Origin of the sequence: Anaerostipes sp. (assembly GCF_018381315.1) — a bacterium.
Taxonomy (GTDB): Bacteria; Bacillota; Clostridia; order Lachnospirales; family Lachnospiraceae; genus Anaerostipes.
In genome coordinates this window covers 1-56,901 of sequence record NZ_JAGZSD010000020.1, presented here as the reverse complement: position 1 = coordinate 56,901, position 56,901 = coordinate 1, and the positions used below count along the sequence as shown (strand labels likewise).

59 protein-coding genes are annotated in these 56,901 nt (G+C 42.5%); 47 read left to right on the top strand and 12 right to left on the bottom strand.

The window, feature by feature from the left end; genetic code table 11:
• Positions 1-511 precede the first annotated feature (511 nt).
• Positions 512-1,315, bottom strand: coding sequence for a Cof-type HAD-IIB family hydrolase (locus KH180_RS13720; RefSeq protein WP_290761265.1), 804 nt, complete (start codon positions 1,313-1,315; stop codon positions 512-514).
• 128 nt (positions 1,316-1,443) lie between these two features.
• On the opposite strand from KH180_RS13720, the gene KH180_RS13715 reads away from it, so the two are divergent.
• The 12 genes from KH180_RS13715 to thiI all read left to right on the top strand — a co-directional run bounded on the left by KH180_RS13715 (position 1,444) and on the right by thiI (position 15,028).
• The gene (locus KH180_RS13715) at positions 1,444-2,313 is read left to right on the top strand and encodes an AraC family transcriptional regulator (protein ID WP_290761263.1); all 870 of its coding nucleotides are present in this window, start codon (positions 1,444-1,446) and stop codon (positions 2,311-2,313) included.
• A 354-nt stretch (positions 2,314-2,667) separates the two neighbouring features.
• Complete coding sequence (locus KH180_RS13710; RefSeq protein ID WP_290761261.1) at positions 2,668-3,402, top strand: MurR/RpiR family transcriptional regulator; 735 nt, start codon at positions 2,668-2,670, stop codon at positions 3,400-3,402.
• A 160-nt stretch (positions 3,403-3,562) separates the two neighbouring features.
• Entirely contained in the window at positions 3,563-5,002 is a 1,440-nt protein-coding gene (locus KH180_RS13705; protein ID WP_290761259.1) for a glycoside hydrolase family 1 protein, read from the top strand.
• On the top strand, positions 4,992-6,812 hold the full coding sequence (locus tag KH180_RS13700) for a beta-glucoside-specific PTS transporter subunit IIABC (RefSeq protein ID WP_290761257.1): 1,821 nt from the start codon (positions 4,992-4,994) through the stop codon (positions 6,810-6,812). Before KH180_RS13705 ends, KH180_RS13700 begins: the two co-directional genes overlap by 11 nt.
• Before the next feature lie 14 nt (positions 6,813-6,826).
• The gene (locus KH180_RS13695) at positions 6,827-7,792 is read left to right on the top strand and encodes a phosphotriesterase family protein (protein WP_290761255.1); all 966 of its coding nucleotides are present in this window, start codon (positions 6,827-6,829) and stop codon (positions 7,790-7,792) included.
• 11 nt (positions 7,793-7,803) lie between these two features.
• Entirely contained in the window at positions 7,804-8,412 is a 609-nt protein-coding gene (locus tag KH180_RS13690) for a nitroreductase family protein (RefSeq protein WP_290761253.1), read from the top strand.
• A gap of 256 nt (positions 8,413-8,668) precedes the next feature.
• Entirely contained in the window at positions 8,669-10,258 is a 1,590-nt protein-coding gene (locus KH180_RS13685) for a potassium/proton antiporter (RefSeq protein WP_290761251.1), read from the top strand.
• Between the two features lie 10 nt (positions 10,259-10,268).
• Positions 10,269-10,919: an HAD family hydrolase gene (locus KH180_RS13680; protein WP_290761249.1), complete on the top strand. Its 651-nt coding sequence runs from the start codon at positions 10,269-10,271 to the stop codon at positions 10,917-10,919.
• Positions 10,920-10,989: 70 nt separating this feature from the next.
• Positions 10,990-11,955, top strand: coding sequence for a 50S ribosomal protein L11 methyltransferase (prmA, locus tag KH180_RS13675; protein ID WP_290761247.1), 966 nt, complete (start codon positions 10,990-10,992; stop codon positions 11,953-11,955).
• Positions 11,955-12,692, top strand: a complete 738-nt coding sequence (locus KH180_RS13670; RefSeq protein WP_290761245.1) for a 16S rRNA (uracil(1498)-N(3))-methyltransferase — start codon at positions 11,955-11,957, stop codon at positions 12,690-12,692. Before prmA ends, KH180_RS13670 begins: the two co-directional genes overlap by 1 nt.
• A 1-nt stretch (position 12,693) precedes the next feature.
• A complete protein-coding gene (locus tag KH180_RS13665) occupies positions 12,694-13,836 on the top strand; it encodes a cysteine desulfurase family protein (RefSeq protein WP_290761243.1) in 1,143 nt (380 codons plus the stop codon).
• Positions 13,837-13,849: 13 nt separating this feature from the next.
• Positions 13,850-15,028: a tRNA uracil 4-sulfurtransferase ThiI gene (thiI, locus tag KH180_RS13660; RefSeq protein WP_290761241.1), complete on the top strand. Its 1,179-nt coding sequence runs from the start codon at positions 13,850-13,852 to the stop codon at positions 15,026-15,028.
• Positions 15,029-15,035: 7 nt separating this feature from the next.
• On the opposite strand, the gene KH180_RS13655 is transcribed toward thiI, so the two are convergent.
• A complete protein-coding gene (locus tag KH180_RS13655; protein ID WP_290761239.1) occupies positions 15,036-15,278 on the bottom strand; it encodes a hypothetical protein in 243 nt (80 codons plus the stop codon).
• A gap of 77 nt (positions 15,279-15,355) precedes the next feature.
• Here KH180_RS13655 and mtaB point away from each other — a divergent pair, with 77 nt between their 5' ends.
• The 9 genes from mtaB (at position 15,356) to KH180_RS13610 (ending at position 22,437) form a co-directional block, all read left to right on the top strand.
• A complete protein-coding gene (gene mtaB, locus KH180_RS13650) occupies positions 15,356-16,675 on the top strand; it encodes a tRNA (N(6)-L-threonylcarbamoyladenosine(37)-C(2))-methylthiotransferase MtaB (protein ID WP_290761237.1) in 1,320 nt (439 codons plus the stop codon).
• Positions 16,676-16,743: 68 nt separating this feature from the next.
• Positions 16,744-16,998 carry an IreB family regulatory phosphoprotein gene (locus KH180_RS13645; RefSeq protein WP_290761235.1) on the top strand — a complete coding sequence of 85 codons (255 nt, stop codon included), beginning with the start codon at positions 16,744-16,746 and terminating at the stop codon, positions 16,996-16,998.
• Between the two features lie 5 nt (positions 16,999-17,003).
• Positions 17,004-17,420 carry a Holliday junction resolvase RuvX gene (gene ruvX, locus KH180_RS13640; RefSeq protein WP_290761233.1) on the top strand — a complete coding sequence of 139 codons (417 nt, stop codon included), beginning with the start codon at positions 17,004-17,006 and terminating at the stop codon, positions 17,418-17,420.
• 16 nt (positions 17,421-17,436) lie between these two features.
• Positions 17,437-17,703 (top strand): DUF1292 domain-containing protein, encoded by a 267-nt coding sequence (locus KH180_RS13635; protein WP_290761231.1) that lies wholly within the window; start codon positions 17,437-17,439, stop codon positions 17,701-17,703.
• Between the two features lie 26 nt (positions 17,704-17,729).
• Positions 17,730-18,179, top strand: coding sequence for a Fur family transcriptional regulator (locus tag KH180_RS13630; protein WP_290761229.1), 450 nt, complete (start codon positions 17,730-17,732; stop codon positions 18,177-18,179).
• Between the two features lie 19 nt (positions 18,180-18,198).
• Positions 18,199-20,145, top strand: coding sequence for an RNase J family beta-CASP ribonuclease (locus KH180_RS13625; protein WP_330624568.1), 1,947 nt, complete (start codon positions 18,199-18,201; stop codon positions 20,143-20,145).
• 21 nt (positions 20,146-20,166) lie between these two features.
• Positions 20,167-20,565 carry a hypothetical protein gene (locus tag KH180_RS13620; RefSeq protein ID WP_290761228.1) on the top strand — a complete coding sequence of 133 codons (399 nt, stop codon included), beginning with the start codon at positions 20,167-20,169 and terminating at the stop codon, positions 20,563-20,565.
• On the top strand, positions 20,562-21,209 hold the full coding sequence (locus KH180_RS13615) for an O-methyltransferase (protein WP_290761226.1): 648 nt from the start codon (positions 20,562-20,564) through the stop codon (positions 21,207-21,209). Before KH180_RS13620 ends, KH180_RS13615 begins: the two co-directional genes overlap by 4 nt.
• Position 21,210: 1 nt before the next feature.
• Entirely contained in the window at positions 21,211-22,437 is a 1,227-nt protein-coding gene (locus KH180_RS13610; protein WP_290761224.1) for a peptidase U32 family protein, read from the top strand.
• Positions 22,438-22,493: 56 nt separating this feature from the next.
• Here the strand turns inward: KH180_RS13610 and KH180_RS13605 are convergent, their stop codons facing one another.
• Positions 22,494-23,282 carry a PhzF family phenazine biosynthesis protein gene (locus KH180_RS13605; RefSeq protein WP_290761222.1) on the bottom strand — a complete coding sequence of 263 codons (789 nt, stop codon included), beginning with the start codon at positions 23,280-23,282 and terminating at the stop codon, positions 22,494-22,496.
• 104 nt (positions 23,283-23,386) lie between these two features.
• Between KH180_RS13605 and KH180_RS13600 the strand changes: the two genes are divergently transcribed.
• The gene (locus tag KH180_RS13600) at positions 23,387-24,256 is read left to right on the top strand and encodes a LysR family transcriptional regulator (RefSeq protein ID WP_290761221.1); all 870 of its coding nucleotides are present in this window, start codon (positions 23,387-23,389) and stop codon (positions 24,254-24,256) included.
• Positions 24,257-24,350: 94 nt separating this feature from the next.
• Here KH180_RS13600 and KH180_RS13595 read toward each other — a convergent pair whose 3' ends face one another.
• Together KH180_RS13595 and KH180_RS13590 are read right to left on the bottom strand one after the other, a co-directional pair.
• Entirely contained in the window at positions 24,351-25,931 is a 1,581-nt protein-coding gene (locus KH180_RS13595) for an ABC1 kinase family protein (RefSeq protein WP_290761219.1), read from the bottom strand.
• The gene (locus KH180_RS13590) at positions 25,921-26,256 is read right to left on the bottom strand and encodes a hypothetical protein (RefSeq protein WP_290761217.1); all 336 of its coding nucleotides are present in this window, start codon (positions 26,254-26,256) and stop codon (positions 25,921-25,923) included. The genes KH180_RS13595 and KH180_RS13590 overlap by 11 nt, the downstream gene beginning before the upstream one ends.
• Before the next feature lie 288 nt (positions 26,257-26,544).
• Here KH180_RS13590 and KH180_RS13585 point away from each other — a divergent pair, with 288 nt between their 5' ends.
• The 7 genes from KH180_RS13585 to KH180_RS13555 all read left to right on the top strand — a co-directional run bounded on the left by KH180_RS13585 (position 26,545) and on the right by KH180_RS13555 (position 32,304).
• Entirely contained in the window at positions 26,545-27,132 is a 588-nt protein-coding gene (locus tag KH180_RS13585; protein ID WP_290761215.1) for a TetR/AcrR family transcriptional regulator, read from the top strand.
• 1 nt (position 27,133) lies between these two features.
• Complete coding sequence (locus tag KH180_RS13580; protein WP_290761213.1) at positions 27,134-27,898, top strand: nucleoside phosphorylase; 765 nt, start codon at positions 27,134-27,136, stop codon at positions 27,896-27,898.
• Positions 27,899-27,961: 63 nt separating this feature from the next.
• Positions 27,962-28,570, top strand: coding sequence for an NUDIX hydrolase (locus KH180_RS13575; protein WP_290761211.1), 609 nt, complete (start codon positions 27,962-27,964; stop codon positions 28,568-28,570).
• Positions 28,571-28,651: 81 nt separating this feature from the next.
• Entirely contained in the window at positions 28,652-29,311 is a 660-nt protein-coding gene (locus KH180_RS13570) for a response regulator transcription factor (protein ID WP_290761209.1), read from the top strand.
• Complete coding sequence (locus tag KH180_RS13565; RefSeq protein WP_290761207.1) at positions 29,308-30,726, top strand: sensor histidine kinase; 1,419 nt, start codon at positions 29,308-29,310, stop codon at positions 30,724-30,726. The genes KH180_RS13570 and KH180_RS13565 overlap by 4 nt, the downstream gene beginning before the upstream one ends.
• On the top strand, positions 30,716-31,459 hold the full coding sequence (locus tag KH180_RS13560) for a hypothetical protein (RefSeq protein ID WP_290761205.1): 744 nt from the start codon (positions 30,716-30,718) through the stop codon (positions 31,457-31,459). The genes KH180_RS13565 and KH180_RS13560 overlap by 11 nt, the downstream gene beginning before the upstream one ends.
• Before the next feature lie 95 nt (positions 31,460-31,554).
• Complete coding sequence (locus KH180_RS13555; RefSeq protein ID WP_290761203.1) at positions 31,555-32,304, top strand: M15 family metallopeptidase; 750 nt, start codon at positions 31,555-31,557, stop codon at positions 32,302-32,304.
• A gap of 44 nt (positions 32,305-32,348) precedes the next feature.
• Here the strand turns inward: KH180_RS13555 and KH180_RS13550 are convergent, their stop codons facing one another.
• Both KH180_RS13550 and KH180_RS13545 read right to left on the bottom strand, forming a co-directional pair.
• The gene (locus tag KH180_RS13550) at positions 32,349-33,299 is read right to left on the bottom strand and encodes a hypothetical protein (protein WP_290761201.1); all 951 of its coding nucleotides are present in this window, start codon (positions 33,297-33,299) and stop codon (positions 32,349-32,351) included.
• 19 nt (positions 33,300-33,318) lie between these two features.
• The gene (locus tag KH180_RS13545; protein ID WP_290761199.1) at positions 33,319-34,278 is read right to left on the bottom strand and encodes an MORN protein; all 960 of its coding nucleotides are present in this window, start codon (positions 34,276-34,278) and stop codon (positions 33,319-33,321) included.
• 163 nt (positions 34,279-34,441) lie between these two features.
• Between KH180_RS13545 and sigK the strand changes: the two genes are divergently transcribed.
• The gene (sigK, locus tag KH180_RS13540) at positions 34,442-35,065 is read left to right on the top strand and encodes an RNA polymerase sporulation sigma factor SigK (RefSeq protein WP_290761197.1); all 624 of its coding nucleotides are present in this window, start codon (positions 34,442-34,444) and stop codon (positions 35,063-35,065) included.
• 102 nt (positions 35,066-35,167) lie between these two features.
• On the opposite strand, the gene KH180_RS13535 is transcribed toward sigK, so the two are convergent.
• A complete protein-coding gene (locus tag KH180_RS13535; RefSeq protein ID WP_290761195.1) occupies positions 35,168-35,638 on the bottom strand; it encodes a hypothetical protein in 471 nt (156 codons plus the stop codon).
• Positions 35,639-35,721: 83 nt separating this feature from the next.
• On the opposite strand from KH180_RS13535, the gene gloA2 reads away from it, so the two are divergent.
• Positions 35,722-36,102 carry an SMU1112c/YaeR family gloxylase I-like metalloprotein gene (gene gloA2 / locus KH180_RS13530; RefSeq protein ID WP_290761193.1) on the top strand — a complete coding sequence of 127 codons (381 nt, stop codon included), beginning with the start codon at positions 35,722-35,724 and terminating at the stop codon, positions 36,100-36,102.
• A gap of 95 nt (positions 36,103-36,197) precedes the next feature.
• Here gloA2 and KH180_RS13525 read toward each other — a convergent pair whose 3' ends face one another.
• Together KH180_RS13525 and KH180_RS13520 are read right to left on the bottom strand one after the other, a co-directional pair.
• Entirely contained in the window at positions 36,198-38,195 is a 1,998-nt protein-coding gene (locus KH180_RS13525; RefSeq protein WP_290761192.1) for an oxidoreductase, read from the bottom strand.
• Between the two features lie 128 nt (positions 38,196-38,323).
• Positions 38,324-39,214 (bottom strand): LysR family transcriptional regulator, encoded by an 891-nt coding sequence (locus KH180_RS13520; protein WP_290761191.1) that lies wholly within the window; start codon positions 39,212-39,214, stop codon positions 38,324-38,326.
• Between the two features lie 216 nt (positions 39,215-39,430).
• On the opposite strand from KH180_RS13520, the gene KH180_RS13515 reads away from it, so the two are divergent.
• The 6 genes from KH180_RS13515 to KH180_RS13490 all read left to right on the top strand — a co-directional run bounded on the left by KH180_RS13515 (position 39,431) and on the right by KH180_RS13490 (position 45,456).
• The gene (locus KH180_RS13515; protein WP_290761189.1) at positions 39,431-40,306 is read left to right on the top strand and encodes a shikimate dehydrogenase; all 876 of its coding nucleotides are present in this window, start codon (positions 39,431-39,433) and stop codon (positions 40,304-40,306) included.
• Between the two features lie 32 nt (positions 40,307-40,338).
• On the top strand, positions 40,339-41,520 hold the full coding sequence (locus tag KH180_RS13510) for an MFS transporter (protein WP_290761187.1): 1,182 nt from the start codon (positions 40,339-40,341) through the stop codon (positions 41,518-41,520).
• 3 nt (positions 41,521-41,523) lie between these two features.
• On the top strand, positions 41,524-42,291 hold the full coding sequence (aroD, locus tag KH180_RS13505) for a type I 3-dehydroquinate dehydratase (RefSeq protein ID WP_290761185.1): 768 nt from the start codon (positions 41,524-41,526) through the stop codon (positions 42,289-42,291).
• Positions 42,292-42,657: 366 nt separating this feature from the next.
• Complete coding sequence (locus KH180_RS13500) at positions 42,658-43,143, top strand: TRAP transporter small permease (RefSeq protein WP_290761183.1); 486 nt, start codon at positions 42,658-42,660, stop codon at positions 43,141-43,143.
• 2 nt (positions 43,144-43,145) lie between these two features.
• Entirely contained in the window at positions 43,146-44,435 is a 1,290-nt protein-coding gene (locus tag KH180_RS13495) for a TRAP transporter large permease (protein ID WP_290761181.1), read from the top strand.
• Between the two features lie 13 nt (positions 44,436-44,448).
• Complete coding sequence (locus tag KH180_RS13490; RefSeq protein ID WP_290761180.1) at positions 44,449-45,456, top strand: TRAP transporter substrate-binding protein; 1,008 nt, start codon at positions 44,449-44,451, stop codon at positions 45,454-45,456.
• Between the two features lie 55 nt (positions 45,457-45,511).
• Here the strand turns inward: KH180_RS13490 and KH180_RS13485 are convergent, their stop codons facing one another.
• Positions 45,512-46,393, bottom strand: a complete 882-nt coding sequence (locus tag KH180_RS13485; RefSeq protein WP_290761179.1) for an AraC family transcriptional regulator — start codon at positions 46,391-46,393, stop codon at positions 45,512-45,514.
• A 201-nt stretch (positions 46,394-46,594) separates the two neighbouring features.
• Here KH180_RS13485 and KH180_RS13480 point away from each other — a divergent pair, with 201 nt between their 5' ends.
• From KH180_RS13480 to aroQ, 6 genes are all read left to right on the top strand, one after another.
• A complete protein-coding gene (locus KH180_RS13480) occupies positions 46,595-47,824 on the top strand; it encodes an MFS transporter (protein WP_290761177.1) in 1,230 nt (409 codons plus the stop codon).
• Positions 47,825-47,852: 28 nt separating this feature from the next.
• The gene (locus KH180_RS13475) at positions 47,853-49,436 is read left to right on the top strand and encodes an acyl CoA:acetate/3-ketoacid CoA transferase (protein ID WP_290761175.1); all 1,584 of its coding nucleotides are present in this window, start codon (positions 47,853-47,855) and stop codon (positions 49,434-49,436) included.
• Between the two features lie 19 nt (positions 49,437-49,455).
• Entirely contained in the window at positions 49,456-49,908 is a 453-nt protein-coding gene (locus KH180_RS13470) for a MaoC family dehydratase (protein WP_290761174.1), read from the top strand.
• An 86-nt stretch (positions 49,909-49,994) separates the two neighbouring features.
• The gene (locus KH180_RS13465) at positions 49,995-50,948 is read left to right on the top strand and encodes a ketopantoate reductase family protein (RefSeq protein ID WP_290761173.1); all 954 of its coding nucleotides are present in this window, start codon (positions 49,995-49,997) and stop codon (positions 50,946-50,948) included.
• A 9-nt stretch (positions 50,949-50,957) separates the two neighbouring features.
• Positions 50,958-51,335, top strand: coding sequence for a VOC family protein (locus KH180_RS13460; RefSeq protein WP_290761171.1), 378 nt, complete (start codon positions 50,958-50,960; stop codon positions 51,333-51,335).
• A gap of 15 nt (positions 51,336-51,350) precedes the next feature.
• Positions 51,351-51,800 (top strand): type II 3-dehydroquinate dehydratase, encoded by a 450-nt coding sequence (gene aroQ / locus KH180_RS13455; protein WP_290761169.1) that lies wholly within the window; start codon positions 51,351-51,353, stop codon positions 51,798-51,800.
• An 87-nt stretch (positions 51,801-51,887) separates the two neighbouring features.
• Here aroQ and KH180_RS13450 read toward each other — a convergent pair whose 3' ends face one another.
• Positions 51,888-52,469: a TetR/AcrR family transcriptional regulator gene (locus tag KH180_RS13450; protein WP_290761167.1), complete on the bottom strand. Its 582-nt coding sequence runs from the start codon at positions 52,467-52,469 to the stop codon at positions 51,888-51,890.
• A gap of 162 nt (positions 52,470-52,631) precedes the next feature.
• Between KH180_RS13450 and KH180_RS13445 the strand changes: the two genes are divergently transcribed.
• From KH180_RS13445 to KH180_RS13430, 4 genes are all read left to right on the top strand, one after another.
• Complete coding sequence (locus KH180_RS13445) at positions 52,632-53,543, top strand: ABC transporter ATP-binding protein (protein ID WP_290761166.1); 912 nt, start codon at positions 52,632-52,634, stop codon at positions 53,541-53,543.
• The gene (locus KH180_RS13440) at positions 53,543-54,445 is read left to right on the top strand and encodes an ABC transporter ATP-binding protein (RefSeq protein WP_290761165.1); all 903 of its coding nucleotides are present in this window, start codon (positions 53,543-53,545) and stop codon (positions 54,443-54,445) included. Before KH180_RS13445 ends, KH180_RS13440 begins: the two co-directional genes overlap by 1 nt.
• On the top strand, positions 54,446-55,639 hold the full coding sequence (locus tag KH180_RS13435; RefSeq protein WP_290761164.1) for an ABC transporter permease: 1,194 nt from the start codon (positions 54,446-54,448) through the stop codon (positions 55,637-55,639).
• Positions 55,640-55,760: 121 nt separating this feature from the next.
• Positions 55,761-56,765: an ABC transporter substrate-binding protein gene (locus tag KH180_RS13430; protein WP_290761163.1), complete on the top strand. Its 1,005-nt coding sequence runs from the start codon at positions 55,761-55,763 to the stop codon at positions 56,763-56,765.
• Positions 56,766-56,901 lie beyond the last annotated feature (136 nt).

The window sequence follows — 56,901 nt, the reverse complement described above, 5'->3', positions numbered from 1 at the left end:
GGCAGAGGACTGCTGCGCCGGCTGAGTAGATTTAGCTGGGCGGCAGTCTTATTTTATTTCATGGGAAAGTGCGTCCCATGAAATAAAAAATAGTATATAGGATGCTGAATAAGACGATCCTCTTGTAACAAAACCGAACATATTATATCATTGAAGGATAATATAATTACTTTCTGGATTAAGAAAACAGAAGAACAAGCAACTATACTAGAAAAGGCATGGTGATGACATGAATCAGAGTGTAAAATTTAAAAGAATAAATCTTATATCAAATATCATTTGCTGTCTATTGTTATCAGCAGCTGTCGCCTTATATATTTATCATATTTACTATGGAGGCAGGATTTTTTGGCTTCCAGGGCTTATCTTTTTAGCATCAGCTGCTTTTAACTGGCGACGCACTAATCAATGGTTACAAAAAGAGTACAAAAGTAAATATGAAAAGAATATAAAATAATATGCTTTCTCATCTGGTTATGTGGCCTTGAGAGTAAACAAGATATTATTATTTTTATAATAGATGTTCCAGGCTATGTGCAATTCCATCTTCGTTATTCGTCAGAGTAATCTCATCAGCTGTTTCTTTCAGCGCATCACAGGCATTTCCCATGGCAACACCATAACCAGCAAATTTAATCATCTCCAAGTCATTTTCTGCATCTCCGAAAGCGATAACTTCTTCCGGAGAGATGCCGAGGATCTCACATGTCCGGCGCAGCCCTTCCGCTTTGTTGATACCCTTTGGCATAGCTTCTATGTAAAAAGGTGCAGTCCTTACAAAGACCAGGCTGTCTTTAAATGGTTTCTCAATTTCGGACAGGACAGACCAAAGCTGTTCCGGTTCCACAGACATTAGAATCTTTACCAGATCAAACTCAAGGAACTCAGACAAAGAAGGGACTTCGGTACATTCCATCTGATTGTTCCAACACTCATGCTGAACCATGTAACCGTTTTTATCGGTCACATAAAATCGTTCCCCGTCATCAATGATGGGGGTTACCGGATAGTTTTCCAGATGGTTCAGGACTGTTTTTGCCAGACTGCATGGGAAAGTCTGCTGGTGAAGGATTTTTTTATCATAGGCAGTCACAATTTTTCCTCCATTATAGGCAATCAGCATCCCATGGTATTTTTCTAAATCCAGAGTCCGCATGTCTTTGTACAGGCCCGGAACCGGGCGGGCAGAGCAGAGGGCTATGGTAAGTCCCTGCCGCTGGGCCAAAAGAAGGGCATCCCTTGTCTTTGGGGTAATTGTTTTTTCATCGGTATTTAAAGTACCATCTAAATCTAAGGCAATCAACTTATATTTCATTTTATCAGAATCCTTCCATAATCTGTATTTTCTTTCTGCTGTGTTTTATTATAATATAGAAAGGCAAGAATAGTCGAGAGTTTTTCTTTCGGTCAACCTATAATGACAGATGTAAAGAGGTGAAAGGCATGAGAGAACAGATCAAAGCTGTCCAGCGTATGCAGGATTTCATAGAAAAACATTTAGCAGAAAATATTACATTGGCGGATCTGGCAAAAGCATCTCTGTATTCCCCGTGGTATTCGTATCGTCTGTTTACCAGATATGTGGGAAGTACACCGGCCGATTATATCCGCCGTCTTCGTCTGTCCAAGTCAGCACTCAGACTGAGAGACTGCACCTGCAAAATAACGGATGTAGCCTTTGAAATGGGGTTTGACAGTGTGGACGGTTACCAGCGTGCGTTTCTGCGGGAGTTTGGATGCAATCCCCGTGAATATGCTTTGAATCCTGTGCCGTTATATCTTTTTACTCCGTATGGCGTTGTTTACAGAGAGATTGAAAGGAGACCAGTTATGGAGAATTTAAAAAATGTATTTATTCAGGTGACAGAGAAACCGGCCAGGAAGGTCATTATCAAAAGAGGAAAAAAAGCAGCAGATTATTTTGCCTACTGCGAGGAAGTAGGATGTGATGTCTGGGGGCTTTTATTAAGCATCAAATCCATCAGCGGAGAGCCTGTCTGCCTGTGGCTGCCGCCGGCATACAGAAAACCGGATACATCGGAATACGTTCAGGGAGTGGAGGTATCGGAAGATTATGATGGAGAGGTGCCGGAGGGCTTTGAAGTAATCCAGCTGCCGCCTGCAAAATATTTGATGTTTCAGAGTGAACCTTTTGAGGAGGAGAACTACTGTCAGGCGATTGAGGAAGTGTGGGAGGCTATGAAGAAATACGATCCTTCTGTCATCGGCTGTGAATGGGATGAAAGCAATCCGCGGATTCAGCTGGAGCCGGTTGGAACGAGAGGGTATATAGAGTTAGCGGCAATTAAATAATTCATCTGCCATAGCAGGAGAGAAGCGGCAAAGGGAGTATAAAAGATACAGAAATGGCCCGCATAAGGGCAACAAGGGGACTGACGGCAGGCTAAATATTTTTAGCTAATGCGGCAGTCCCCTTTTATATTTTGTTCTAAATTTCTTAATAAAAAAAGTTTTGAACAAAAAATGAGAAATGATGCGTATCCAGATTTTTATATTTGGGAATCGAATGGAAATTCGAAATTCAGGAAGAATTTATAAAAAAACTAATTAAATCTGCTTTCTTGATATGTACAATTACACATGCTAAAATTATAATAAATTTATACAGAGTCAATTTTGATAAATATATATCCCGGAGGATTTTTAATGTTTACCTATGAAAAAATTAAATCTCTAAATGATTTGGAAATTTTAATTTACAACTTTATTATATCCAACGCGGAAATGGCTTCTCGGATGACTATCCGGGAAATGGCAGCTAAGCTGCATGTCTCTTCGACCACGATTCTTCGGTTCTGTTCCAAGATGGAATGTGAAGGCTACTCGGAATTTAAGTATAGATTGAAAGAATACCTAAAAGATTCCAAGAAACAGGAATTTACAGATGATTACACAATCATTCAGGATTTTTTTAAAAAAGTGGAGCATAGTGAATTTGACCGGGAGATCCAGAAAGCGGCAGAAATTATATGCAGTAAGGAAAAAGTTTTCTTTGTAGGGCTGGGAACAAGCGGGACACTGGGCAAATATGGGGCACGTTATTTATCCAATTTAGGGAAGAATGCATTATATTTAGATGATCCATTTTATCCTACAGATAATGGAAAATACGATGATTCGGCAGTCGTGGCATTATCCGTCAGCGGGGAGCAGAGATTCCTTCACCGGCAGATTGATGGTTTTAAAAGAGGAAAAGCTACGATCATCAGCATTACCAACACAAGGCAGTGTACTTTGGCAAATGTCTCAGACTTTAATATTGCCTATTACATGCCTATGACTGTACTGCCGGGGCAATATAATGTAACATCCCAGGTGCCGGTGATCTATATTCTGGAAACATTGGCACACAGAGTTCAGAGATTAAATACAAAAACATGATTTAAGAGGCTTAAATCATGTTTTTTTTTGTGTAACAAATTCCATAACAGCATAACAAAATTCTAAAGTCTGAAAAAATGAGACAAGACAGCAGAATTTGTATATGATGAAACTGCAATTAGGAAAAGCGCTTAAAAATTGCAGGATATGGAGGTAGAAAATGAAGTTTGCACATGATTTTTTATTTGGAGCGGCCTCGGCAGCTTACCAGATAGAAGGGGCATATAAGGAAGACGGAAAAGGGATATCAAACTGGGATGTCTTTTCTAAAATAGAAGGCAAGACCCTGAACGGAACTAACGGTGATGTTGCCATTGACCATTACCACCGTTATAAAGAAGATATTCGGCTGATGGCTGAAATGGGACTGGAATCTTATCGTTTTTCTATTTCGTGGACCAGGATATTTCCAAATGATGATGGTAAGGTGAATGGAAAGGGGATCTCATTTTATAACAACCTGATTAATGAATGTTTAAAGTATGGTATTGTGCCTTTTGTTACTTTATATCACTGGGATTTGCCGCAGTACTTAGAGAAAAAGGGCGGTTGGAGAAATAGAGAGACCGTCCGGCAGTTTACAGCATTTGCGGATGTCTGCTTTAAGTGTTTTGGTGACAGGGTTAAGCATTGGATCACATTCAATGAACCAGTTTACTTTTTAAGGTTTGGATATATTACAGGGGCTCATCCGCCGGGATTAAAAAATGAACAAAAAGGCTTTTTTGAGGCGCTGCACCAGGTAATGGTTGCCCATGCACGGACTGTAGTTTTGTACAAGAGTAAAAAGCAGTATGGAGAGATAGGATTTTCTCATGGATTTGCACCAAACTATGCTGCCACTGATTCATATAGTGACCAAGAGGCGGCGAACCATGCCAATCATTTTGAAACGTTTATGTATTTGGATCCTTTGTTTAAAGGAGTATATCCCGAATACTGCCTGAAATTTTTGAAAAATAGGGATCTTTTGTTCCGTATCAGTGATGATGAGGCAGCGGTAATAAAAAGGGCCAGTGGACAAAATGATTTTATCGGCCTGAACTACTATCATCCTAATGCGGTGGTCAGAGTAAAGGACAGGAAAGATGCAGTGATTGATTATTCCAGGGAAGCCAGTACGGGTCAGAAACGGCAGTTTTATTATGATGGTTTTTATGAAATCGTGAAGCCGGAGGATAAGATATATACAAAATGGGGCTGGGAAGTGTCTCCGGAGGGTCTGCTTGACGGCATTCGAATGCTGAGGAAACGCTATGATAGTGAACTGAAAGTATATATCACGGAAAATGGGCTGGGTGACCAGGACCCTGTCATTGAGGAACAGGTCATGGATGTCCCACGGATCAAGTTTATTGAAAAGCATCTGGCGGCTATTAAAGAGGGAAACTTAAGAGGCTATAACATTAAGGGTTATTTTGCCTGGTCTGCCATTGATCTGTTAAGCTGGCTCAATGGTTTTCAAAAACAGTACGGATTCATTTACGTTGATCATGAAAACGGTTTAAAGAGAAAGAAAAAGCTGTCTTATTACTGGTATAAAGAAGTGATTAAAACAAGAGGAGAGAATTTAACGGAGGATTTTTGCCATGTCAAATAAAGAAACGGCCGAAAAAGTGTTAATGTATGTGGGTGGTGCCGAAAATGTGACGAATGTATACCACTGTGCCACAAGGCTGAGGTTTACATTAAAGCATTCGGATGAAGTGCAGAAAGAAAAATTACAGGAAACAGACGGTGTAATAAATGTTTTGGGAAACGGAACGCAGATTCAGGTCGTGATCGGGAATGCAGTCAACAAGGTGTTTGATGAACTGGTACCCATGCTGCCTTTTATGGAGAATATATCTTCAGAGGCGGGAGAAAAAGGGAGACTTGTTGACAGAGCATTTAATGTGATTTCCGGGATATTTGCGCCTTACCTGCCTCTCATTATGTGTTCGGGTATTTTGACTGGACTGTTAAGCCTTGCTTCATCCATGAAGTGGATGAATGCGGAAAGCGGAACATATGCGATTCTATCGGCAGCGGGAAATGCGGTTTTTTATTTTTTCCCTGTTCTTCTTGCAATTACGGCGGCGAAACAGTTTAAGACAAATCCTTATATTGCTGTTGTGATCGGTGGAGTACTTCTGCATCCTGCCTTTACTGCGCTGGCGGAGGTAAAAGGAGCTGTGGAGTTTTTTGGGATTCCTGTAGTCATGGCCAATTATTCTTCCAGTGTGATCCCTGCAATTCTGGGGGTTTGGTTTTATTCAGTCATCGATCATAAGCTTACGAAAATTTTGCCCGACAGTGTCCGTTCTCTTGTGATCACACTGTCAGGACTTTTAATTGTTGTTCCGCTCACAATCCTGACATTCGGACCTTTTGGGACCTATGTGAGCCAGATGCTGGGAGACGGATTAAGCGCATTGGTAGGATTCAATCCGCTGATCGCCGGTTTGATTGCAGGCGGGCTGTGTGGTTATATGGCTATTTTCGGTCTTCAGTGGGGGATCATTCCAATCATAATTATTAACATTACGAACAAAGGGTTTGATTATTTTACGCCTATGTGGCTTATGGCAACCTATTCACAGATTGGTCTGGCACTGGGTGTTCTTCTGAAAACAAAAAATTCAGAATTAAAACAGCTGTCTTTCACTTCTTTTTTGACAGGATTGTTTACGGGAATTACTGAGCCTATTATTTACGGACTTTTGACAAAATTTAAAAAACTCCATATCCCGTTTATCACGGCCGGGGCAGTGGCCGGAGCCTTTGTGGGAGTTATGGGAGTCAGGCAGTACACTTTTGTATTTGCAGGTATTTTAAATTTCCCGGGATTTTTCGGAAAAACATTTCCATTTTATATTGTTGGTATGATTCTTGCTATTGGAATTGCAGCGGCAATGACCTATGTTATCGGATTTGAGGAAAGCAGCAGAAAAACAGAGGTGATAGAAAACAAACCGTGTGAAGCTATTCTAAATTCGCCTGTAAATGGCGAAATCATAAATTTATCTGATGTAAAAGACAAAGCTTTTTCAAGCGGATCACTAGGAGAGGGAATTGCGGTCCTTCCTGCTGACGGGAAATTATATGCACCGGTCAGCGGCACGGTCACTGCGGTCTATCCTACCGGACATGCTTATGGTATCATGGCAGATTCCGGGGCAGAAATACTGATTCATTTTGGAATTGACACGGTGGAATTAAACGGAGAAGGGTTTAAAACGAAAGTACAACAGGGACAGGCTGTTAAGAAGGGAGATCTAATGGGTGAAGCAGATCTTACATCGTTAGCACAGAAATGCTATGATACTACAGTGATGATGGTTGTGGCTAATTCCGATTACTTTCATATAAAAAGGTTAACTAATATGAAAAAAGTTACCAATCAGACAGAGGTTTTAAGAATTTCCTGAAAAGGAGGAGCATTATGATACAGACGGTGACTGGAAGTCTGGATGAAAAAAAAGTGAAAAACACTCTCGCCCATGAACATTTCGTATTTGGAAAGCCGGGAATATATGGTGATATGGATAATTGCTATGACAGGGAGACAGCTTTTCATAATGGAAGCCATATGCTGAAAAAGGCAGGGAAATATGATGTAAATCTGATCGTAGATGCCACAACAATAGAGCGTGGGAGAGATCCTTTTTTGCTAAAGACTTTGTCAGAAAAAACAGGAATATATGTGGTCTGCGCTACAGGTTTTTTTAAAGATGAAGGAGAGCTGCTGGCATTTTTAAAGTCTCTGACATATTGCTGTGATATTGAGGAATATTTGAAAGAGCTTTTTGTTTCTGAAATCAAAAATGGGATCGGGAGCACAGGTGTTAAAGCAGGAGTGATCAAAGCGGCCAGTTCCCTGAAAGAGATAAAACCGTTGGAACGGATGATATTAAGTGCAGGGGCAGAGGCACAGAAAGTCACTGGTGTGCCCCTCCTGACCCATTGTGAACGGGGAACGATGGGGATAGAACAGACGGAACTCTTATTATCACGCGGGGTGAACCCAGGGAAAGTGGTTATCGGACATATGAGCAGCAGTCATGACATGAAAGAGGTAAAAAGAATCATGGACAAAGGTGTGTATGCAGCATTTGATCAATTTGGAATTTTGTCAATACCAGAGATTCCTAGTGATGAAGAGAAGATGGAACATCTTCTGGTTCTTCTTGAGGAAGGATATGAAGACTCCATTGTGATTTCTCATGACTGCTGTTTTGACCGGATGGGATATGTGAGCCAGAGCAAACCAAGATATCCGGATATGATTTTTAAAACGGTGATTCCATTTCTGAGAAGGAATGGAATCAGTGACCGGATTATAAGAAAAATCACAAGAGACAATCTGCTGAACGTGTTCAGGCAGGGTGAAATTCGGTGTGAAGAGTGAAGAAGAAAAGGATGAATAGAGTGATGATCAGCGAAAAAGCAAAAACTGTTTTTGATGTAATCAGCAGCAGAAGAAGCTGTCGGGCTTATCAGGAGAAGGATATACCAGATGAAGAGCTAAATTTGATTCTGGCAGCGGGAAGAATGGCACCGAGCGGAGGCAATTCAAAAACTGCCAGAGTGATTGTTTTTTTGAGAGAAGATATTATTACAGAGCTGGAATCCAGAGTACAGTATGAATTTGCTGGGATGCTTTACAAAGAGGGAATGTACAAAAGCTTGTATTCCACAATTAAAAAGGCCCGCGAGAAAAATCTGCATTTTACATATGGTGCTCCGGTTCTTATCCTGTTGGCAAATAAAAAAGAATATGAGAACCGTATAGCAGACTGTGCAGTGATGGCAGAAAATATGATGATTGCGGCGGCTTCATTGGAAATAGGATCCTGCTATGTTAATCAGGTACACTGGCTTTCAGATAATGTATATATACGGAACTTTCTTGAGATGTATGGTCTGGAAAAAGATGAAGATATTTGTGCCAGTTTGATTTTGGGATATCCGGATCAAGCTTTTGGTGACAGGATTGACAGAGGAAATAAAACATTGATATATAAATAAAAAATATGCTGATTCTTCCATAAATTTTTTGTGAAAGGTTTAATGTAAGCAACGAGTTGAAGCACGCTCTGCGGGTTTCAACCGTTATCGCGGCAGTCGCCAAGGTTCTGTGCAAGCATAGACTTTGGCTCATTGCTTCGCGTAAATAAAAACAGATTCTATATCCTATTCTTTTTCTTGACAGAAGAAAGGGTTTTGATACAATGAAAATTACCACTTATTGTATATCATTACTTTAAATTAAGAGAGGTTACATATGGAATTTTACTTGTTACTTTGTGCTGTGGTATTGCTTCTCTGCATCTTTTCCAACAAAATTTCCGATAAGATCGGAGTTCCAAGTCTTTTGATCTTCATGTTTCTGGGAATGATATTCGGATCTGAGGGAATATTCAAGATCGAGTTCAGTGATTTCCGGGCAGCAGAGCATATTTGTACAGCTGCATTAATTTTCATTATGTTTTACGGAGGATACTCCACAAACTGGGAATATGCAAAACCGGCTGTAAAAAGGGCGGTTGTCCTTTCCACATTGGGAGTTGTCATGACGGCTGCCATGGTGTGTGGGTGCTGTTACTTTCTGTTAAAACTTCCGCTGCCGGAAAGTTTTCTGATCGGTTCTGTGGTAAGCTGTACAGATGCAGCGTCTGTATTTTCGATTTTTCGTTCTAAGAACCTGAACCTGGAAGGAAACCTGGCGCCTCTTTTGGAGATTGAGAGCGGAAGCAATGACCCGTTTTCCTATATGCTGACGGTGACTGCCCTGACGGTTATGAAGGGCGGGCAGATAGGCTTTATATGGAAAATGATCGTGCTTCAGCTCGCTGTGGGAGTTGGAATCGGTATGGTCATTGGAGTTCTCGCACCGAAAGTTATCCGGAGATTTAAATTCTGTACGGATGGCTTTGACGCTGTTTTTGTGCTTGCGGCTGCCCTTATTTCCTATGCCCTTGCGGGGATTCTTGGAGGAAATGGGTTTCTTTCTGTTTATCTGACCGGCATTATCATGGGCAATGCAAAAACAAAGAACAAAGCCAATGTAGTCCGGTTTTTTGACAATATTACCATCCTGGCCCAGATTGCTACTTTTTTTCTCATCGGACTGCTGTCCTATCCTTCTCAGATGGTTTCCTCACTCCCGGAAACGACCGTGATCATTTTGTTTCTTACGCTGGCGGCCAGGCCGGTGATGATTTTCATATTGAACGGGGGATATCTTAAGTTTTCTGAAAAGATCTTTGTCTCTTTTGCAGGGCTTCGAGGTGCATCGTCCATTGTGTTTGCGATCTTTGCCTCGGCAGGAGGAGTTCCTATGCAGAGCAATGTATTCCATATAGTATTTGGACTGGCGTTGATTTCGGTGGCTGTGCAGGGAACTTTTCTTCCGGAAGCGGCCCGGAGGCTTCACCTGATTGATGAAAAAAATGATGTACTGAAAACATTTAACGATTACCAGGAAGAATCGGCAATGACGCTGATGCAGATGCATATCTCTTCCGGGCATCATTGGGAAAACCGCAGGCTTAAGGATGTAACTCTGCCGGAAGGATCACTGGCTATGGTGATCCGCAGAGGGGATGAGATAATTATTCCAAAAGGGGATACTGTCATCCGGTCTGGTGATGATATTGCAGTCAATGTCCCATCCTATGAAGCTGCCAATGAGATTGCCCTGAAGGAGATTAGCATAGATGAAGAGCATCCATGGAGAGACAGACAGATTAAAGATCTGGATTTAAAGGATCATATTCTGATCGCAATGATCAGAAGAAAAGATGAGGATATTATTCCAAACGGTGAGACTAGGATACATAAGGAAGATGTACTGGTGATTTATGATGAATAGGAGAAAAAAGATGGAAACATATGAAGGTGTAATTTTTGATTTCAACGGGACAATGTTTTTTGACGATGATAAGCATGTGAAGGCGTGGGGCAAAATCTCCAGGCTGCTGAGGGGGAAGGATATTACGGACGAAGAACTGCATGAAAGGCTGAATGGAACTCCGAATATCGTAAATATACAATATATGATGGACGGAAAGGCAAATGAGCAGGAACTGACAAAATACTCTCAGATGAAAGAAGAATATTACAGGAAATTCTGCAGGGAAGATGAAGAAAACTTCCACCTGGCGGCAGGAACAGAAAGATATTTGGATTATCTGAAAGAACAGGGAATTCCCATGACCATTGCCAGTGCATCGATCAGGGAAAATATGGACTTTTTTATAGAATCTTTTCAGCTGGAGCGTTGGTTCCAGCCTTCTTTGATTGTCTATGATGACGGGACTTATGAGAATAAGGTTGCTATGTTTAAAAAAGCGGCGGAGCTGATCGGAATTGATATGGGACATATCCGTATTTACGAAGATTCTTTATCAGGGATTAAAAGTGCATACGAAGCCGGATGCACGGATATTGCGGTGATCTGTGCAAAAGAAAAGGAGCCGGAGCTGAGAAAAATGCCGGGAGTTACAAAAACCATGCAGGACTTCTTGTTCTGAAACTGTTTCTATGATACACTAATTAACTGGTATAGTGAAACGGATGAGGAATTTTAAAGGAGCAGATTTCATGGGATGGAACAGAATTACAATCAGCACCGTGACGGAAGCGGAGGATATGCTGAGTTATGAACTTACGGAGCTTGGGGCATGCGGTGTGGAAGTGGAGGACCGGGTGCCTCTCACCGAGGAAGAAATTAAAGAGATGTTTATTGAGGTCCTGCCGGACCATCAGGAACCGGATGACGGAAAAGCCCTGCTCCACTGTTATTTTGATGAATCTGAGAATCTGGAAGATGTGACCATTAAGATTGAAGAAATGCTCCACAGAGTAAAAAGTTTCATGGACATCGGGGAAGGCAGCATTGAGTATGGCTTTACGAAGGAAGAGGATTGGATCAACAACTGGAAACAGTTTTTCAAACCGCTGAGACTGGATGATACGATTATCATCAAGCCTACCTGGGAAGAACTTACCGAACAGAAAGAAGGAGATGTGGTGGTGGAAATAGATCCCGGCACAGCGTTTGGCACCGGCTCCCATGAGACTACCAGGCTCTGTATCGAGGGGCTTAAGGAGGAGATCAGTCCGGATACGGTCATGCTGGACGTGGGATGCGGAAGCGGAATTTTATCTATCATCGCCCTGAAGCTTGGAGCAAAAAAAACAGTTATGACAGATATTGATCCGAGAGCTGTCAAAGCGGCGGCAGAAAACATGGAAGTGAATCATCTTGAAAAGGACCGGTATGAGGTACTGGGCGGGAATGTGCTGGATGATACAGAGTTTGCCAAGTCTCTGGGAGAACACCGGTACGATGTGGTGGCTGCCAATATCCTGGCCGATGTGATTCTTCCGCTCACTGAAATCGCAGGCACGTTCTTAAAGGAAGACGGATCCTTTGTAATTTCCGGCATTATCAATACAAAAGAGCAGGAAGTACTTGATAAGCTGGAGAAATACGGATTTCATCCAGTGAAAACAAGAAGGCTGAAAGAGTGGGTTTCCATCACAGCAAAGAAAAGGAAAGAGTAATGTATCGGTTTTTTATAGATGAGAGCCAGGTAAACGGTAATTTTATCGAAATTACGGGTGAAGACGTTAATCACATAAAAAATGTGCTGCGTATGAAGAAAGGGGAGCAGGTACTGCTTTCCAACCGCCGGGGAATGGAATATGAATGTGAGCTGGAGACAATGGACGGAAACAGCATACTGGCAAAAATCACAGATATTCACGGCGTGGAGTCAGAACTTAATGAGCGTATCGTATTGTTTCAGGGGCTTCCCAAAGGTGACAAGATGGAGATGGTGATTCAAAAAGCAGTGGAACTTGGGGCAAGCGAGATTGTGCCGGTGAAGATGAAACGGTGCGTTGTAAAGCTGGATGAAAAAAAAGCCAAAAAAAAGCTGGAACGCTGGAATGCGATTGCTCTCGGTGCAGCAAAACAGTCAAAAAGAGGTGTGGTTCCAACCGTCAGTGAGGTGCTTACCTTTCAGGAGGCAGTCCAAAAGGCCCGGAGTCTGTCTGCGGTTCTTGTACCATACGAGGCGGCAGAGGGGATGGAACACTCAAGGAAAGTGATTCGGGATACAAAGGGAAGTGAGTCTGTCGGTGTTTTTATCGGGCCGGAAGGCGGTTTTGAACCTGGGGAGATCGAAGAACTGAGACAGGCAGGAGGAAAAGTACTGAGTCTCGGCAGAAGAATCTTGAGAACGGAAACGGCAGGCATGGCCGTGCTGTCGGTTTTAATGTTTGAGTTGGAGGAGTGATATGGCAGTATACTTAGATAATGCGGCGACTACAAAGGTTTTTCCGGAGGTGTTAAAAGCCATGAATGAGGCAATGGAAGTCTCCTACGGAAATCCTTCTGCAAAGCATACAAAAGGAATAGAAGCGGAAAATATCGTGAAAGAGGCCAGGCGTGTTATCGCAGGGAGCCTGAAGGCAAAAGAAAAAGAGATTATATTTACTTCCGGAGGAACAGAGTCTAATAATTTTGCAATCTTTGGGACTGCCATGGCAAATAAAAGGCGGGGAAAGCATATTATTACTACAAGGATCGAACACGCCTCTGTGTATGAACCGATGTTTTTTTTAGAAAACCAGGGGTTTGAGGTTACTTATCTGAACGTAGATGAGAAAGGGATCATAGATCTGAATCAGCTGAGAGACAGTGTGAGAGAGGATACGATTCTTGTCTCCTGTATGCTGGTCAATAATGAGATCGGAGCGGTGGAGCCGGTAAAGGAGATCGGAAGGATTGTCAAAGAGAAAAATCCGGAGACGGTCTTTCATGTAGATGCCATCCAGGGATATGGAAAGATTCCGGTGGTACCAAAAAATGAAGGGATCGATCTGATGTCTATGAGCGGCCACAAAATCCACGGCCCAAAAGGCGCAGGATTTTTATATATAAAAGAAAAGACCAAAATCCAGCCAATCATTCTCGGAGGAGGACAGCAAAAAGGGATGCGTTCAGGAACCGAAAATGTTCCGGGAATTGCAGGACTTGGAAAAGCATGTGAGATTATGACCGGGCATCTTTCTGAAAATGTACAGAAGATCGGGGAAGTCAGGGATTATTTCAGAAGCCGGGTATCGGATATTCCTGAGATTAAGGATAATTCAGGGGAAGCCCCTCATGTGGCAAGCATCAGCTTTAAAAACGTCCGCAGTGAGGTGTTGCTGCATGCATTGGAGGAGAGAGAAATCTATGTATCTTCCGGGTCAGCATGTTCTTCCAACCGGCCTCATATAAGCGGAACTTTGTCAGCCATCGGACTGAGCCCGGAATACATGGACGGAACTCTGCGGTTCAGCTTTTCATTATATAACACAAAAGAGGAAGTGGACCAGGTTATAACAGCGCTGGAAAAATTAGTTCCGATGCTTCGGAAATTTGTAAGGAGATAGAAAAGGAGAAAAAATGAAAATACAAGCTTTTTTGATTAAATATGCCGAGATCGGTATTAAAGGAAAGAACCGGTACATGTTTGAGGATGCCTTGGTCAGACAGATCAAATATGCGCTGAAGTCCGTGGGAGAATTTAAAGTGAGAAAAGAATCCGGACGGGTTTTCGTGGAAGGACAGGATGAGTTTGACTATGAGGAAGCGGTAGAAGGTTTAAAGACTGTCTTTGGGATTACCGGTATCTGCCCTATGGTGATCGAACAGACAAAAGACATGGAACATCTGACGGATGCGGTGCTGCGCTACGTGGACAGCCAGTATGACAAAAAGGACTTTACTTTTAAGGTCAATGCAAGGCGCGGGGACAAAGAATTTCCTGTAAATTCTATGGACATTAATTGCCTTATGGGAGAAAAACTTCTGGAAGCCTGGCCGGAATTAAAAGTAGATGTGCATCACCCGGATGTACTGGTGAATATTGAGGTAAGACAGCAGATCTATATTTACTCTACAGAGATTCCGGGGCCGGGAGGTATGCCGGTGGGCACCAACGGAAGGGCTATGCTGCTTTTGTCAGGAGGAATCGACAGCCCTGTAGCGGGATATATGATCGCAAAAAGGGGAGTCAGGATAGACGCCACTTATTTTCACGCGCCTCCATATACAAGCGAGCGGGCGAAACAAAAGGTAGTGGATCTTGCAAAGATTGTATCCAAATATGCAGGGCCGATCCATCTGCATGTGGTGAATTTTACAGATATACAGCTGGCAATCTATGAGAAATGTCCCCACGATCAGCTGACGATCATCATGAGGCGTTATATGATGAAGATTGCAGAACATTTTGCAAATGAAAATAACGGCCTGGCGCTGATTACAGGAGAGAGTATCGGCCAGGTGGCCAGTCAGACGATCCATAATCTGGCTATTACAAATGAGGTATGCCATATGCCGGTTTTCCGTCCGTTAATCGGAATGGATAAACAGGAGATTGTAAATATTGCGGAAAAAATTGATACATTTGAGACTTCTATCCAGCCGTTTGAAGACTGCTGTACAATCTTTGTGGCAAAGCATCCGGTAACCAAAGGAAATTTAAAAAAGATTGAGAAATCCGAAGAAAATCTGAAAGAAGTTATTGATGAACTGATGGAAAAAGCGATTGCCACAACAGAAGTCATCGTTGTGAAATAAAGAAGTGTTACTGAGGGGGAGAACAGAGAAACGGTTCCAGCCTTTTTAAAATCTCATCCCTCTTTTCAGGAATCTGAAAGGCAAGAAGAATCGGTTCATATAAGTTTAAGCTGAACAGATCCATGACGCTTGCTGCATCTAGGAGATAAGAGCCTGATATTATGTAAAAATCGCCGTCATATTCTTTGACGATATTTATAAAATCATTGACCTTCTTTATAGAATTCAGCATTAGTTGTACTTCACACATGATTCATCCTCCAATGACGATAGTGTACAAGCTAATATTTGAATTGTCAATATGAACGAAAGGAAAAGAAACACTCTATGAGTTTAAATAATGTGAAAGCAGCCATTGTGACGTTAGGGTGCAAAGTCAATCAGTATGAATCCGATGCCATGTTTGACATGCTTACAAGTGCGGGAGCCGAGATCGTCAGCCCAAAAGAAGGTGCCGATGTCTATATCGTAAATACCTGCTCTGTCACCAATATTGCTGAGCGTAAGTCCAGACAAATGCTGCACCGGGCGAAAAAATTGAATCCGGATACGGTGGTAGCTGCCGTGGGATGCTATGCGCAGGTAGGAAAAGAGGAATTAGAGAAGGACCCGTTGATTGATCTGATTATTGGGAACAATAAAAAGAAAGATCTCATATCCATATTGGAAACTTATTTCAAAGACCGCCGGCAGGATTCTGAAGTTGTGGACCTGTCTTCCGGAAGTGAGTACGAAGCTCTGCATGTCAGCCATTTAAATGAACATACCAGGGCATATATTAAAGTCCAGGACGGCTGCAATCAATTCTGTTCCTACTGCATTATTCCTTATGCCAGAGGAAGAGTAAGGAGCCGGCTGATGGAAGATATTTTAAAAGAGATCCGGGAGCTTACGGAAAACGGCTGCCGGGAATTTGTGATTACCGGGATCCATGTATGTTCCTACGGCACAGATCTGAAGGAAGGAAAAGAGCTCATAGATCTGCTGGAGGAAATAGGAAAGATCAGCGAAGTGAAAAGAATTCGGCTCGGTTCCCTGGAACCGGGAATCATCACAGAGGAGTCAGTCAAAAGGCTTCAGAATATCAGCCAGTTCTGCCCTCATTTTCATCTTTCTCTTCAGAGCGGCTGCGATGAAACTTTAAAGCGGATGAATCGGAAGTATACAACAGAAGAGATCCGGGAAAAAATAAAAATATTAAGAGATGCATTTGATCAGCCTGCACTTACTACAGATATCATTGTAGGTTTCCCGGGAGAGACTGAGGAAGAATTCGAGATTACCAGAAAGTTTTTGGAAGAAATCAATCTGTATGAAATGCATGTTTTTAAATACTCAAAGCGCAAAGGCACGAGAGCTGCCGTTATGGAACATCAGGTCAGCAGCCAGGAGAAAGCAAGAAGAAGCAGTATACTGATTGCCATGAATGATGCACATAAGCTGGCTTTTGAACAGGGCCAGACTGGAACGGACAGAGAAGTCCTGATCGAAGAAAAATTAAAGCACAGCGGTGAAAATCTATACGTCGGACATACAAAGGAATATGTAAAAGTGGCGGTGGAAAGTAAGGAGCCGCTGGAAAACCAGATTGTCAAAGTTCATCTTACCGGTGTCAGCGGGGATGGATATATGACAGGAAATCTGTAGAAAATCCATTGCTATTTTTTCGGATATATATTAGAATAAAAAAAAGATACGAAAAAGGACGTGATATTATGGATAAGAATCAGACACAACATTTTTCCGTAGTGAAAGATGAACTGGACGTGCATAGAATTCTAGAGCATGTTTATGCTGCATTGGAAGAAAAGGGATATAATCCCGTAAACCAGATGGTAGGATATATTATGTCAGGCGATCCGACCTACATTACCAGCCATAAGAATGCAAGAAGCATTATTAATAAGGTAGAACGGGACGAGATTATCGAAGCCCTGTTTGTAAATTATATCAACACAAGGCTGAAGTAGGGGATATGAGGATACTTGGGCTGGATTATGGGACAAAGACAGTGGGCGCTGCCCTGAGTGATGAGCTGGGGATCACAGCACAGCCGCTGGAAACCATTACGAGAAAAGATGAGAATAAGTTAAGGAAAACTTATGCAAGGATAGAGGAGATCATCGCCGAATACAACGTAGAAAAGATCGTCCTCGGATATCCGAAGAATATGAATAACACGGTCGGAGAACGCGGAATGGCAACGGAAGCTTTCCGCGATAGTTTAGTGCGCAGAACCGGACTTGACGTTATCTTATGGGACGAGCGCCTTTCTACAGTTGCGTCCAATAAAGTATTAATGGAAAGCGGCGTCCGAAGGGAAAACCGCAAAAAGGTCATTGATCAGGTTGCTGCTTCAATGATTTTACAGGGCTATCTGGATTCCCTGTAAAGAAAGGATTGATAAAATGAAAGATAAAGAGAGCACAATTCTCTTTTTAGATGATCAGGGCCAGGAAATTGAATTCATGGTACTGGAACAGACGACACTTGCAGGGACAAATTACCTGCTCGTTGCGGATTCCGTGGAAGAAGACGGGACCGTTTTGATAATGAAGGAAATCTCTCTGGATGGAGAGTATGTCTCTTACGAGATTGTAGAAGATGAAGAAGAACTTGAGATCATTTCTAAGATATTCAATGAATTAATCGAGGATTTTGATTTGACAGTATAAATGCAACAGGATTTCGAGGTGGTTCAATGGGGTATAATGAAGAAGCTTTTATTAAAATTCTAAAAAGCAAAGGTTTAAAAGTGACCAATCAGAGAAAAGCTGTATTGAAAGCACTTTCACAAAAACCAGACCAGCATCTGACCGCGGAAGAAATCTATGAATTGGTTAAAGTAGACATCCCGGAGATCGGGATTGCGACAATTTATCGTACCATACAGTTACTTTGTGAATTAGGATTAATTGATAAATTGAATTTAGATGATGGATATGTTCGCTATGAAATCGGAAAAGAAGATAAAAATGAGCACCACCATCATCATTTGATATGTGTGAATTGCGGAAAAGTTTTAAAGTTCGACGATGATTTATTAGATGAATTAGAAAAACAGGTAGAAAAAACAACCGGATTCATCGTCCATGATCATGAATTGAAGATGTACGGATATTGTCGTGATTGTCAAAATAACCGGAAATAATCATAATGGAGGAATTATTTTGAAATCAGACAACACAAGTGTAGGTAACAAGACAGAAGGACAGCAGCAAAAGAAACAAAACAGAAATTACTGGCCGAAAAAATACAGCCAGCCGAAAGCACCGGCAGTGATTCCGAATGAATCAAAGGAGCTTACAGTAAAGGCGAAACCGCAGAAAGAGGCGGCACCTAGAAAGACAGCCGCTCCGAAGGCAAAAACAGCACCGAAAGCCCAGGGAACTGCAAAGGCAAAGAACCCGGGACAGGGAGCTGCGCCGAAAGCTCAGTCACGTCCCAGAACTGCTCAGAGAAGGAGTACAGGAACGGTAAAGATTATTCCTCTCGGAGGACTCGGACAGATCGGTATGAATATCACCGCTTTTGAATATAACAACAATATTTTGATTGTTGACTGCGGCGTGGCCTTTCCGGACGATGAGATGCTCGGCATTGATCTTGTCATTCCGGATGTGACATATTTAAAAGAGAATGCAAAGAAGATTAAGGGACTGGTCATCACTCATGGACATGAGGATCATATCGGCGCCATTCCTTATATTGAAAAACAGCTGAATATTCCGGTGTATGCCACAAAACTTACCATGGGACTGATTGACAACAAGTTAAAAGAACACGGACTGCTCAAGCAGGTGAAGAAAACAGTGGTAAAACACGGTGACGTGATCAAACTTGGTGTCTTTACTGTAGAGTTTATTAAGACAAACCACAGTATTGCGGACGCGGCAGCTCTGGCAATCCATACGCCTGCGGGACTTATTATCCATACGGGTGACTTTAAGATCGATCATACTCCGCTCTTTGGCGAGGCTATCGACCTGGCAAGGTTTGCAGAGCTTGGCAGGGAAGGTGTACTGGCATTGATGGCAGACAGCACGAACGCAGAACGCCCGGGCTATACACAGTCTGAAAAGAAGGTGGGCAAGACATTGGACAGCCTTTTTGCAGCTCATCCAAACGGAAGGATGATTGTTGCGACCTTTGCGTCTAACGTGGACCGTGTGCAGCAGATCATTAATTCTGCTTATAAGTATGGCAGAAAAGTTGCCGTAGAAGGCCGGAGCATGGTAAATATCATTGCCACAGCGTCTGAACTCGGCTATATTAAAATACCGAAAAATACGCTGATCGAGACGGATCAGATTAAAAATTATCCGGATGACCAGATTGTTATGATCACAACCGGAAGCCAGGGAGAGACTATGGCTGCCCTGTCCAGGATGGCGAACAACACTCACCGGAAGGTTTCCATCAAATCGACGGATACGATTGTGTTCAGCTCCAGCCCTATTCCGGGAAATGAAAAGAATGTTTCCAACATCATGAATGAACTGGCGATGATGGGTGCCAAGGTTGTATTTCAGGATACTCATGTATCAGGCCATGCCTGCAGAGAAGAGCTGCGCCTGATCTATGCACTTACAAAGCCTCAGTATGCAATACCAGTGCATGGGGAGTACCGCCATCTGGTGCGCCACAGTGAGCTGGCCATGGAGATGGGTATTCCGAAAGAGAATGTCTTCATCATGGAAGAGGGAGATGTTCTGGAAATTAATAAAAAGGCCGGAAAGGTTACAGGCAAGGTTCCTGCACAGGGAATCCTGGTTGACGGTCTTGGTATCGGTGACGTAGGAAATATTGTTCTGAACGACAGACGCCAGCTGTCCCAGAATGGTTTGATTATTGTGACAGTAACCCTGGAAAAACACGGCAATATTATTTTAGCCGGACCGGATATTGTATCCCGCGGTTTTGTATATGTCAGAGAATCTGAAAGCCTCATGGAAGGAGCCAGACAGGTGGTTGCGGATGCGGTGGAAGGATGCCTTACGAAAAATATCACTGACTGGGGCAAGTTAAAATCATGCATCAGGGATACGCTTAGCAATTATATCTGGAAGAAAACAAAGAGGGATCCGATGATCCTTCCGATTATTACAGAAGTATAGAGCTGCACGCCGGGAGAGATGATGACAAAGGATGAAGATGTAAAAAAGAATAGAGAAGACCTGTTTCGGCTTTTTTGGAAAGTGGTTCATCAGATTTTGATCATTGGGCTGATTATCGGATTGTTTTTCGGTATGTATTCTTTTGCCTATCATGCTTTCTCAAACGAGGCATACGATGCCGCCAGCACGAAAAAGGTGCAGGTGGTAATCTCCGAAGGAGACGGAACCGATCAGGTGGCAGACCAGCTTTATGAGAAGCATCTGATCGTTGGAAGAAACCGATTTAAAGTAAGAAAATTTTTCTCAAAATACAGTGATACGGCATTTGTCCCGGGAAAGTACAGGCTGTCGCAGTCTCAGGGAATTGATGAGATCATGGCAGTTCTGTGCGGGGATACCCGTGAAAAGGATACAAAATGATTGTAAATGAAAATGTGACCGATTATCTTCGCTCACTGATAAAAGAGGAGGATGTCTTCCTGAGCGGGATTGAGCGCCAGGCCAGGAAAGACCATGTGCCCATCGTTAAGCCGGAGACAAAAGAGTTTCTGAAAGTACTAGTGATGATGAATCAACCGATGAAAATCCTGGAGGTCGGAACGGCTGTGGGATTTTCATCTCTTTATATGCATAAGTTTCAGCCGGAAGGCGGAACTGTTGTTACCATTGAACGAAATGAAGGAAGAATTCAAAAGGCAAAAGAGAATTTTTTAAGAGCCGGGGCAGGGGACGCAGTCACTCTTTTGGAGGGAGATGCTGCAGAGATTTTGGCGGAACTTTCCGGTACTTTTGACTTGATCTTCATGGATGCGGCGAAAGGCCAATATATCCGCTTTTTTGAACATATTCTGAGACTGCTTCCGTCCGGCGGCGTTTTAGTTTCTGACAATGTTCTGCAGGACGGAGATATTGTAAAATCACGGTATGCCATAGAGCGCAGAGACAGGACCATCCATAAACGGATGAGAGAATATTTATATACACTGAAAAATCATTCAATGCTGGATACATCCATACTTCCGCTGGGAGACGGGGTGGCAGTGAGCATTAAAACAGGAGAGTAACATGAGAAAAACAGAACTGCTGATACCAGCAAGCAATTTAGAAGTACTGAAAGTAGCTGTACTCTACGGTGCAGATGCAGTTTATATTGGCGGGGAAATGTACGGCCTCCGTGCAAAGGCCAAGAATTTCTCTATGGAGGATGTGAAAGAGGGCATCCGCTTTGCCCATGAGCATGGAGTTAAAGTCTATATAACAGCAAATATTGTAGCCCATAACGGAGATTTGGACGGTATCCGGGAGTATTTCAGGGAATTGAAAGATATCCAGCCGGACGGGCTGATCATTTCTGACCCCGGAGTTTTTATGATAGCCAAGGAGGAGTGTCCGGAGATTGAACGGCACATCAGTACGCAGGCCAACAGCACCAATTATGCCACCTATAATTTCTGGCATGAGCAGGGGGCATCCCGTGTAGTGGCGGCCAGAGAGTTATCGTTAAGAGAGATTGGGGAGATCAGGAAGCATATTCCGGACAGCCTGGAGATCGAGGCATTTGTCCATGGAGCTATGTGTATCTCACATTCCGGGCGCTGTCTTTTAAGCAATTATTTCACAGGACAGAATGCCAACAAAGGAGCCTGTACCCATCCATGCAGATGGAAATATTCTGTAGTGGAAGAGACCAGACCGGGTGAATATATGCCGGTGTATGAAAATGAACGGGGAACCTACATTTTCAACTCCAAGGATCTGTGTATGATTGAACATATAGACGATCTGATCAATGCCGGAATTGACAGCCTGAAGATCGAGGGCAGAATGAAGACTGCTCTTTATGTGGCGGCGGTAGCAAGAACTTACCGGAAGGCTATCGATGATTATAAAGAATCTCCGGACAAATATAAAGCCAATATGGATTATTACAGGCAGGAGATTTCCAAGTGTACCTACCGTCAGTTTACCACAGGCTTTTACTATGGAAAAACAGATGAAGACTCACAGATCTACGACAGCAATACTTACATTAAAGAATATACCTATATCGGGATTGTACAGGGGCATAATGAAAAGGGATATGCTCTGCTAGAACAGAAGAATAAGTTCCTTGTAGGTGAGACGATTGAAGTTATGGTGCCCGGCGGAGAAAACCGGCAGGTATGTGTAAAAGCCATCCAGGATGAGGACGGTGTTTCAATGGAGAGCGCACCCCATCCAAGGCAAATGGTCTATGTAGACTTTGGGGAAGAAATTCCGGAAGGATATCTGCTCAGAAGAAAAGAAAATTAATCAATATAAGACACCGGAGATAAATCCGGTGTCTTTTTGTCTTCTGCATAAGAAAGTTACAAATAAAGATCTGCTGCGGAGTATAATACAGCTTTTCCTGCAAGTGTGACTCTGCTGCCATTTACTGTGCAGTACAGGGTTCCTCCCCGGTTTGATGCCTGGCAGGCGTTGATATGGGTTTTCTGCAGCCTGCGGGACCAATACGGTGCGATATGGCAGTGTCCGGAACCGCACACCGGATCCTCAGCAACATTCATTTTGGGGGCAAAGGACCTTGAGACACAGTCCGCAGCAGTTCCGCCTGCTGTTGCATGAAGCAAGAGCCCGTCCAGTTGTTTTACCTTCTCTAAGTCAGGGTTTAAGTTTCTGACAGTTTTCTCCTCTTCAAATATGCATAACAGATCCCTTCCCATATATGCTTCTATGGGGGCTGCACCGGCTGCATCTTTTATTTGTTCAGTTACCGGAACCGGCTTTAAGTCATAGGCCGGAAAGTCCATTTCATACAGGCTGCCATTTTTAATAACGGTTAAATCACCGCTCATTGTGCAAAAGACGATCCTTCTGCTGTTTTTTTCATAGTAATGAAGAAGAATAAAAGCGCAGGCGAGAGTTGCATGGCCGCACAGATCAATTTCACCGCCCGGAGTGAACCAGCGGAGGTGATAGATTCCATTTTCTTTTACGGCAAAGGCTGTCTCAGATAAGTTATTTTCTCTCGTTATGTTCATCATCAGATCTTCCGGGAGCCATTGATCCATAATACAGACAGCGGCAGGATTTCCGCTGAAAACTTTATCTGTAAATGCATCTGCTACATATTGTCTGACTATCGTTTTTTTCATATCAAGTGATCCTTTCATTTTCCTTGACTTCATTATAGCAGGCACATAAAATATAAGTAAAACAAAAGTTTTTAAAGATAACATTAGAGAAAGTGAAGTAAAATATGAATCGGTATCTTGCACTGCACAAAATCGTTGAGACGGGAAGTTTCTCTAAGGCGGCAGAAGCCATGGGATATACACAGTCTGCCATGAGCCAGATGATCTCATCTTTGGAGAAAGAATTGTCCATAAAGCTGGTACACCGTTTCCGCACCGGAACAAAGCTGACCTTGGAGGGAGAAGAACTTTATCCTTATATTGAGCGAATGGTATATCAATATCAGGCAGTACAGGAAAAAACAAAGGAGATCAAAGGATTGGAGACAGGTCTCATCCGTATGGGCACCATCTCCAGTATTTCAGCCCATTGGCTTCCTGTGCTGCTGAAAGAATTTAAAGAACAGTATCCGGGGGTAGAGTTTGTTATTCACCAGGGAGATTATACTTCCATTCAGGAATGGATAAAAACAGGTGCCATTGATTTTGGGTTTATCAATCCTCATGCTGCAAACGGGATTTCAACAATGACTCTGAAAGAGGGCGATATGCTGGCTGTTTTGCCCAAAAACCATCCCCTGGCCAAAAAAGACGTGATCCCCTTGGAAGATTTGGCACCGGAACCATTTATCCTTCTGGAAGAAGGGCATTATTATGAGCCTTTAGAGTGTTTTAAGTCGGTTGGCATCACTCCGAATGTCAAATATACGATCCATGATGATTATTCAATTATGACGATGGTGGAGGCCGGCCTGGGTGTCAGCATTCTTGCTGAACTCATACTGCACAGGACAAACTACCGTCTTGCACTGCGGCCTACAGATCCTCCGGTTACCCGGACAATTGCTATAGGTTATAAAGACAGAAACAGCATTTCCATGGCAGGCAGAAGATTCATTGAACGTCTGCAGGACTGTATTTTAGAGCTTCCATAAAGAATTGAAGAAAAATAAAACGGACAGTTCCGTTTCATCTGAAACCAAAAAGAACGCTGAGAAAATGATGGTTATACATCAGATCTCAGCGTTTTTATGTTTTGCCTCGGAATAAAATACGGAACAGCAGGTACAGAATAAGAATACCTGACAGGGAAAACCCTGCAAAGCTGATCCATGGCATATCCATGATCCGGGGCTTTATTTCCGTCATGCACAGAAGGCTTGAACCAATAAAAAGAGCGGAAGCGATTAAGCCTAAAACCAGATACCCTGCCGAACGGTGTATTTCCTTCAGCCAGTCTTCTGTGTCTGTCAGTTCAAAGTTCAGCTTTGTCTGTCCGTTTTTTGTGATATTTAACAGGTCCGAAAGCTGTGACGGAATCTCTATAGATTTATCCAGGGAGGCATAAGCCGTGCGGCCGCGGTGGACCAATTCCTTCTTCCAGTCAAAATCATTATAGATGATGGATGACATATGCATAGAGAGGATTTTCAGCATATTGACATCAGGAGAACAGGCAGCCAGGGTTCCTTCCATTGTGACCATGCTGCGTCCCAGCAGGGTAATGTCCGGACTGATTGCAATCTTATGCTTTTTTACAAGATCCAAAAGCTTTTCGATCAGGTCCCCCAAGCGCATTTCACCGAAATCCATGGTCATATAACGGCTGACAATATCATCTACATCAGTGTACAGTCTGGCATGATTGATGCGGTCTCTTGGCTCACCCAGCGTCAACAGAACATTTTTTAAAGTATAAATATCATGTTTCAAAATAGCCGAAATTGCTTTTCTGAGAAGCTGCTTGTAGTGATCGGACAGACGTCCTGTCATACCAAGATCCAGCCATGCGATCCGGCCTCCGGCGATCCAGAGATTTCCCGGATGGGGATCTGCATGAAAAAAACCGTCTTCCAAGATCTGTTTGCAATAATTTTCAGCGGCTTTTTCACCGATCTCTGTCAGATCATAGCCGGCCTTTTCCAGAGCTGATTTATGGTCAATCTGGATTCCGTCAATGTAAGACATGGTGAGAAGGCGCGGTGTTGTAAACTCTGTAAATACCTTGGGGCAGGTAATATAAGAAATATCCTTTTGATTCTCATAAAATGTAAGAAGATTATCAGCTTCCCGGATGAAGTCCATCTCTTCCTGAGATGTTTTCCAAAGCTCATCCAGGATGGTTCCAAAATCAATCAAATCCCCGGTTCCCATGGCGGCTTTCAGGAGTTTTGCTGCTTTTTTCAGCAAATGGATGTCTTTTTCCATGGTCTCTCGGATATGAGGCCTTTGGACTTTAATGACAGCCTGCCTTCCATCGGAGAGGACAGCCAAGTGTACCTGGGCGATGGAAGCTGAGCCCAAAGGAGCCTCCCGGACTTTGGAAAACACCGAGTCCAAAGGGCGGCCCAGCTCCTGTTCAATTACCTGTCTGACCAATGAGTATTCCATTGGCCTTACTTCTGTCCTGAGTTTTTTTAACTCATCGCAGTATGCTTCCGGGAGCATATCAGAGCGCATGGACATGATCTGCCCCAGCTTCACATAGGTGGGACCCAGCTCCTCAAAAATTTCTTTCAGCTTCTCAGGGGTCATGCCCCGGGAAAGATGGTGTTTTTTCAGAACCTTAAGTATGTCCAGGAATCTCTGGCTGGAGACGTCACTGCTCATTTTCTTCTGAATCCTCCGGTGCTTGTGTGTCCTGCTGTTCTTTTTCACGAATCTTTTCTTTTAAAAGCTCCAGTTCCTCTTCAGACATCGTATCCACAGCGTCCATAAGATTTCCGGATTCCGTTACAATATTCACTGTCACATGATCTTTCAGTTTGTCCTTTGCCTTGTGCTTCAGTTCTTCATTTACGACCTTGCCCTGTTCAACAGTGAGTTCTCCCTTTTTTACCAGGTCATCCACAATGTCTTTGGCAGATTCAGCAGTCGTGGCTGCAGCCCCGATACCTGCCAGCAGAATCTTTTTCATACCTTCGCCAATATCCATAAAAACCATCCTTTCTGCAATAAAACTAAGAGATCAACACATTCCTAACAATAAGTTAAGTATACCTTATCGCGCGAAGCGCTTCGGAGGCGGTGCGCAAAGCGCAGTGAGGCTGTTTGAACGAAGTGAGTTCCGAACGGGCCGCCGGAGAAGCTTTGCTGAAAGTTAGAAAATCTTACATCTCTGAGACAGCAAGCCGGAGAACTGGTCAAAATGTCTTTTCTTGACTTTCCGACGTTTGTGTCGCATAATATATAAAAAGACAGTGGTGTCGGAAATGGAGGAAGGATGAATAAGCGAGGGAAAGCAACTAAAAAACTGATTAAGGAGCAGGCTTGTCTCATGTTTGCCAATAAGGGCTTCAAAGATGTCACCATGAAGGATATTTGTGATATCACAGGGCTTAGCCGGGGAGGTCTTTACTGTCATTACAGCAGTACAAAAGAAATATTTAAGGAGATAACAGATGATATGATGAAGTGTCAGGACGATGAATTTCAGGCTAAAATAAAGCTTGGGCTGCCCGCTGTTCAGATACTGGATGATGTGTTAGAGCGTTATGAAGCCGAGATGATCGACAGCGGGCATTCCCTGAGCACAGCCATCTATGAATATTTCAGTATCAAAGAAAACAGTTCCGGCGGGAATGTTTTATATAACCAATACCTGCAGTCTTATGACACATGGGAAAAATTAATTCAATACGGCATTGACCGGGGAGAATTTCATCATATTGATATACCGGCAGTTTTTGACTTAATCATTTTTTCATATCAGGGGGTTCGGATGTACAGCAAACTTATGCCGGTGAACAAAGAGATCCCCAAAAGAATGCTGAAGGAGATCCGTAAATTATTAGTTATACAGGGGGAGTAAAATGGCAACAATATTTGAACGTTTCGATTATGAAAAGACTGCATTTATAAATCCGGAAGATGTTATAAAGCCAGAACCGGATTTTCCCAAGGTATGCATTACAACCTTTTCTGAAACGATGACAGAAAAATTTGCTGGGAAGATGAAAGGAAAGGTAATCGCAGAGCTCTGTTCTGCAAATGGTGCTGTTCCGGTTTACGAAATAATCTATAAGGGAAAGCAGATTGCGCTTTTCTTATCTCGGGTGGGAGCACCTGCCTGCACAGCAGGTTTGGAAGAAGTGATAGCCATGGGAGCTGAAAGTATTGTGATGTTCGGATGCTGCGGGGTTCTCGACCAGGAGAAAGTCCGGGACAGGATTATCATTCCGTCATCAGCAGTCCGGGATGAGGGCACCAGCTACCATTACATACCATCCAGTGAAGAGATATACACGGAGGAAGGATCTATGCGTAAGCTGGAATCCTGTTTAAAAAAGACCGGTCTTCCTTATGTGACGGGAAAGACATGGACAACAGATGCAGTGTACAGAGAGACGCGCAGAGTTGTTGAAGAACGAAAAGAACAGGGCTGTCTTGCTGTGGAGATGGAATGCTCTGCCGCATTGGCAGTGACACAGTTCAGAGATGTCAGGTTTCTTCCGTTCTTATATGGAGCCGACAGTTTGGATTCGGATGAATGGGAAATCAGAGATCTCAAAGAATACGGAATCACTGGTTTTCACAAATACTTTCATCTGGCACTGGAATGTGCACTTGTTCTGTAAGAAAGAGGTTTCCGCCGGAAAAAATATCCGATATAATAGAAGCATTAAAAAGGAGTGTGTATTATGGGAAAAATAAAAGAAGTAAAGAAACTGACGGACAATCCACATTTGAACTTATATCATTTAAAGGGAACAAACCGTGTGGGAAAACCGCTGAATTATTACATCGCATCCAGAGTTAAAAACATGGACCGCATGAAGCTGAAAACCAAAAAAAATACTCCGGACGGAATCATTGTTTACAGCCTTTACGGAGAGAAAAGAGACAAAGTTGTTCTGGTAAAGCAGTACCGGTATTCGATTGATGATTATATTTATGAATTCCCGGCTGGCCTGGTGGAAGACGGAGAAGATTACAGAGAGGCAGGAGTCCGTGAATTAAAAGAGGAAACCGGGCTGGAGCTGGATGTGATCCAGGCGGATCCTATGTATGAAAAGCCCGGTTTTATGTCTGTGGGCATGACAGATGAATCCTGCGCCACGATTTACGGATATGCCAGCGGGACACCGAGCAAAACAGGACAGGAGGATTCAGAAGAGATTGAGATTATTCTGGCAGATAAAAACGAAGCGAAAAGGATTTTGAAGGAAGAACATGTGGCTATTATGTGTGCCTACATGCTGATGCATTTTGTAAAGGATGAGGAACCATTTGCATTTCTGGATCTGTAAGTTTAGGATCAGATGATGCAAAAAAGATACAAAAAGATGATATATTGGCTGTGATCAATGTGAAAAGCAAAGGAGAAGGAAATGAATCATATTTTGATTGTAGAAGATGAGCCTGCCATATCCAATCTAATCCAGATGAACCTGGCAGCAGCAGGATACTCCTTAAGCTGTGCTTTTGACGGAGCCAAGGCAGCTGACCTGCTGGAGCAGGAGACGTTTGACCTGATCCTTTTGGACGTTATGCTGCCTGAGATTGACGGATATGAGCTGATGGATTATATCAGGCCGTTAGGAATTCCGGTCATATTTCTCACAGCCAAGTCATCTACGGAGGATAAAGTAAAGGGGCTCAAAGCGGGGGCTGACGATTATCTGGCCAAGCCGTTTGAGATTGCAGAGCTTCTGGCAAGGGTGGAGTCGGTGCTCAGACGTTATCATAAGACGGAAAGCAGTATATCCATCGGAGATCTGGAGATAGATCTGTCTGCAAGGATCGTAAAAAAGCAGGGGAGGCCTGTGAACTTAACAGTGAAGGAGTATGAACTGCTCCTTCTTTTGATCCAAAATAAAAACATTGCCCTGTTCCGGGATTATATCTATGAAAAGATCTGGGACAGCAGTTACATGGGCGACAGCAGGACGGTGGATCTGCATGTACAGCGGCTTCGTAAAAAGATCGGATGGGAGCATAAGATCAAGACTGTTTATAAAGTCGGTTACCGCCTGGAGGATCAGGAATGAGGTTTTCTTTAAAAGTATTTTTTAGCATCATTACAGTTACAATGCTGACCTTCAGTGTCGGAGGATATTTTTTGATACAGTCTTCTTTTCAGTCCTCCCTGCGCCAGACGGTAGAAATGGCTTATCAGGAAAATGACATTTTCCGGGCTACACTGGGGGCTTCCATTGCGGTTTCTCCGCCGGACAGCAGTTCGCCGGAAAACACGGTAAAAAAGCTGGCCGGTTCTATCAGTCTTTCCTCGCCGGGAAAGGAGAGAAAGTTCCGCATCTGTGACAGCCGTTGCCGTCAGCTGTTTTCGGATCTTAACTTCCGGGTGCCGGATACAGTCATGAAAAAATTAGATGCCAAACATGCCGGATATTCGATTCTTAAGCAGAACAGCAGATATTATCTTCAGTCTGCCTGCAGGTTTACTGTAGATGATAAGGTGTTTTATTTAGAAAATGTCAGGGATATTTCTGCGCTGTATGAAATGAAAAAAAGCCAGCTTGCGCTTTACCAAAAAATATCTCTGATTTTAATCCTGACGCTGGGAGTCGCTGTCTTTTGTCTTACAAACTGGCTGACCCGTCCGCTGAGGATTCTTTCCAAGGCAGTCAGGACATATGCAGCAGGTGATTTAAAAACACGTTCTGAGATAACCTCAGAGGATGAAATTGGTTCTCTGGCAGAAGATTTTAATTCTATGGCCGGGCAGCTGGAGCAGAAGATCTGTGAGCTGAAAGATGCGGCGCTTCGGCAGGAAATGTTTATGGGAAGTTTTGCACATGAACTGAAGACACCCATGACATCTATCATAGGTTATGCGGATACTCTCAGGTCCAGAGGGCTCAGTGAGCAGCAGAGATTTCAGGCAGCCAACTATATCTTTGAGGAGGGAAGACGTCTGGAGTCCCTGTCCTTAAAACTTATGGATCTGATTGTTCTGGATAAGCAGGAGATTTCATTGAGGCCGGTTTTGGTCTCTGAGCTTTTTGAAAAAGTACAGCGGCTGGTGGAGCCTCAGCTGAAAATGTCAGGCATCAGTTTTAACTGTTCTTTTGCAGAGGGAACAGTCTTGGGAGAGCCGGATCTGCTTCAGAGCCTGTGTCTGAATCTGATTGACAATGCGAGAAAGGCAGTGGGTGAATCCGGCCGGATCCGGTTTGAAGGAAGATCGCATGAAACATACTATTTTCTGATGATACAGGACAACGGAAGGGGAATGACGGAAGAAGACATGGAAAGAGTTACGGAAGCTTTCTATATGGCAGACAAGTCCCGGTCCAGAAAAGAGGGAGGAGCCGGACTGGGACTGTCCCTGTGCCGGCGCATTGTGGAACTGCACGGCGGGGAAATGAAGTTTGAAAGCAAGATATCTGAAGGGACGGCAGTCAACATCCGGCTCAGGAAGGAGCAGCTTCATGAAGTATAAAAATCTGCTGGTCTGCACTGCAGCCATTGCCTTGGCAGCCTCCTGTGTTTTTTGGCCTTCACTGGTTTCAGGATGGCAGGACCGGAAGATGAGAGACAGGGTGGAGCTTAGCAGGGTGGAAGATACATCGGATATCCAGACAGACACACTGTCCATAAAAGAGAAATTATCTATTATGATTCAGGCGGAGAATGCAGACGGTGATATTGCTGTGACGGATCAATCTTATGAATGGGGATCAGCAGAACTTGATTCACTCAAAAAAACGTGTATAAATGAACTGAAGAAATTAAAAAAGCAGGGAATGTTTCCAAACCTTAAGTTAGATAAAAATACCCTGATATTTTATGAGACTACGGCAACCTACCTGGATACAAAAAATTATGCCAGACGTCTGAGAATCCACAGTGTGACCGTTCAGTCTAAAGACAAGAGTCTTATGGTGACCATAGATGATTCATCCCATAAGATTCTGTCAGTAGAAAATACCGACGGATTCGGAATCCGGGCTTCCGATGCCGACAACATTGTGAGGATATGGGGAGAGTATCTTGGATTGGCGGAACAGGATATCATCAGAGGAAAAAGCGGCCAGTGTTTTGTCCGGTATAAATCAGGGACAGAAAGTGTCCGTTATCTGTTTGTATTTTACAATAAACGATTAGCAGAAGAGGGAGAGCTTTCTATTTTTCCGGAAAGAGACTATGACCAGGGGGATATTCAATTCAAATGATACAACTTTGATGGAAATTTGACTGATTTGTGATACAAGATCCGGTTATCATAATACCAGAGAGTAAAAACTCTGGAAAGTAGGGTGACGGACCAATGAGAAAAAACAAAGCTGTACTAAGAAAACACAGATATTTTATCCTGCTGTTAGGGGAAATCCTGGCTACATGGTTTCTGTCGATCCAGATCATTCAGTACTGTACCTCCACACAGCAGACAGTAAAAAAGCCGATATCAGTCAGTAAATTTGAGACTCCCAGACAAATAAAACATAGGGAAACTGTTTCTTGGAATCTGATGCTGATTAACCACGAAAATTCTGTGCCGGATTATTATGCGCCAGATTTGCTTACATTAAAAAATGGATGCCAGGTTGACCGCAGAATTCTGCCGGACCTGCAGCGTATGATGAATGCAGCCAGGAGCCAGGGACTTTATCCCTCTGTATGTTCTGCTTACCGCACATCAGAGCGGCAGTCTTACCTTTTGGAACAGGACATTAATAAGTATCTGAACCAGGGCTATACAGAAAATGAAGCCAAACGGAAGGCAATGATGTGGGTCGCACTTCCGGGAAGGAGCGAACATCAGACTGGTCTGGCAGTGGATATTACAGCTGTCGATTATCCAGTGCTGGATGTGACTCAGGAACAGCGGAAGGAACAGCAGTGGCTGATGAAAAACAGCTGGAGATACGGGTTTATTCTCAGATACCCGAAAGATAAGACAGGCATCACAAAAATCGGATATGAACCATGGCATTACCGTTATGTGGGTAAGAAAGCGGCCAGAGAGATGAAGAAAAAGAATCTCTGCCTGGAAGAGTATTTAGACAGACTTAATTAAAAGGAGCCATTGCCGGCTTGATCAGCCGAAGCAATGGCTCGTATTTATTTTACTTTCTTTATATAACTAGCGGCAAAAACAAACGTTTTAACAGTACCTCCATTTTTGTTTTCGTAAGAGGATTTCCCGATCGGTATGCAGTAAATGTCTGCGAAATCAGATTTATGAATCTGTTTAAGCTTTCCCGGATAATAGACGATACAGGCTTGTCTCTTTGGATAATTAACGAGAGTCAGTTCGCAGAGGTCGTATCCATAAGATGTAAAGGTGTAAGAGTCAACCACATAATATTTAGGAAGTTTCACAATTTTGTCTCCATATTGTTCTGGATTTTTTAGAATCTCACTGAGCTTTACAGAAGAATCCAGCTTATGTTTAATCTTGCCTATACTTTTTGCAGGAAATAATTCTTCATTATACAGCAAAAAATCCTGAGCTTTATAGCAAACTGAAAAAGGCAGATCCTTTTCGGCACCTAGATTGTTAAAGAGTTCCAGAAAATTTGGGGTGAAGGATCCTTCGGTAAAAGTTCCGGACTCTTTGAAATATTTCTTATTATCAAAAACCAGTTCTCCCTGCCCCTCGGCCAGGTTATCTTTCCAGTACCCGGTATATGTGGATTTTAAATCGGAGGGTGTTAATGCTCTGTATTCCCCTTTTCCGCTAAGTTTGCCGTCCAGTGTTTCGCCCTGGTAGTTTCCTGTGGTCTCAGTGATGCCAAATGTGACTTTGCAAAGATTGGTTTTCAGATATCCTTTGCCGGATGGAGCCCCTTTGTTAAAATCCCCCTTGTAATATAAGTATTGTTTGCCGTTTTTATATTGAAAAGACCCCTTTCCCTGCGGTTTCTTGTCTTTCAGTGTACCAGTGAATCTGCCTTTTAGATCTTTGTCAAAAAAGGAGACTGTCATTTCTTTTTTTGTCACATTCCTGGAGCATCCGGTGAGACATAAGATGATTAAACAAAAAACAGCAATTATTTTTATATTTTTCATTATGTTTTCCTCCCTTCTGCTATTCATGTTTCAGGAAACTGCCCGCCAATACCAGTACCTTTAACTTCTTGCCGGACTTAGTTTCATAGACAGAAGATGCAAGGGGAAGCCCGTAAACAGTCTGATTACTGTTGATTTCAACATTTTTTACAGATTTCAGGCAGATAACATAGATGTAAGTATTTTCAGATGGACGTCCCAGCAGGATAAAGGAAAATTTCTCTCCAAACAGTTCTTCACCCAGACTAGAATTGAGAACCGGATAGCTGGAAAATTTCATAATTTTATCTCCGAATGAAGCTGGATTTTTTAATACATCGGCATAATTTAAGGAAGAATCTGCATATAATGCAAGGTCGTTTTCATCTTTTGCCATAAACAGATCCGGATTGTTTTTTATAAAGGATGCAGCCTTGGAAGAAACCTTATAGCTGCTGCCCACAAGGGTTCCGACTGTCTCATAACAGTCCAGCTTGGAAGGGTCAAAATAGCCGGTATCAAAGCTGCCGATGATAGCGCCTCCCCCTTCTTTTTCAGGGAAATCGATACGTCCTCTGCCATTTGCCATATTTGCATGCCAGTTTCCTTTATAGACAGAGCCTTTTAAATCTTTTGGAGTCAAAAATTCAAAACTTCCGTTTCCGCTGGCCTTGCCGTCAGAAACACTGCCTTTATAAGTTCCGGTACAGGCTGTTCCGAGGAAGTAGGGCTTCATAAGGTTTGTCTTAAGAGTTCCCTTTCCGGACATTTTTCCGCCGGACAATTTTCCTTTATAGGAGAGATAGTCTGTTCCTTTTTTGTAGGAAAAAGTCCCTTCTGTTGGCTTGCCGTTTTTCATGAGACCTGTATATTGGCCTTCATATTTATTTTTTTGATACGTTAAAGTGACCGTCTTGTTTTTGACATTTTCTTCTTTTGAACACCCGGCGGTCAGCAGGCACAAAAGACATAATAATGCCGCAGCTTTTAATTTTTTCATTCTCTCATCTCCTGTATTGTTTTTACATAATTATATCATAAAACAGAGAGAATTATCATCCCAATGACGGAATAACTGCACCAGAAAAATAACTTTCAGAAGGAAAAGCACTATTGGACGCAGGTGGGCATAGAATGTTAAAAAGGCTTGGAGGTTGCTTTACTTGCAGGCATTTTTAGAACCGCTGTCACAAGAAGAGGAACAATATTATTTAAAGAAAAGCCATCTGGGGGACATGGAGGCTAGAAATATTTTAGTAGAACACAATCTTCGTCTGGTTGCCCATATTGTAAAAAAATACAATAATTTCGACAGGGATAAAGATGATCTCATATCCGTCGGGACCATCGGGCTGATTAAAGCAATCAATACCTATAATGTGGAAAAAGGGCACCGGCTGGTGACCTACGCTTCCCGGTGTATTGAAAACGAGCTTCTCATGATGCTGAGACAGGAGAGGAAAAGTGCAAAAGATACTTCGCTGTATGAGCCGATCGGAATTGACAAAGAGGGGAATGAAATAAATCTTTTGGATGTACTGGGGGCGGATGAGAGCGATATAGTAGATGAACTGGATCTCAAAGAAAAGATCAGGGATCTTTATAAAATGGTAGATGAAATGGAACCGTCCAGAGAAAAAAGCACGCTGATCATGAGGTATGGGCTGTATGGGAAAAAGCCGATGACCCAAAAGGAAGTGGCAAAAAGACTGGATATTTCACGCTCTTATGTGAGCCGTATTGAGAAAAAAGCCGTTGAGAAATTAAAGAGAAGACTGAAAATGTAATGTGAGATATCTGCCGGAATTGTAAACAGAATTCCGGCAGTTTCCATTTGCATGTAAAAAGAAGAAAACAGATGCCGGCGGACTGTCCGGCATCTGTTTTACTCATAAAGACGGACGCACTGCCTGCAGAGGCGTAACCGATACAGCACCGCTCAGATCAATATTTCCTGTAGAAGAAGAATATGAGAGGCGGAATGTCAGGCGCGCTTCAGAGGCAAGTGCTTCATTTGTGGTAAAACTTCCTGAGGCAGAAGTGTTCTTTTCTGCCCCTGCAGGTGCAAAAAATGAATAAAGCAGACGGGGTGTGCCGTTGATAAAGGGAAGGATCTGCATATATCCGCTGGCCCCGGGGGTTGCAAGGAAAATAAAATCTATAAGGTAAAGATATCCTGGAGAAAGCAATATCGTTGTATCATTTTCAAGCTGAATTTCGCTGCCTTCCTGGAAGACAGGAAAAAAATTTATATCTGTTCCGGCAGCGTCATTAGAATATGCCCCATACTGGGCATAAAAATTGATTGATTCCGGGGGAGCCGGCTCCGGCGGACACGGTTTGTGACAGCAGTGATTCATAAAACAATCCTTTTCATTCTTTTACTTTATAATATATAATAAAAGGGCAGAAGGGTGACAGATGGAAAAGGAGACAGACGGAAATGAAATTGAGTAAGATACATCATATAGCGGTAATTGTCAGTGATTATGAGCGGTCAAAAAAGTTTTATACAGATCAGCTGGGATTTGAAATTATAAGGGAAAATTACCGGGAGGACAGGGGAGACTGGAAATTAGATTTAAAACTTGGAGACTGTGAACTGGAGATATTTTCAGGAGAAGGACATCCCGCAAGGCCTTCTTATCCTGAAGCCTGCGGACTCAGACATCTTGCTTTCTATACAGAGGATATCGAACAGGCAGTAAAAGAATTAAAAGAAGCAGGAATTGAGACAGAGGAAATCAGGCATGACACATATACCGGTAAAAAAATGACATTTTTCCATGATCCGGACGGGCTTCCGCTGGAACTTCATGAATAGAAGAAAGCAAACGAAACAAGGGAACCATCAAGATGATATGGTTCCCTTGTTTCTGTTATATAAATATGTTATGAAAAGAGTTTGGCAGGTATTGTTTATAAATATTCCATGTCAGAAAGAACTCTTAAAATATTATGTCCTTCCTGAACCCCATCAATGATACGTCTTGCGCGGACGCTGTCACCGATATTGACGATCTCTACATTGGTATCTGCGTATGCTTCACGGACTTCATCAAGGATCGGTGCGTTGGCACGCATTCCCAGACAGACAAATCCATAGTCAAACGGAAGATCTTTCTCTTCGCCGTCAGCTTTTACAAGAAAAGCATCAGCTTTCACTTCACAGAGAGCAGTATTCGGCATCTGATTGACATTATGCTTTTTCATGAGGGCCGTAACTCCGGACTTAGAAACAGGGTCCAGATCTTTGCCGATGGCAGGCATCATTTCTACAATGCTGACTTCTGCGCCTTTTGGTGCGAAATATTCTACAACATCCAGCCCTACGGCACCGCCTCCGATGACAACGACTTTCTTACCGGTACAATCTTCCGGGTAATCAGCCAAATGATTGATCATGCCTGAGATGGAAGCAACCTTGGAGCCTTCTTTGTCGATATGGTCATGAAGACCTTTGATCGGCGGAAGAAGAGGATTAGATCCTGTGGCGTTGACAATGATATTCGGATGGAGAGCTTTGATAACCGGCAGTGTAGCTTCCTGTCCTTTAAAGATAAACAGGTTGTTTAATTTTGATGCCCTTACCTGTAAGTAGTGAGGAAAGTCTGCCAGACGTTTCTTATCCGGAATCTTAGAAATTTCTACGGAAAGTCCGCCCAGATGATCCTCTTTTTCTAATAAGAAAGTAGTGCATCCTACTTCCGCAGCTGTACATGCAGCTTCCAGCCCGGCAGTACCGCCTCCGATGACAACAACGTTGCATGGTTTTGTAATCTTATGTTTCTTGTAATCTGCTCCGTCATTGACAGTCGGGTTAATAGTACAGCGGATCGGACGGTTGACACCGATTCGGTTTCCTGCACATCCGATATTGCAGGAAATACATTTTCTCAGTTCGTCTTCATGTCCTGTGGCAACCTTTTTCACCCAGCAGGGATCAGCAATGAGACCGCGTCCCATACCGATGATGTCAGCGTCACCGCGTGCAAGAATATCGTCGGCAACACGGGGATCACGGATATTTCCCATCGTTACGCATGGTTTTCCGTATTTTTCTTTGACAGCTTTGGCCATGTAGGATCTCCAGCCGTCTTCTAAATAGTTGGCATCGATCTGATACTGGATGGAACCGTTTAATCCGGCAGATACATCAAAAGCATCAGCCTCCTCCTGGAAATACTGAAGATAATCCAAAGTATCATCCAGTGTATTTCCGTGCTCCATAAATTCATCCGCACTGATCCGGACAAAAATCGGGAACATTGGTCCGACTGCCTTTCTGACTTCTTCCAATACCAGTCTTGCAAATCTTGCTCTGTTTTCCGCAGATCCGCCGAACTCATCGGTTCTGACATTGGTTGTAGGAGATAAGAACTGGCTGATCAGGTAAGAATGTCCTGCGTGGATTTCAACGCAGTCAAAGCCTGAGGCCTGTGCACGGGCAGCAGCTTCACCGTACTTCTTTACAATAGCATAAATCTCATCTTTGGTAAGAGGACGAGGGGTTTCCCCGCCTGCCTTGGATGGGATGTTGGATGCAGATACAGGCTGCATATTTGTACGCTTAGACTGTGCAGATGCACCTGCGTGATTTAACTGTAATCCGATACATGCACCGTGAGAGTGGATCGTTTCACAGAGCTTAAAGAAGCGGGGCATATAATTGTCGTGGTCGATTCTGATCTGTGTTGTACCGTTAGAGCCAAGAGGTGAATCCACACTGGCATTTTCCACCATGATAAGCCCTACTCCGCCTTTTGCTCTCTGCTCATAGTAATTGATATGAAGAAAGCTCATCTCACCGGTCTGTTCACCGTAATTGGTTCCCATAGGCGTCATCATGATACGGTTCTTCATTGTCATATTTTTTATTGTCAGCGGACTGAAAATATTCTTATAATTGCACTTCATTTTATAACCTCCAAAAAAGATAAACGATTTCTAAATGGGGTTGTTATCATTGCATTTGGGTGATCTGTAATGATAATTCTATTATAGAGCAAGGATAAATATTTAACAAATTGATATTTTTTAAAAAATCAATAATTTTTATCTATCGTTTTTTTAACAAAGCCAATAAATTTTTCTACTGCAGGAATCATAATATTATGTTTTATATAAGCCATATAAACGGTGTGGTACGGTTTTACATTGTTTAAGTGAAGGATTTCTACATCATACTCTCTGAGTGATTCCACATGGGCAACAAAGCCGATACCGAAGTTTTCGGATACGAGGGCAGCGATGGCATTTTCGTCGGAAGTCTCAAAGGCAATCTGAGGCTCCATCTGATTCTGCCTGTAAATAGAGTGTGTAAATTGTCCGAGACCGGAAGTCCGGTCATAGCCTATGACCGGATAGGCCAGCAGATCTTCCAGAAGAATTTCTTTCTTATGTTTTAAAGGATGCTCAGGGGGTGTAATGATGACCATTTCCTGATTTATGACAGGGATAAACTCCACATCGGGTTCATTTGGCACATAGGAACCGAAAATGACATCATATTTCTCGGATTTAAGATCACGAAGCATTTTGTTGGTGATTTCCTGTGTCATGGAGAAGGTAATATTATGATTCCCTTCCGAATCCAAAAAGCTCCGGACAAGGTGGGGAATATAGGACTTTGCCAGAGGAAATACATATGCCAGGTCGATGTGGCCGCCTTTTGCGTTGGAGAGAGCCTTCATTTTATCTTCGGCAATTTTTACCTCATTAAGGATTTTGTTGACATGTTCTAAAAAAATCTGGCCGTATTTGGTCAGCTCAATGTTCCTTCCGTTTTTGCGGAAAAGAGGAAGTCCGAGTTCTTCCTCCAGATTTGAAATGGAACGGCTTAAGCTGGGCTGGGAAACATTCAGTTCCTTTGCTGCCTGATGATAATGCTGGAGTGTGGCGATTTTCTGAAAATAAGTTAATTGGTTTAAATTCATGGGCAGCCTCATTTCTGTGAAAATTTCAACGGGTATTTATATATAGAAGAATAACATAAACGATAGCAAAAAGCTATTAAAAAAGATTAAAAGATGTATTAGAAGTATCAATAAGATCCGTGTATAATAGGTTTCGTAAGGTTGTTAAAAAATTAACTTTTGGGTGAAGCAGTAACAGGGTAAGTAAAAAGGGTAAGTAAAAAAGGAGAATGACACATGGCAGAAAGAATCACAGGACATACAGAATTAATCGGGCTTATGGCATATCCAATCAGACATTCCAGTTCACCGGCAATGCACAATGAAGCATTTGCTGAATTAGGGCTTGATTATGCGTATTTAGCATTTGAAGTTGACAATGATACATTGGAGGATGCAGTTAAGGGACTCAGAGCTTTACAGATGAAAGGTTCCAACGTATCTATGCCGAACAAGACAGTTGTAGGGCAGTACCTGGATAAATTGTCACCGGCAGCAGAAATGGCCGGAGCAGTAAACACAATCGTCAATGAAAACGGAGTTTTAACAGGACATATCACGGACGGAATCGGTTATATGCAGTCACTGAAAGACAATGATATTGATGTCATCGGTAAAAAAATGACAATTACAGGAGCCGGCGGAGCAGCCACAGCGATTGAGATCCAGGCGGCACTGGATGGCGTTAAAGAGATGTCAATCTTCAATATCAAAGATAAGTTCTGGGAAAATGCAGAGAAAACAGTTGAAAAGATTCGTGCCAACACAGACTGTATTGTAAATCTTTATGACCTGGATGATAAAGATAAATTAAAAGAAGAAATAAAGGACAGCTATCTGTTTGCCCAGGCTACAGGTGTGGGAATGAAACCGATGGAAGGCCAGTCAGTGATCCCTGACGCATCTTTCCTTCGTCCGGACCTGATTGTCACAGACACTATATATGCACCGAGAGAAACCGCACTTTTAAAGATGGCTAAAGAAGCCGGCTGCAAGACAATGAATGGTCTTGGAATGATGCTGTTCCAGGGAGATGCCGCTTTCCATCTGTGGACCGGAAAACATATGCCGATCGACCACATGAAAGAAGTGCTGGACATTAAATACGATTAGAAAAGAGAAATTCAAGAGAGGAATCTACTATTATGAACAAAAAATATTACCCAAGCGCCTTTATCTTATATTTGAATTATTTTATCCATGGTATCGGTGCTTCTGTATTAGGACAGGTAGCAGTAAAAGAAACATTGGTGAAACAGTGGGGAGCATCCGACATCGGGCTTGTTACTATGGTTGCGGCTGCATTAGGGCTGGGAAGGCTGATTGCGCTTCCGTTTGCAGGGCCGCTTTCTGATAAGCTTGGAAGAAAAGTTGCATCTGTCATCGGTGCAGGATCTTACGCCATCTTTTTCTTAGGACTTGCCATGTCCCCGAACATGACGGTTGCCTATATTGCTGCAATCTTAGGAGGTATCGCAAACTCATTCCTGGATACCGGTGTTATCCCGGCATGTGTTGAAATTCTAGCTCCAAGATCCAGCATGGCTACAATGCTGACGAAGTTTTCTATTTCATGTTCTCAGTTATTGATGCCGTTTATGATCGGTGCAATTGTAGGTGCAAACCTTTCCTTAAATGTACTGTTATATGTTTGCGGTGCCGCTATTCTTATTATTGGTGTACTTGTACTGTTTGCGCCGCTTCCGAAGATGGAGACTGCAGCAGGAGAAAAAACTTCTCTGATTCAGGATATCAAACATGCAAATTTCTCTTTAGAAAGCATTGCACTGATCATCATCGGATTTACAGGGACAGCTACATTCCAGTTATGGCTTAACTGTGCCCAGGATTTTGCGAAGGAATATGCAAAGATCGGAGATCCTTCTGTGATGCAGACCTACTACAGCACAGGTTCTCTTGTTGCTATCGTTGTTACCACTGTTTTAGTTAATAAGATCAAAGGTGTCAGATTCTTATTTATCTATCCGCTGATTGCAACCGTTATGATTGCCCTGGTTTACTTATTAAAAACTCCGGCAATCTGCTATATCGGATCTGCAGTGGTAGGATATTCTGCAGGAGCAGTTGTTCTCCAGCTTGTAACAGCAACAGCTAATGACCTGTTTCCAAAAATCAAAGGAACGATCACAAGTATTGTTATGATCGCATCCAGCTTATCAAACTATACAATCTTATCTCTGGCTGGTACAATGGATAAAGCAGATATTTTATTGATGAATATCGGTATCACCATTGTTGGAGTTGTTCTGGCTCTGTTTGTCAATGTCAGATATAAGGCAATGGAAGAAAGAGCTGCAAAGGAGTAAAGTATGAATCCAGTAAAAGTTAGAAATGTGGAAATCGGAACAGGAGTTCCCAAGATCTGTGTACCGATCGTGGGAGTAACAAAAGATGAGATCATTACAGAGGCAAAGTCTTTTAAAGATATCCCTGTGGATGTAGTGGAATGGCGTGTGGACTGGTTTGAAGGAGTCTTTGATTTTAATAAAGTAGAAGATGTATTAAAAGACTTAAGAGAAGCATTAGGAGAAACACCGATTCTGTTTACCTTCCGTACTTCAAAAGAAGGGGGAGAAAAAGCGATTGAAGCAGCCCCGTATGCTGAGCTTAATAAAAAGGCGGCAGAAAGCGGATATGTAGACTTAGTGGATGTGGAAGTATTCACGGGTGATGATATTGTAAAAGATATCGTAGCCAGTGCTCATAAGTGCGGTGTAAAAGTGGTGGCTTCCAACCATGACTTTGACAAAACGCCTGCAAAAGAAGATATTGTGGGCAGACTTGTAAAGATGCAGGAGTTAGGTGCGGATATTCCGAAGATCGCAGTAATGCCGACCTGCAGAAAAGATGTACTTACACTTCTTGCAGCCACAGAAGAAATGTATACAGAGCATGCTGACCGTCCGATTATTACTATGTCAATGGCCGGAATGGGTCTGATCAGCCGTCTTTGCGGTGAAGTGTTCGGATCTGCGCTGACTTTCGGGGCTGCAAAAAAAGCCTCAGCGCCTGGACAGGCAGCAGTCGGCGAATTAAATGATATGCTTCAGTTCCTCCACAGCAATCAGGGACTGTAGAAATTTCAGAAAAAGGACTTTCCTGTGAATGGAAAGTCCTTTTTCATTATAAGAACTTCTTTGACTAACAGAAGAGTCCAAACCAAAGACAATCATCAGGCATCCGATCCGCAAGAGGAAAAGCCGGTATAAACATGCTTGAGAACGGCGGAAGCTGTGCCGCTTAAGCAAACTGCAGTATTGATAGACAAAAATTATTAATCTCATATAAAAAATCTATTTGAAGAATCAATTAATTCCCTGTATAATATAGGGGATTGGTTGTTAAAAAATTAACTTTTAGATAAAGTGAAGATGGCAGACAGTGAGAATTCTCCGGGCAGATTATTAGCGGAGAAGCCTTGTCTGCAAAAGAGAGGTAAGAAAATGCTTAAGTGGTTAGATGAGAATTTAGAAGAGTTTTTAATGGGAATTTTCCTGATCGGCATGGTGCTGATTATGGGGGTCCAGGTTTTGGCCCGCTACGTGTTCGGGGCATCTCTTTCCTGGTCGGAAGAGATAACAAGGTACCTGTTCATATGGTCAGGATTTATCAGTGTAAGCTACTGCACAAAAAAGTGCATTTCCATTAAGATTGAACAGTTTGTTGCAATATTTCCCAGAAGAGGAAAAGCAGTTTTTAAAGTCGTGAACCATACAATTGAATTAGCCTTATTTTTATACCTGATTCCTTATTCTATCCTGTATTTAAAGAGTGCATTTGAAAGCGGACAGGTGAGTCCGGCCTGTCATATACCGATGTATTACATACAGGCGGCACCTCTGGTAAGTTTTCTGTTAGTTACATTCCGTATTCTGCAGAGATGGATCATTGAGTTTAAAGTAGCAATTGGAAAGGATCAGGAGGTGTAGGCATGTCAGCTTTATCAGTTTTTATTATTTTCTTTTTGTGTTTAATTATTGCCATACCGATTTCCATCGGACTTGGTATCGTTTCGGTGCTTCCGGGGATTTTTGATCCTTCTTTTACGGCCAGCGGCCAATTCGTAATCCGTTCTATGCTGGGCGGAATTGACAGCTTCCCGCTGCTGGCGGTTCCAATGTTTGTGCTGTCAGGTATGGTCATGGCAAAGGGCGGTATTTCTAAAAAGATTTTTGATGTGTTTGTATTTTTTATTGGAAAGTTTACTGCGGGAATGCCTTGTGCCGTTATTGTTACCTGCCTGTTTTATGGGGCTATCTCAGGATCGGCACCGGCAACTGTGGCAGCAGTGGGAAGTATGACAATTCCGATTTTAATTAAGCTTGGCTATGATAAAAAGTTCGCAACAGCGATTGTGGCAGTTGCGGGGGGATTAGGAGTCATCATACCTCCGAGTATTCCATTTATTATGTACGGTATGGCTTCAGGGCAGTCGGTCAGTGACCTGTTTATCGCCGGAATACTGCCGGGAGTTTCCATCGGTCTCCTTCTGATGATCTATGCTGTTTTTTACTGCAGGAAAAACGGAGAAGATAAAGAAAAGATACAAAAAGAAGTACAGGCCCTTCATGATAAGGGGCTTCTTAAGGTGCTGAAAGACAGTTTTTTTGCACTTCTCAGCCCGGTCATCATCTTAGGCTGCATTTATACAGGAGTCGCCTCACCGACAGAAGCCGCGGTGATTTCCGTTTTTTATTCTGTATTTGTAAGCCTGTTCGTATATAAAAGTATTCATCTGAAAGATTTATGGAGCGTTATGATTGAAGGAATCCGCACATATGCGCCTATCTTATTTATTTTGGCAGCATCTGTTGCATTTTCCAGAGTTCTGACCCTGATGCAGGTTCCTCAGACGGTCAGCGAATGGATTCTCGGCACATTCCATAATGGTGTGGTGATACTGCTGGTGATTAACGTATTTTTGCTGCTGGTAGGTATGGTAATGGATACTACGCCGGCTATTTTGATCCTGACACCGATTCTGATGCCGATTGCTGTGGGTGTAGGCATGAATCCAATTCATTTTGGTGTGATGATGGTAGTCAATCTGGCCATCGGTTTTGTAACTCCGCCAATCGGAGTAAATCTGTTTGTGGCCTCATCCCTGACCCAGATCCCGGTGGTGGATATTGCGAAAAAAGCAATGCCGTTAATCATTTGTTTCCTGGTGGCTTTGTTACTGATTACCTTTATACCGCAGATCAGCCTTGCACTGTTATAGGAGGGAGATACAGATGAAAAGATTTATGAGATTTGGTATTGCAGTTTTATGTATTATCTCCGCCCTGGCACTCGGCGGATGCAGGAAAAAAAGTGATGACGGAGTGCAGAGGTATGCGTGGCCTTTGGGAACCTCCAGTCCGGAGGATACGGTCACTCAGCTCTATTCACAGAAGTTTGCAGATGAAGTGGGCAGACTGAGCAAAGGGAAAATGAAAATCGAAGTGTATCCCAACAGTACGCTGGGAGGAGACCGGGAACTGCTTGAGAGCTGCTCTGACGGCGATATTCCTTTTGTAGTCCAAAACACTGCGCCCCAGGTTACGTTTCTTCCGGAAACAGCGGTGTTTGACCTTCCAAGTGCGTTTTCTACGATTGAACAGGCCAGACAGGCAGTAGATAATCCCGTATTCTATAAAAAAATGGAAAAGGTTTATGAAAAAGGAGGATTCAAGCTGCTGGGCTATTCCGATCAGGGGTTCCGTGTCATGTCCACCAACAAAGAGGTGAAATCAATTGCCGATTTTAAGGGACAGAAGATCAGAACCATGGAAAACAGCTACCATATGGATTTTTGGAAGGCCCTGAAGGCCAACCCCACACCGATGACATTCAGCGAGGTTTATATCGGACTGCAGCAGAAGACTATAGATGCTCAGGAAAACCCTTATGAGGTTATCGTATCCAGCAAGCTGTATGAGCAGCAGGACTACATTGTGGAGACCAATCATCTTCCCCATTATGTTTCTTTGATTGTCAGTGATGAGTTTTATAAAAATCTGCCCAAAGATCAGCAGAAAATTATTCTGAAAGCGGCGGAAACGGCAAAGGAATATGCCAGAAAAGCTGCAGACGAACGGAATGAAGACCGCAAGAAGATTATCAGAGACAGCGGTACAAAGATTGTTGCTTTAGACAAGAAAACACAGAAAGATATACGTAAGGCGTCCTCTGATATATATAAAAATATCAAAAAAAATGTACCAAAAGATATCGTAGATGCATATCTGAATAAAAATTAAAAAAAGAGAAATATCTGGATGGATTCAGATATTTCTCTTTTTTTTGGATAAGATCTTATGGAGTTTCAATTTCTTCAGAAGCATGGTGCTGAAATAACTCCCGGAATTTAAGCGGAGGATAATTCATTCTTTTTTGAAAGAGATTTGAAAAATGATTCGTATTTTCGTATCCTATTTTTCTCGCGATGGAAACCAGGGAATCGGAAGTATTGATCAGCATCCATTTTGCCTCATTCAGCCTTCGGTCAATAACATAATTAATTGGAGAGATACCATATGTTTTTGAAAATTCATGGCTGATATGATCTGTGCTGATGTGGAACTGCCGGGCCAGTTTTTTTAATGTAATCTGGCATGCATAATTTTCATTAATGTAAATTAAGACGTCTCTGGCAAAAGAGGAATTTTTTTGACGTTCAGCCTTAGGATATGTATAAAAAAGTTCGTAATAAATATTTGCCAGAGAGGCAGCCAGAGCATCGCAGGCAGACAGAGATGTATCAGAAGTAAATTGTCTCATTAAATTTAATTCTTCAAATAAGCGGTGTATGCAGCTTTCATGTATTCCTGCCTGCATGAAAGGGCAGACATTGGCAGGAAGCATAAAGCCATGATCAGGATGCCCGCATAGTTTATAATCTGTCACTGCACAGGTCCAGCAGCTTAAAGGATCATTTTTATCGGAAAACAATGAGTGAATGGCACCTTGCTCTACAATAAGGATACTGCCTTTTTTTAACTGATAGGAATTTGTATTAATAAAATAGGTTCCTTTTCCTTTCGATATATAGACTAGTTCTGTTTCATTTTTATGTAAATGATATTGATAATTCCAGGTTGGGTTGTCATAGCTGTGTGACAAACGGCTGATTTTGGGATACTGGTTTTTCTCAAAAACAGGTCTTCTTTCTTTTCCTTTGAATTCCTCCAAAAACATATGAAATCTCCTTTGATTACAAGATAATTATATTACAGTACAAGATAATTGAAATAAAATACGAATAATATATATTTATCTTATAAAAAAAGAGAATAAATAGCAAGATAATTTTTGTTTTGGACAAATCAGTTCGTAGAAAAAAACAGGATACTTGTTATAATTTTATCATAATCAAAAGATACTTTCAGGAGGAAAAAAATGAAAGAACAAAAAAGCTACCGGCATTTATATCCTACAGCATTTATGCTGTATATTACATTTTTCGTTCACGGATTCGGTGCAGCTATCATTGGACAGAACGTAACTTCCCTGCAGCAGCAATGGGGAACTACAGCAGCAGGAGTTGTGGCCGTGACCTCTGCACTGGGAATCGGAAGGCTGATTACATATCCATTTTCCGGTGCATTGTCTGACCGGTTCGGGAGAAGGCCGATCACATTGATTGGAAGTCTGGTATATGTATTATTTTTTGCAGGGATTCTTGTATCACCAAATGCCCAGGTCGGATACTTTGTGGCGATGCTTTGCGGAGTAGCAAACGGTTTTCTGGATTCAGGTGTTATTCCGGGGGCAATGGAAATCCTGGAAAACTCCGGATTAGCCAGTATTCTTACAAAACTTGTCATTTCAATAGCCCAGTACATCATGCCTATGATAATTGCTTATCTGCTGGCAAATGATATGTGGTATGGCTGGACCTTTGTTCTGTGTATTGTGATTTTAATTGTAAACAGCCTGTTTCTGACAAGAGCAAAATTTGCGCCCCAGCCCAAAGCAGAATCAGCAGAAGGGGAAAGAGTTAAAGGTTTTGTTGGAGTTTCAAAGGTTTCTAAATTTAATGTAGAAGGAATTGCACTGATTGTTATTGGATATACATGCACTGCCACATTTCAGATTTTTCTGGCTGTAAATAAAAGTTATGGAATGGACGTGCTGGGAATGACCGAAGGTGCTGCAGGACAGATTCAGTCTATGTATTCTTTGGGGTCAATTTTTATGGTAGTAGCCACTACATTTTTGCTGAAATGGATTAAACCTGTAAGATTTATTTTGGTATGTCCCATCATTGCAGGAATTACCGAATTTTTAATGTTTGCTTCTAAAAGCCCATCGCTGGCAGTAGCAGGAGGGTTTATTGTCGGAGCAACCGCAGCAGGAGGAGTTCTCCAGCTGGTAACAGCAACAATGACAGATTTATTTCCGGCATCCAAAGCGAAATGTGTCAGCGCAGTAATGATTGCAGGTGCGCTTTCCCAATTTTCCGCCACGGTAATGGCAAGTAAACTGGCATCTATGTATGGAATGGAGTATTCCCTGCTGGTTGCTGTCGGATTCACTGTTTTAGGTATCGCTTTGGCGGTGCTTGTAAATATTCGTTATGCAGTGATTGAAAAAAGTCTGGAAGAAGAAAAGGCCGTATCGGCATAGAAAGCTTTAGCATACAGGAGGTGTAAAAATGCATAAACCAGAAAAAAAAGGAAACAAGGTGCCGGTTATGTCTGCGCGGGAGGCAGTGGCATTAATTGATGACAATGACACGCTTGCAGTCTGCGGTGCAGGAGGAGGGATCCTGGATCCCCAGGTCCTTATTGAGGCATTAAGGGAACGGTATTTAGAGACCAATGAGCCTAAAGATTTGACATTGTGGCATTCCAGCGGACTTGGTGACCGGGGTGACCGGGGAATGTCGCCTTTGGCACAAAAGGGCCTGGTCAAAAGGGCAATCGGAGGCCACTGGGGCCAGTCACCCCGCTTGGCTGAAATGGCAGAAAAGAATGAAATTGAAGCTTACAATTTTCCTCAGGGTGTCATGGCACAGCTGGTGAGAAGTGCAGCTGCAGGACATCCGGGCATCCTTTCCCATGTAGGACTTGGGACGTTTGTGGATCCCAGACATGAAGGCGGGAAACTGAACAGCAAAACAAAAGAGGATCTGATCCACCTGACTTCGGCAGGAGGCAAAGAATGGCTGTTCTACCCGGTGGTTCCGTTGGATGTATGCTTTATCCGGGCCACAACGGTGGATACAGAAGGGTATGCATCATTGGAAGATGAAATTACTTATATGGACAGTCTTGCCATGGCGCAGGCTGTACATAATAACGGGGGAGTTGTCATTCTGCAGGCCAAGCGGCTGGTGAAAGCGGGCAGCATCCATCCGCGGAAGGTTAAGATCCCGGGATATTTAGTTGATGCCATTGTGATTCATTCGGAACAGGAACAGCTTTATAATGGCTCTGACCGTTTTTTTACCGGTGATTATACAGCTGTAGAGGATGAGAATTCTTTGCTGAAACTGGATCAGAGGAAAGTTGTGGCACGCCGTGCACTGATGGAAGTTGCACCTGGAAACGTAGGAAATGTGGGCGTGGGAATTGCTGACGGAATCGGAGCGGTTGCGAGAGAAGAAGGAATTGGCGATGAATTCACCCTGACGGTGGAAACAGGTCCGGTAGGAGGAGCAACAGCCCAGGGAATCTTCTTTGGAGCAAGCATTAATTCCAGAGCTTTGATGGATATGCCGGCACAGTTTGATTTCTATGACGGAGGCGGCCTGGAAGTAGCCTTTTTAAGTTTTGCAGAGCTGGATGCCAGGGGAAATGTAAATGTTCACAAATTCAATGGGAAAATCATGGGGACCGGCGGATTTGTCAACATATGCGCTGGTTCCAAAAAGGTAGTCCTTTGCGGCACTTTGCGGGCAGGCGGGCTGAAAACCCAGGTTGGAGACGGAAGAATTTCAATCATCAGCGAAGGAAAGTTTGAAAAAATGATCCCGGAATGTTCAGAAATCACTTTCAGCGGAGAACAGGCATTAAAACAGGGACAGGAAGTCATCTTTATCACAGAGCGTGCTGTATTCCGCCTGACGGAAGACGGAGTCATGCTTACAGAGACAGCACCGGGAATAGACATTCAGAAAGACGTGATAGACCAGATGGGATTTGAGCCAATCATTTCAGATGATGTAAAGCAGATGGACCAGAGAATTTTCAGTGACGGAATCATGGGAATCCGTGATGAATTTATAAATAAATAATAATAGAAGGAGAAAGATTATGAGCAGTATAAAAAAAGTAGAAATTCCATTGCATATCGGAGACACAGCGGAGTTTTCAAAAACAGTCACAGAGACAGATGTGTACCTGTTCGGAGGGATCACGGCTGATTACAGCCAGATGCATTTTAATGAAGAATTTATGAAAAAAACCATGTATGGGACGAGGATCGTCCATGGAATACTGACATTTGCCATTGGATGTACAGCGTCAACCAAGATTCAGGAGCAGGTAAAATCACCGGTGCCAAGTGCCTCTTATGGATATGACAGATTAAGATTCATTAAGCCGGTCTTTTTTGGTGATACATTAACGTGCAGATATACAGTGGACCGGATTGAGGAAGAAACAAATAAAACATATTCAAAGCTGGAGATCTTCAACCAGCACGGTGATATCGTGGTTGCAGCGACACATATTCTGAAATTTTTCCCTTTGGAAGAAGAGAGTTAAACTGCATTTCTGACAGATACAAATATACAAAAAAGCCAGTAAAGAGGATATAATAAATAATAATTAAAGAAGCAAAGGAGTTTTTTATGAAGATTTGTATGTTAGGAACGGGATCACTTGGCAGTACTATCGGTGGTACTTTAGCACAGGGGGGATCAGAAGTTTACTTTGTGGACCAGTGGAAAGAGCATATTGACACAATCAATAAAGATGGGCTGAAAATGACTGATGAAAAGGATGAATGGTTCGTAAAAGTCGATGCCAGGACATCAGCAGAAGGGATTGGACCGGCGGATTTAGTGATTGTGCTTGTGAAATCTTTTGCAACAAAAGAGGCGGTTGCCCAGCTTAAGGAAACCAATGTCATCGGCCCTGAAACACTTGTCATGTCTCTTCAGAACGGCCTGGGAAATGAGGAAACGATTGCGGAGGTTATCGGAGAAGATAATGTGATCAGCGGAAAGACTTATGTGGGAGGACGCCTGCTTGAACCAGGATATGTCAGTGCGGGAGTAAAGGGAAAATATACTTATATCGGAGAATTGACTGGAGAGATTACGGACAGGATTAAGGCAGTATGTGAGGAATTCAATAAAGCAGGGCTGCTCTGTGAAGTAAGCGGCAACATTAAAGGATTGATTTGGGACAAACTTTTAATCAATGTTGCAGCAGGTGCACTTTGCGGCATCACCAGACTCCCTTATGGTCCGTTATATGAGGAAGACTATATCAGAGAGACAGCAGTTGCTGCTGTCCAGGAAGGAATTGATGTGGCGAAAGCCGCAGGTGTTAAGCTGAAATCTGAAGATCCGGAATATCCGTGGTATGCTGCCAGCGAAGGACTTCCGGGAACATTTAAGACATCAATACTTCAGAGTCTTGAATTAAAAAGACCGACAGAAATAGATTTTATTAACGGTTCAGTTGTAGCCTGGGGTAAAAAATATGGAATTCCTACACCGGTAAATCAAACGTTGGTGACCTGTGTGCGCGGAATTGAGAAGTATTTGCTGGAATACGAACCGGCTTTGGAAAAATAGGAGGAATTTATGGCTTCATATTTAGAACATATGGCACTTCGTGTCACAGATCTGGACTGGCATATTGATTTCTTTAAAGAAGTATTTGACATGCCGGTGCGCATGCAGTTGGGAGAGGTGCCCAACAGAAAAGTGTGGCTTCATGCGGGAATTCAGTTAAATGAGGTGCCTGATTTTGAGGGGGCAGAAGGGCGTGCAGACCATATGGGCATCATGACCGAAGATATAGAGAGGGTACTGGAAAAAGCCTATGCCAGAGGTGTAAAAGAACTGCCTCAGGGACATAATTGGTTTGCCCTTCCAAGCGGTATATGTATTGAAGTTATCGCCGGTAAAAATGACGTGCTGAGAGAGATTATAGAAAAAGAACCATGGATAGAGGAATAACGGAGGAACAGTAAAATGAAAAAAGTGATGATGCTCCACTGTGTGAATCACAATATGTATGGAAAGCGTGACCCAAAACAGTATGGAACTATTACATTAGAGCAGATCAATGAATTGATTGGAAAGACAGCAGAAGAAGAGGGAATCCGGGTGGATACCTTTCAGACAAACCATGAAGGCGAAATGGTTGATAAAATTCATCAGGTATTCTATGAAAAGTACGATGGGGTGATCATAAATCCAGGGGCATGGACCCATTATAATTATGCAATCCATGATGCACTGGAAATTTTAGAGTGCCCGATTCTGGAAGTACACATGTCGAATATATTCAACAGGGAAAGCTTTCGGTCACATTCAGTGATTGCACCTGTTGCAGCAGGAATGATTGCCGGTATGGGAGAGTCTGCTTATACACTTGCGGTCAAGGCTTTTGCAGAGATGTTTCAAAGAGAAGGTAAATAATCTAAAAGGTTCATAATGGACTGCCGCACTAATAAAGTGCGGCAGTTTTTTTCTTGCATAGAGGTTTCTGATGCGCAGGGAATCATTTCATGACTTAACATAGTCCTGGCCGGTAAAGCCAAACAAACCGGTAGCGATTAAACCTTGTGTAACACTGACTACTTCGTCAAAACCCAGCTGTTTGCCGGTTTCGTACCAATGAAGCCTGATTCCGATCAGAGCAGAATAACAAAAGTTTACAATATAATCTTTATAGCGGTCTTTTGCCCCGAAATCAAAAAGATTTGTTATTTCATTAATGAATCTGTTTTTGAAACGATAAGAAAAAGAAGAATCTCCATATTCACTGAGGAGATAAAAAAGCTTATCATCAAACTGTACCAAAATGGAGGCGCATTCCTGGGAAAGGATCTGCAAATTATAAGGACATCCTCTGCTGAATTTTTCGGTAACCTGATCGATCAGATCGTCCATAAGTTCATCTTCAATCTGTTCCAGCAAGTCTGGTATATCTTTAAAGTATTCATAAAAAGTCCCTCTGTTATAGCCAGCTTCTTTGGTAATAGAGCTTACTGTGATTTTACTCAATTTGTTTTTGGATAACAAATTCCAAAAAGAATCGATAAAGCACTGCCGTGTTCTGGCAGTCACTTCCGGATGTTTTCTCATAATAAAATTCTCCTCATAATGATCCGACAGTTTCAATATATCTGGTGGTTGATAAGTTAGTTTTGCAGAACTATAATCATGATACAACGTGTTGGATTGAATTTCAATCATAAAAAAGTGTGTTGTGATAAGCAAATATATTGAAGCTAGGAGTGAAATAAAATGACAAATATTGAAGCTGTCCATTTGACAAAAGATTATGGGCATGGCAGAGGAGTATTTGATATCAACCTTTCAGTAAAGAAAGGAGAATGCTATGGATTCCTCGGCCCCAACGGTGCCGGAAAGACAACAACCATCCGCCATCTTATGGGATTTTCCAAACCGCAGAAGGGAGAGACAAAGATATTAAATCAAAACAGCTGGGAGAATGCAGCCATTTTGCAGACTTCTGTCGGGTATCTTCCAGGGGAAATAGCATTGCCTGCCGGAATAACAGGAGCAGAATTTATAAAAATGATAATGCAGATAAGGCATGTAAAAAGTGATGACCGCTGTAAAATGCTGCTTAATAAATTTGAATTAGATCCAAATATTGATACAAAAAAGATGAGCTTGGGAGTTAAACGAAAATTGGCAGTTGTGGTTGCATTTCTCCATGATCCAGATATTCTGATACTGGATGAACCGACTTCCGGGCTGGATCCTGTCATGCAGGAAGTGTTTATTGACTTTATTCGTTCTGAAAAAGAGAAAGGGAAAACAATCTTTTTGTCATCGCATATTTTCCATGAAGTAGATGCAGCCTGCGACAGAATAGCGATTATAAAAAACGGACGTATTGTTTCAGAATTTCAGAAGGATGCATTAAAAGAGAAACGGGATAATGTGTACCGTATAACGTTTGAAGATAAGGCGTCTTACAATGAGTTTGTCAAACAGCCGTATAATTTTGCTTCTAAAAATCCGGAGAAAATAAGAGCAAGAGTTCATGTTGCAGACGATAAAATCAATCAATTAATGGAAGATATTTCTGATCTGAATGTAGCAGACTTTCATGAATTTCCGTTTACTTTGGAGGACTATTTCATGCAGTTCTATAAGGAAGACCGTAAATTCGAGGAGGTAAAATAATGTCTGATTATTTAATAAATGTAAACCATTTAACAAAAGATTATGGGCATGGACGGGGTATCTTTGATATTAACTTAGATGTCGGCAGAGGAGAAGTCTTTGGATTTGTCGGAACTAATGGTGCCGGAAAGACAACAACCATCCGCCACATCATGGGTTTCATAAAACCCGATTCCGGAAATGCATTCATCCATGGCTGTGACTCGTGGAAACATTCCAGTGATTTAATGAAACATGTAAGCTATGTGCCCGGAGAGATTGCTTTTCCTTCACTTCCTACAGGTACTGATTTTCTTAAATTACAGGCTGAATATCTTCATGTAACAGATTTTGCCTATATGAATCATTTAATTAAGCTTCTCCAGCTGGACCCTACAGCAGACTTAAAACGGATGTCGAAAGGAATGAAACAGAAAACAGCGATTGTAGCTGCTTTAATGGGAAATAAGGATATTTTGATTTTAGATGAGCCTACAACGGGGTTAGATCCCCTTATGAGGGAATCGTTTTTGGAGCTGATTCGGGAAGAGAAAGCAAAGGGCCATACAATCTTTATGTCAAGCCATATATTTGAAGAGATTGAAGAGGTATGCGACAGGGTGGCGATGATCAAAGGCGGTAAGATCATAGATACTCTCGGCTTGTATCAGCTCAGGCACTGGGATACAAAAACTTTTCATATTGCTTTTGAAAAGAGAAGTGAGTATTCAGAGTTTGTCAGCAGGCGGGAAGAAGTTGAGGACAGGGATGATGAGAAAATGTACTGTACAGTGGTTTTACCCAAAAAAGAAGTGAATGAACTGTTTAAGCAGTTAAATCAATATTCTGTGGCTTCGCTGCATGAAGAACATCTTTCGTTAGAACAGTATTTTAGAAACATTTATGAAAAGGAGTGCAGATAAATGGAAGCTAACAATAAAACAACAAAATTATTTTCTATGCCTTTAATGAAACAGTCAGTTAAGAGCAACCGTGTGCTTTTGATTGCGGTTTTGATTATTATGTGTTTAATGACAACTGTGATTAATTATGCCTCCAGCATCATGGCTACAGCACCGGCAACAGAAGAAACGGCGGAAACCCAGAAGGATTTTTATTCCTATTTGTTTGTTCTGGAGTCCTATAATAAAATGGCAGGTACAGATTTATCATACAGTGATTTTAACAGCACAAAAAACAAAGCGGTGTATCAAACTGCTTTTGATATGATGAACAAAAAGACAGATAAGGAATTAAGTGTTAAAGATTTTGAAAAGACATGTAAAAAGCTGTCCGGTTCTGATATTCCTGTTTCCACCTATGTGCGCCAGTTTGAATATACTTATGCACTGCAGGACGCAAAAGGGTGTTTCAGCGGCAAGGATTTAAATATTGAAGATTTTATGAATACGATGTTTAAAACAATGGGAATATCGTCTGATATGATAGAAAAAATGAGCGAAATGGACACGACAGCAATGTTGAACCAAATGCACTATACTGTCATAGGCTTGCTGCCTCTCTTTTTATTCATCGTTATCACTGCGAATTCTCTGGTTTCAGAACAGGTAGACAGAGGTTCAATGGCTTATGTTCTTTCGACACCGACAAAACGCTCTGCCATTGTATTTACACAGGCGGTTTATCTGATTGCTGCACCGCTGCTGATTATAACTGCCGTGTGCGGTGTGAAAATTGCTACCAGCTTTGCTTTCTTTGATGAGGTTAATATTGCAGGAATTATTATGTCATACGTGGGCATGTATATATTAGTTGAAGCGGTTGCGGGAATATGTTATTTCGGAAGCTGTCTTTTCAACCAAAGCAAACGTTCTATGGCTTTCGGCGGAGGTTTGGCCGTCTGGTTCTTTCTTGCTTCATTATTAGGCATGTTTGGTTCTGAAAATATGGTAAATGCCGGGATGGGGGTAGAAGAACTGGGGATTTTTAATAAATTAACATTGGTAGGATTATTTGATGTACAGAATATTGAAACGATTGGCACAGCTTCTGTAAATACATCATTTGTCTGGAAGCTTGCAGTTTTGGCCATAATTGCGGTTGTATTTTATGCCGCAGGTGCTGTTAAATTCCAGAAGAAGGATTTACCTTTATGATTTCCAGGCTTCATGTATGGAATGATACCATGCAGGCTGACGGCAGACAGTGAAGGTTGCGTCTCCTCCGGTTATACTATATAATAAGTAAAAAAGCTGGTGAGGGGGAAAATACCAGGATATGAAGAGAAAGTGCAGAGCAGCTGTCTTGCTGCTGTCTGCTGTTCTGTTTCTGGCAGCATGCCGGCATGGAAAGCAGAAGGAACAGGAGCAGGCAAAGAAGGAGTCTTATACAACAATGAAAGATTCCGATGGGCGCAGGGTGAAAGTTAAGAAGGAGCCTGAGAGGGTTGTGGCATTGTCGGCATCCTTGGCAGACGTATGGCTTCTTTCAGGCGGAGAATTATGCGGGGCTACCTCGGATGTTTTGGAAGAAGAGGTAGTTCATGAGAATCTTAACAAAAAGGATATAAGGAATATCGGATCAGTCAAACATCCGGATGCTGATACGATTCTTTCCCTGAAACCGGACCTTGTGCTGGTCTCCGGAAGCATTGAAGAGCAGATGGAGGTTGCAGTCAAATTGAAAGAAGAGGATATCCCTTATTATGTTGTTAAGATGAATACACTAGATGATTTCCTTGAGGTACTAAAGCAGATGACTTCTGTAACCGGAGAAGAAGACAGCTATGAGGAATATGGAGAGAAGGTTAGAAAAGAGGCCGACAGCCTGCTGAAACAGGTGCCGAAAGGAAAGAAACAGAAAGCATTGGTTCTCAGGGCATATTCCACAGGGATCAAAGTAAAGACAGACGAAAATGTGGTATGTGAAATTTTGAAAGACATCGGCATTGAAAATGTGGGAGCGGGAAATAAAAAGCTTACGAAAGGCTCAGGTGTATCGCTGGAGGAAATTAACCGCAGTGATCCTGATTATATTTTTGTTACAACTATGGGGGACCGGAAGCTTGCAGAGAAGACGATCAAAAGGGAACTGACATCCAAGACGGGCTGGGAGGACTTAAAAGCGGTTACTCAGAAGCACTTTGTTGTACTTCCGAAGGAACTGTTTCAGTATAAGCCAAACAGCAGGTGGAAAGAAGCATACGAATACCTTCTTTCTGTCGTCTATCCGGAGACTTTTCAGCTGACGGAAGAAGAATATGCGATCTATGAAAATAAATAAACGAGGTGCCAAAGTTATACTGGCGCCTCGTTTTTCGTTTCATAGGAAAGTGCGTCCTATGAAATAAAAGCACTCCGTGCAGGATGCGCACAAATGCGCAAGGAATCTATTTGCCTGTGGCAAATTGCATTTGGCG

What these genes read in the sequence shown, in the direction of transcription:
- KH180_RS13720 (WP_290761265.1), bottom strand. Translation starts at nt 1,315, where the DNA reads ATGAAATATAAGTTGATTGCCTTAGATTTAGATGGTACTTTAAATACC.
- KH180_RS13715 (WP_290761263.1), top strand. Translation starts at nt 1,444, where the DNA reads ATGAGAGAACAGATCAAAGCTGTCCAGCGTATGCAGGATTTCATAGAA.
- KH180_RS13710 (WP_290761261.1), top strand. Translation starts at nt 2,668, where the DNA reads ATGTTTACCTATGAAAAAATTAAATCTCTAAATGATTTGGAAATTTTA.
- KH180_RS13705 (WP_290761259.1), top strand. Translation starts at nt 3,563, where the DNA reads ATGAAGTTTGCACATGATTTTTTATTTGGAGCGGCCTCGGCAGCTTAC.
- KH180_RS13700 (WP_290761257.1), top strand. Translation starts at nt 4,992, where the DNA reads ATGTCAAATAAAGAAACGGCCGAAAAAGTGTTAATGTATGTGGGTGGT.
- KH180_RS13695 (WP_290761255.1), top strand. Translation starts at nt 6,827, where the DNA reads ATGATACAGACGGTGACTGGAAGTCTGGATGAAAAAAAAGTGAAAAAC.
- KH180_RS13690 (WP_290761253.1), top strand. Translation starts at nt 7,804, where the DNA reads ATGAATAGAGTGATGATCAGCGAAAAAGCAAAAACTGTTTTTGATGTA.
- KH180_RS13685 (WP_290761251.1), top strand. Translation starts at nt 8,669, where the DNA reads ATGGAATTTTACTTGTTACTTTGTGCTGTGGTATTGCTTCTCTGCATC.
- KH180_RS13680 (WP_290761249.1), top strand. Translation starts at nt 10,269, where the DNA reads ATGGAAACATATGAAGGTGTAATTTTTGATTTCAACGGGACAATGTTT.
- prmA (WP_290761247.1), top strand. Translation starts at nt 10,990, where the DNA reads ATGGGATGGAACAGAATTACAATCAGCACCGTGACGGAAGCGGAGGAT.
- KH180_RS13670 (WP_290761245.1), top strand. Translation starts at nt 11,955, where the DNA reads ATGTATCGGTTTTTTATAGATGAGAGCCAGGTAAACGGTAATTTTATC.
- KH180_RS13665 (WP_290761243.1), top strand. Translation starts at nt 12,694, where the DNA reads ATGGCAGTATACTTAGATAATGCGGCGACTACAAAGGTTTTTCCGGAG.
- thiI (WP_290761241.1), top strand. Translation starts at nt 13,850, where the DNA reads ATGAAAATACAAGCTTTTTTGATTAAATATGCCGAGATCGGTATTAAA.
- KH180_RS13655 (WP_290761239.1), bottom strand. Translation starts at nt 15,278, where the DNA reads ATGTGTGAAGTACAACTAATGCTGAATTCTATAAAGAAGGTCAATGAT.
- mtaB (WP_290761237.1), top strand. Translation starts at nt 15,356, where the DNA reads ATGAGTTTAAATAATGTGAAAGCAGCCATTGTGACGTTAGGGTGCAAA.
- KH180_RS13645 (WP_290761235.1), top strand. Translation starts at nt 16,744, where the DNA reads ATGGATAAGAATCAGACACAACATTTTTCCGTAGTGAAAGATGAACTG.
- ruvX (WP_290761233.1), top strand. Translation starts at nt 17,004, where the DNA reads ATGAGGATACTTGGGCTGGATTATGGGACAAAGACAGTGGGCGCTGCC.
- KH180_RS13635 (WP_290761231.1), top strand. Translation starts at nt 17,437, where the DNA reads ATGAAAGATAAAGAGAGCACAATTCTCTTTTTAGATGATCAGGGCCAG.
- KH180_RS13630 (WP_290761229.1), top strand. Translation starts at nt 17,730, where the DNA reads ATGGGGTATAATGAAGAAGCTTTTATTAAAATTCTAAAAAGCAAAGGT.
- KH180_RS13620 (WP_290761228.1), top strand. Translation starts at nt 20,167, where the DNA reads ATGACAAAGGATGAAGATGTAAAAAAGAATAGAGAAGACCTGTTTCGG.
- KH180_RS13615 (WP_290761226.1), top strand. Translation starts at nt 20,562, where the DNA reads ATGATTGTAAATGAAAATGTGACCGATTATCTTCGCTCACTGATAAAA.
- KH180_RS13610 (WP_290761224.1), top strand. Translation starts at nt 21,211, where the DNA reads ATGAGAAAAACAGAACTGCTGATACCAGCAAGCAATTTAGAAGTACTG.
- KH180_RS13605 (WP_290761222.1), bottom strand. Translation starts at nt 23,282, where the DNA reads ATGAAAAAAACGATAGTCAGACAATATGTAGCAGATGCATTTACAGAT.
- KH180_RS13600 (WP_290761221.1), top strand. Translation starts at nt 23,387, where the DNA reads ATGAATCGGTATCTTGCACTGCACAAAATCGTTGAGACGGGAAGTTTC.
- KH180_RS13595 (WP_290761219.1), bottom strand. Translation starts at nt 25,931, where the DNA reads ATGAGCAGTGACGTCTCCAGCCAGAGATTCCTGGACATACTTAAGGTT.
- KH180_RS13590 (WP_290761217.1), bottom strand. Translation starts at nt 26,256, where the DNA reads ATGGATATTGGCGAAGGTATGAAAAAGATTCTGCTGGCAGGTATCGGG.
- KH180_RS13585 (WP_290761215.1), top strand. Translation starts at nt 26,545, where the DNA reads ATGAATAAGCGAGGGAAAGCAACTAAAAAACTGATTAAGGAGCAGGCT.
- KH180_RS13580 (WP_290761213.1), top strand. Translation starts at nt 27,134, where the DNA reads ATGGCAACAATATTTGAACGTTTCGATTATGAAAAGACTGCATTTATA.
- KH180_RS13575 (WP_290761211.1), top strand. Translation starts at nt 27,962, where the DNA reads ATGGGAAAAATAAAAGAAGTAAAGAAACTGACGGACAATCCACATTTG.
- KH180_RS13570 (WP_290761209.1), top strand. Translation starts at nt 28,652, where the DNA reads ATGAATCATATTTTGATTGTAGAAGATGAGCCTGCCATATCCAATCTA.
- KH180_RS13565 (WP_290761207.1), top strand. Translation starts at nt 29,308, where the DNA reads ATGAGGTTTTCTTTAAAAGTATTTTTTAGCATCATTACAGTTACAATG.
- KH180_RS13560 (WP_290761205.1), top strand. Translation starts at nt 30,716, where the DNA reads ATGAAGTATAAAAATCTGCTGGTCTGCACTGCAGCCATTGCCTTGGCA.
- KH180_RS13555 (WP_290761203.1), top strand. Translation starts at nt 31,555, where the DNA reads ATGAGAAAAAACAAAGCTGTACTAAGAAAACACAGATATTTTATCCTG.
- KH180_RS13550 (WP_290761201.1), bottom strand. Translation starts at nt 33,299, where the DNA reads ATGAAAAATATAAAAATAATTGCTGTTTTTTGTTTAATCATCTTATGT.
- KH180_RS13545 (WP_290761199.1), bottom strand. Translation starts at nt 34,278, where the DNA reads ATGAAAAAATTAAAAGCTGCGGCATTATTATGTCTTTTGTGCCTGCTG.
- KH180_RS13535 (WP_290761195.1), bottom strand. Translation starts at nt 35,638, where the DNA reads ATGAATCACTGCTGTCACAAACCGTGTCCGCCGGAGCCGGCTCCCCCG.
- gloA2 (WP_290761193.1), top strand. Translation starts at nt 35,722, where the DNA reads ATGAAATTGAGTAAGATACATCATATAGCGGTAATTGTCAGTGATTAT.
- KH180_RS13525 (WP_290761192.1), bottom strand. Translation starts at nt 38,195, where the DNA reads ATGAAGTGCAATTATAAGAATATTTTCAGTCCGCTGACAATAAAAAAT.
- KH180_RS13520 (WP_290761191.1), bottom strand. Translation starts at nt 39,214, where the DNA reads ATGAATTTAAACCAATTAACTTATTTTCAGAAAATCGCCACACTCCAG.
- KH180_RS13515 (WP_290761189.1), top strand. Translation starts at nt 39,431, where the DNA reads ATGGCAGAAAGAATCACAGGACATACAGAATTAATCGGGCTTATGGCA.
- KH180_RS13510 (WP_290761187.1), top strand. Translation starts at nt 40,339, where the DNA reads ATGAACAAAAAATATTACCCAAGCGCCTTTATCTTATATTTGAATTAT.
- aroD (WP_290761185.1), top strand. Translation starts at nt 41,524, where the DNA reads ATGAATCCAGTAAAAGTTAGAAATGTGGAAATCGGAACAGGAGTTCCC.
- KH180_RS13500 (WP_290761183.1), top strand. Translation starts at nt 42,658, where the DNA reads ATGCTTAAGTGGTTAGATGAGAATTTAGAAGAGTTTTTAATGGGAATT.
- KH180_RS13495 (WP_290761181.1), top strand. Translation starts at nt 43,146, where the DNA reads ATGTCAGCTTTATCAGTTTTTATTATTTTCTTTTTGTGTTTAATTATT.
- KH180_RS13490 (WP_290761180.1), top strand. Translation starts at nt 44,449, where the DNA reads ATGAAAAGATTTATGAGATTTGGTATTGCAGTTTTATGTATTATCTCC.
- KH180_RS13485 (WP_290761179.1), bottom strand. Translation starts at nt 46,393, where the DNA reads ATGTTTTTGGAGGAATTCAAAGGAAAAGAAAGAAGACCTGTTTTTGAG.
- KH180_RS13480 (WP_290761177.1), top strand. Translation starts at nt 46,595, where the DNA reads ATGAAAGAACAAAAAAGCTACCGGCATTTATATCCTACAGCATTTATG.
- KH180_RS13475 (WP_290761175.1), top strand. Translation starts at nt 47,853, where the DNA reads ATGCATAAACCAGAAAAAAAAGGAAACAAGGTGCCGGTTATGTCTGCG.
- KH180_RS13470 (WP_290761174.1), top strand. Translation starts at nt 49,456, where the DNA reads ATGAGCAGTATAAAAAAAGTAGAAATTCCATTGCATATCGGAGACACA.
- KH180_RS13465 (WP_290761173.1), top strand. Translation starts at nt 49,995, where the DNA reads ATGAAGATTTGTATGTTAGGAACGGGATCACTTGGCAGTACTATCGGT.
- KH180_RS13460 (WP_290761171.1), top strand. Translation starts at nt 50,958, where the DNA reads ATGGCTTCATATTTAGAACATATGGCACTTCGTGTCACAGATCTGGAC.
- aroQ (WP_290761169.1), top strand. Translation starts at nt 51,351, where the DNA reads ATGAAAAAAGTGATGATGCTCCACTGTGTGAATCACAATATGTATGGA.
- KH180_RS13450 (WP_290761167.1), bottom strand. Translation starts at nt 52,469, where the DNA reads ATGAGAAAACATCCGGAAGTGACTGCCAGAACACGGCAGTGCTTTATC.
- KH180_RS13445 (WP_290761166.1), top strand. Translation starts at nt 52,632, where the DNA reads ATGACAAATATTGAAGCTGTCCATTTGACAAAAGATTATGGGCATGGC.
- KH180_RS13440 (WP_290761165.1), top strand. Translation starts at nt 53,543, where the DNA reads ATGTCTGATTATTTAATAAATGTAAACCATTTAACAAAAGATTATGGG.
- KH180_RS13435 (WP_290761164.1), top strand. Translation starts at nt 54,446, where the DNA reads ATGGAAGCTAACAATAAAACAACAAAATTATTTTCTATGCCTTTAATG.
- KH180_RS13430 (WP_290761163.1), top strand. Translation starts at nt 55,761, where the DNA reads ATGAAGAGAAAGTGCAGAGCAGCTGTCTTGCTGCTGTCTGCTGTTCTG.